Below are 56,451 nucleotides of genomic sequence, written 5' to 3'. Positions count from 1 at the left end.
AAAAAGCGCGCTGCTTACTTCTGCTGGCGGCAGAACGACGCAGGCTCGCTTTTTAAAGGATATTTTCGTTGTTATGGATGTTCTCGTTAGTCAAATGTGCTCTCGCACTCGCAAGATAGGTGCATCGGCTAAGAATGGTTTCTTCCTCTTTACGTGGGCGCGCATTGCTGAACTGTCAGGGTTACCAGAGTGGCGCGTTAAACAGTGCTACAAATATCTAAGTGAAAAAGGTTGGGTGACATCCAAACAGCCGTGGACACTTCGTGTAGGCAAAGACGGTAAAGCCAAAAAACACGCCCTAACCAGCATTAAGCGCGTCACTTTAAAATACTTCGAAGATATGGGCTTAACCCCTGCTTATGAAGCTGCTCGTATCGCAGGCGAAAAGACCATTAAAGCGCGCGCTAAAGCCTTTGGTAAGGCTGTTAAGTACATTCTTACCCCTATTACACTTCTCAACGAACGCCGCAAGGCCAAGGCTGACGCCTTGGCAACCTCTCCGCCTCCTATTTAACTCCCTCTCGTGTTTTTATCCGATTAGCTTCGGAGGTATTGCCGTGCCCGCTCGATTAATTGGCGGATTTACCACTGACACCCACCTTAAAATCAACCCGAGACACCTCCCAGCACCTTTATTTTCTCATGGATTGCTTGCCTGCATCTGTGAATAACTACCCTGAAATATAATAACTTGTGCATAAGTTGTTTGCAGTTTGCGTATAAGCCTGATTTAGTGAAATAAACTACTCCATGAATTTGCGCCTTGTTTCTGTTGTACATAGTTCTCAACTAGAGTCTCTACCTAAAGGTAGAAGAGTTAGTGATAGTTAATGGTTATTAAGAGATTGAATAAAATGAACAGACTCTCGAGCTCGCAAGCTCACTGAGTCTTGACTTGCCCTCGTATCGCTAGAGATTCAACACAAGAGTCGTGACAAAGCCACAGACGGCTCGTTTGACGTGATTCTTCCTAGGGCGCAAGTTGAGACACAAACGCCCACAGAGGCGATTACAGGCGCTTTAAGTTGGGTAATGTTGCTTCGCAACGGCTTTGCAGGGAATGGGGCTTAATTGAGGCGTGCGGCAAAGGAGGCAGCATCGATGTGGATAGTGAGGCGAATATAAATAAATTGAGTCTTTTTTAACCTCAAAATAGAACAGAAAACACGAGGTGTGATATAATTAAAGCGTTGATAAATAACGTTTAACTTGAGTTTTCCACGATGAATAATGCCAATTTAGTTAACCAATCTAGCGAAGAAGTTGAATACTACACTCAAGCCGAATGGATTGAGGCGGCGCGACTATGCATGGGCTCTATTGAGTTAGATCCAGCCAGTAGCTCCATCGCTAACGAAACCGTGAAAGCGAGTCGCTTCTTTACCATTGACGATAACGGCTTGGCTAAGGAATGGAAGGCGGACACGCTGTGGATGAATCATCCCTTTCATCGTGGTGAAAAGGCTTGCCCCAAAGACCGAGGTAAATGCAAGAAGTTAAAGTGCAAACACGGGAAGAATCGTCGTGGCCACCATATCGACCATGATATCCCAAGCAATATGGACTGGATTAAAAAGCTGATTTCAGAATATGAAGCAGGAAATGTGAAAGAAGCCATTTGTATTACCTTTGCCAGCACTTCAGAAGCGTGGTTTCGTGAGCTTCTAAAATACCCTCAATGCATGCCTAATCGTCGCGTTCAATATCGAAAGCCCAATGGTGAGTTAAATAACAACGTCACCAAAGGGAGTGCGATTACCTACCTTGGTTCTAACTTGGATGGATTTGTATCTGCATTTAAAGAGCTAGGAACTATTAAGGTCGCAGTGGGTTGAATGATGCGTGATGTATGCGTCAGTCCTGTCGATAGAGGAGAGTGTTGATGTTAATGCCTTGTCCATCCTGTGGGTGTAAGACTCGCATTGTGACTTCACAAGAAATGACCAATGAAACTCGCAAGGCTTATTGGCAATGTCTTAATTTTAACTGTGGGGTGCGTTTTAGTACGCTCACCTCGGTTGAAGTAATTATTGATACCGTTGGCCTGCCGCCAGATCCAAAGTTGCAACCTGAACTTTGCAAGGGGGATGCTAACCAGTTAGATATTTTCGGGCAAGCCATCGATTGATAGTGAAAGCACATTAAAATAACCAGTTTAGACTACGGGTAATTATGAATATTATTCCACAAAAGCGCCTCGATGCTTTGTTGAGTGTGATGTCAAAGCGAGAAATGCCAGAGCAAACGCGCAAAGCCGTGAGGCTCGTATTTGAGTCTGGTTATTCTTACGAATTAGCTTCGCTCAAAGCGGGCGTAACCAGTAAGCGCATATCATTGGCAGTCCGCAAGTTGAACTACATGGATGAAGTGCTACTGAATGTATATAGATTGTAATGAGGTCGTATAAATAATATTTCCGTTCGAAACAACAAATACCATTTAATTAGAACTGCAAACTGTATTGAGTGATTGGCCAACTATCTAATTTCTGCCCCGAAGCTTGTTATGCTTCTAAATACGTGACAGATAGTCAGTTGGTTTTTATAAACAAAAAGTCATGTGGGGCAAACGCGAGCCCCGCCCCTGTTAGTTTGGGATTTAACCTTAAAGTTGTACTTAAGTTTAAGTGTATAACGAACAGCAAGCATAAAATTCCTGTTGCTCCGAACCTAAAGTGGGCTGGTGATTACCTATATTGCTACTAGCGAAGGCTGGTTATATTTGGCGGTCATTATTGATCTTTACTCACGTCAGGTCTTTGGATACAAAAATGACGGTAACTCTGGTCTGCGATGCACTATCTACGGCCCTGTTCCGTCAAGGATTTTCTGAACAGATTATTGTTCATAGTGATCGAGGTAGCTAGTCCTGTTCGAAATACTATCAAGATCTCATAACTGATTATAATTTAAAACAAAGTATGAGTAGGAAAGGAAATTACTGGGATAATGATTGTGTCGAGAGCTTCTCTCATTCAATGGAAATTGAAGCGACCCAATATGAACCGATCATGGCGAGAGGTTAGATGCGTCAAACGATCTTTGAATATGTAGGGGGTTGATTATAGTTGGACAAGAAGGCACAGTTCTATTGGGTGCCTGATCCCAGTTAACTTTGAAAATCAAAATGTTGCTTAATATGGTGTCCAGTCTAACTGGAGTAGACTGCAACCAAATACCGCGCAAATGCACTCATTGTGGCAAGTAAACTTTCTTCACCATTCCATATCCAGTATTGTGCTACAAAAGGTAGGATGTTTGTTGGTTGGGATACGATAAGAGGCTTGCTGCCTGAGAAATAAAAAATGCTATCAGCTTTATGCTTAGACAAATATTAGTGTTGTTAAATGAGAAAAATTGAACAGATCCACTCCCGTGAGCAGAGCTTGCAGCTACAAAAAAAGAACAGAAAGGTTGGCTCTTCCAGAGGAGTTAAAGCTCGTATTGGAGAGTTTCTTTTTGGTAATCCTATTATTAGAGCTCCTCGAGAGATTGATCTCGTGGATGGAGATCGGAGCCAGATAGAACTGTTCTTTACTATGCTACGTGAAACGCTGGTTGATAACCCGAAGTGTATATACCTGTCGTTTGAGTACACTACAATTTTTAAAGCTATGCCGATGCTAGTTCTGTACTCCATCATTGATGATGCTAGAGAAGGGCTAGGAGTCACAACAAAAATTAACGTGATGTGGTCTAAACGTAGTGGTGATGTGAACGCAATTATCAGAATAAGTGGAAACTTTTTGCCAGCTTCTACTCGTGAGAAGTTAGTTGAAAGCTCTGATTACCTTCCTGTGATTATGGGAGACAATTCAAGAGCTATAGAGTTAAGTGGAAAGTTGGTCGACTACATTTTGGATAAGTATTTTCCTGAGGCTGATGCAGAAAAGGAACAACAAATATCATCTGCAATTCAAGAGACGATTGAGAACGTTGGGCGCCATGCATACCCCGATGTAGAAGATCACACTCAAAAATGTTGGTGGTTTGACTGTAACAGGATTCACGATAATCTTTATATCGTTATTTATGATAGAGGCATAGGCATACCTAGCTCACTGTCCAAAAATAATGCTGTATTCCTTGCTCGTATCAACGCTCTATATAACGAAAAGTATGTAGATGCTGTGGGGGAAGAGACCACCTTAGATGATTTAACAAAACTGGAACGCTTGAAGACTTGGTTTAGTAATAACTTGAACGACGGACAGTTAATTCGAGCTGCCATGCATATTGATGTGACGTCCACCGATTTGGCTAAACACGGTCAAGGCAGTAAAAGTATTAAAGGGCTCATCACTAATGATGAAAATAGTTATCTGCTAATGTTCAGTAATTTAGGTTTTTATTGTTATAGTAAAGACAGAGAAGATACAGATCGTAGTATAAGAAACTATGAGCACACCATTCCTGGTACATTAATTCAATGGAGTATTTGAGGTGAATAACAAGTCAATAAAAGTCATAGACGACTTTCACAGCAAGCCTTATGGACGTTTTAAAACAGATGCTCCGGGCTGTGAACTTACTGCTGGCGAGGTATTTCGAGACAAACACCTTAGCCCTGCATTAAAAGAATTCGACAATGTAACGGTTGATTTAACTGGGTATAATCGTTATGGGCGTTCATTCTTAGATGAGGCGTTTGGTGGCCTGATTCGAGAGTGTGGTTTCACCAAGGCGGAGCTGGATAAAAAGCTTGTCTATGTACATGATGACCTAGCTTCTGTTATAGCTATTATTGATGAGCGCATTGAGAAGGCAGAACAAGATCGCCTAACGAGATAGTATGAGCAATATGATTTATGTAGTCAGCTGGCTACTTGCTGTTTTTATACATTTAAACACGCTAAAACGAACTGCTCTTACAAATACCAAAGATGCCATCATTGAAGAGATATATTCGCTATTAGATATTAATAAGAGCGATGATGAAGCTCTTGTTAAAGAAACAACGTTCTCACATAAGTTTGCTCGAATTGAAAGCAAGGTTAAAGAGTTTAACGGCATCTGTAAGAAAAAGCTGATTAAAACTGATCACGATGATTTTACCGAATTATTTACTTTTGATATTGAGGATGGTAATCAACAGATTCTGACAACCAAATGCTACGATGCTGTTGACTATGTGGATAGAATTTTTCATCGCCAAACGCAAAACCGCTCCTCGTTCTTTCATATGATTAGATACGAGCTAGCTGGTACAGTATCTACTTTGGTGAGCCTGTATCTTATTGTGAAATTTGTGTACTGGCTGTTTGGCGGTAACATATAATCTAAGCCCTGCTAGTGCGGGGCTTTATTTTATTTGATATTCGTTTCAACGGGGCTTTGTTCCCCGTCGCATAAACCATACTTTTGACCCTGATTACACCAGCGATGCTGGACACTTGATTAAGCGACATACCTGTAGTTGTCCATGATTTACTAATTTAGCACCATCATTGACTAATTTATGTCCAAAAATCATTTAACTCCCCGCGACTTGTCTTTCGCTACACTACTGTCGCTATTAATGCCAGTAGATGCTAACAAGACAGCACTGCTGCTGGCTTGTCTTACGCACTATTTTCGTTAGTGTGAGGTTGTGAGTAAAAACGAACGATCGCGAATTTGCTTCCATTAAGATTTTTCACCAACTAACCCTCTAAACCCTTTACACAGCAAGACTTCACGCTAGATTGGCATAACTGGAAAATTCGCTTATCAGGATCGTTTTTTTACAGGGTGGAATTGTAGCGTGGAGGGAGGGGTGAGTCCGAACGAGGCCTGCGCGCGCACTTTTGAGTTGAAATTCTCCATTTGCGATCTCGATACTCTTTATAGAATCCGCCTTCGTTCTCAGCGTCCCTGTTCTGCGGTTAAATGTTGATATTAACGTTAACCTTGCGGGATGAATTATGTGGGAGCGACAGTACGAACGTGCTCAGTGGAATGGGCTAAAGCTCAACCTATTGTCTACCGCTTTTGATGGCGGTAAGCGACTGCAAGTGAGCGACCTTCCTCATGCTGACCTGCCGCACATCAAGGTGATGGGCTCTAAAGCGCGTAACTATACGATTGAGGCTGTGTTCGTCGGGGAGGGCTCGCTGACTGATGCGAATGCGCTCATCAAAAGCATGGAGTCGACGCCTCAAGGTCAGCTTGAGCATCCGTGGCTAGGTGAGCTTTCTTTGCTCTTTCAGGATTTCTCGCAGAGTATCAGCACCAAAAAGGGCGTCGTAACCTTAAGTCTTAAATTCGTCCGCGCTGGTACATCGCCCAGCATCACTGCGGCAACCTCTGTACGCGCGAAAGCGCAATCGGATGTCGTGGAAAGCTTATCTAAAGCGTCGTTTGCTGATGCAGTTAAGGGGTTGGATGTTTCCAGCATTAGCCAAGTGCAGGGTGACACTGCTCATCTGCTTGATGTTCTGGTGGATATTACCCACCGACTCAACTTGAGCAATGACTTACTTCAAGAGATTAGCTCTGTTATCAACGAGGCCTATTCAGCGGTGAGTAGTCTCAGCACTCACCCTAATGGGTTTGCTGATCATCTTTCGAGTGCCGTCGACGTTGTCGCTCGCGCCGTTCAATCAGAGCCAGATTCCAAAAATGAAGCGGTGGATAATGCTCGAAGCGCTCAGGCTCTTCTGCTTGGTGAAGTGAAGAGTAATAGCCCAGTGCAGCACCATAATGTGCAAGTCATCACTGGTGTAGTCAAAGCAAACAAAGACATTGTTGAGCTTGAGAAAAGTGAGACTTTTGATATCACCCAGTCCGCTAAGCAGCCTGCTCTAATTCATGGCGATTTGGAAAAGGTGGTCGATGCTATTGATGTTTGCATTAAAGAGGTGACGCAGACCTCAGCATTGGAGAGTGTTGCTCTATTTGATGAGCTGTTTGCTCTCAAGGGGGCGGTACAGCGTCAGAGTGATAAAGTGCTCGCAGGTACCACGGCGCACAAAGTGGTGTCTACCCCGCAATTCGCGCCTGCCTTGGTGATTGCTCATGAGCAGTACGCGCAAGAAGCGTCTGTCACGAAAATGAATGCGTTGCAGCACCCTTTGTTTCTTATTGGTGATATTGCCATTCGAGGTGACCTATGAGCGTGCTTACTATGCGAATCAATGGCAATTATCATGCGTTTTATAAGGCCGATCTCAGCTTTTCTGTTGAGCAGTTGGCGCACACTTTTCGTTGTGACATTCCCTTTATGAGCATCGATGAGCCATTGCCTGTTGAGTTCTTCTTAAATGATCGGCTCATCTTTGTTGGTCAAGTGGACAGTGTGGACTCAAAGACGAGCTCTGGCTCTCAAGTGTTGTCTGTCGGTGGTCGCTCTAAAAGTGCCAACATGGTTGACTCACGCATTACGATGGATGCGCTTTATGATCAGGATGTCGAAACGCTACTTCGCAAGCTCGCCAAACCGTTTGGCTTGGGGGTGAAGAGTCAAGTTAAAAACATGCCTTATATTGACGAGTTTCAGGTCAATGCTGAATCCCCCGTCGATAACGTAGCTCAATTAATACGAGAGCAAGGGTACATGCTCATTGAGCGCAATGGGGTTCTTACTATTGAAGAGCCCGCGCATGCGACCGTTGATGGCATTGGCTTGGAGGTGGGTGAAAATGTGGATAGCCTCGCCATCAAAAAGACATTTAATGGCCTGTTTCATACCACTGAGGTTCAAGGGCAATGGGATGACTCCAATGCGTTGGCTGTTATGCCAAGCATTCACCGCTCAAGAACGCGAGTGATTATCTGTGACCAATTGCAACATGCTGATGCCTGTTTTTCTCGAGCACAATATGAGAAAAACCTATCCATCGCACAAAGCTTGGTAGCATCAAGCTCTATTGCAGAGCTCTTTCCAGAGCTCGCGATTGATGGCTTAAATCGCGTTATTCAAGTGGCAGACCCTACGCAAGGTTTTAGTGAAATGCTCATGATTAAATCACTTGGCCTATCGGTGTCTGAAAGCTCGACATCGACTTCAATCGAGCTTAGCCGCCCATTTAAGGAGCAGTGCGATGTCTAGTTTCCTATCGTTATCGCAACGCCTTATGGCTCGAATCAAAAACCTTTTTGGTACGGGCGTGGTGACGGGCGCTGATACACATCATGTACAGATTAAAACCGCCACAGGCCGCACTAATGACAAGATAAAGCGGGTGCATAATTACGGTTTTATGAGTCGCCCACTGGTGGGTTCGAAATCTTACAGCCTCTTTATTGGTGGTACATCGGCAAGGGGGATCGCTGTGCTTGTCGAGGATGAGCGCCATCAGATTGAACTCAAGGAGGGAGAGGTAGCCATGCTGGATGATAAGGGTAATCTGGTTCACCTTGCCGAGCAAGGGGTCAAAGTCATTTCAAGCGCCAAGGTAGAAGTTATCGCCAAGCAAGATGTCACCGTAGAGACGGAGGCTAGCATTTTGCAAAATGGAAAAGCTATCTCGCTCAATGGTGGCAAAGGTGTCATCACTTGCGAAAGCATCTGCCCCTTTATGGGTAAGCCCCATGTTGATGGCTCAACAACCGTGACCGCAGGAAAGTAACCATGTCATTAAATTCACAATCATTAACCACTAAAATCGTAGCTGAATTAGAAAGCAAAGGATTTGTTACGCAAGGTGAGCATGCGCAAATTGCGAATCTTGCCGAGGCGATTGCGCTCGCTGTTGTTAGTGAAATCACTCAAAACGCTCAGGTCTCTGTGACTAAGGGTAGTAGTGCGGGGAGTTATCAGGTGTCATGAGTACGTTTAAGTTGTGCGCCATTACCGCCCCAGAGCAATCGGAGGTAGGCATTACGCATGCCGTCATGCAAAGCCTTTTGAATCACAGCGAATCGACTCAAAATGATCGCGTCAGAATGGGTGCTGATGAGCGAGGTGGGCATTGGAGTGATGCGCTTTCAGGTTCGGTAGGCTCTCGTGACTGGACGCTTGGGCGTGCCAAGTTAACAGATGAGACCTTAAAGCTCGCCAAGCGATTTTATGAGGAAGCATTGGCGTGGCTGTTAACCAAAGAATACATCAGTAGCATTGATGTTCATGTCTGGGAAGTGAAGGCCAATATTATGGGGCGCAAGGTAATGATTACCCTTGCTAATGGTCAGGTGTTGACCGTTCCTTTGTCTGAGGTTGAAAAATGAGTACGCCAGTCAGTTTAGAAAGTCTTATTTTGCGCGCGGAAGCGAACATGGTGGCGGCAACGGGGCAGAGTAATCCTGCCATCAAAGCGTTAGCGTCCGCCATTGCAGGGGTGAGTTACGGTCAGTATGGCTACCAAGATATGCTCTTTCGAGAAATGCACCCTGAAACCTGCTCTGAACCGTGGTTGTACCTGCATGCCAGTCGTCATGATACACCGCGCCTGTTACCCACCTTTGCAACTGGGGAGGTGATGTTTACCGAATTGGGAGAGGCTGTCGTCATTCCCAAAGGTCGGGTGTTGACGTATTTGGATCGAGAGTATGAAACCATTAAAGAGCAGTATAGCCACACCCCTGTTCAGGTGATTGCGCTGCAACCGGGAGTTGATAGCAATCTCCCTCAAGGCGCCATTCTTACCCTGAGCGAGGGGTTGAGTGGGGTTGACCCTACGCATGTAGAGAGTTTGGGGGTTGCGGGCGGCGCAGACCTTGAAACGGTTGAGCACTGGCGGCCTCGAGTGGTGAATGCTTTCAATAGTAATGAGCTTGTGGGTAAAGCGGAAGACTATGAGGCGTGGGCGGTATCAGCTCACTCTGATGTTGATTTTGCTTGGGCGCTCGATAACACCCCTAGCCGAGGTATGGTCGAGGTTTATATTGGCGCTCGAGATAACTCACCTGCCGTCAGCGATGAAGTGGTGCGCATTGTGCAATCGACTTTCGAAGAGAATCGCTTGGCAGGCTGTCATCCTGTTGCACTTCAGCCAGCCCATGCCCTGCTTGATGTTGAGGTTCAAGGTATCGAGGAGGCGGTTGTGCGCCGCGATGTAACGGTTGCGCTCGAAAATCTCGTTAAGAGCAAGATGGGTAAGATTGACCCTGCCACAAAAAAACCAGAGGCGATAACCAATACTGAGATCGTGCTTGCCATCTCAACGGTAACCAGCGGCTTTGTTGTGAAGGCGCCTGTAGGTGAAGTGGTCATAGAGAACGATCAGATACACGTACTAGGAGTAGTGACATGGACACCGCCGACTTAATCGTTGAATACAGCGAAGGTGACTTTGCCGATGCTTATCGACGATTGCTCCCCAAAGGACAATATTGGCAAGACACCGAAAACGTAGAGCTCACCAATACGATTAATGGTATAGCAAAAGACTTTAAGCAGACTCACGACGATATTGAGTTGTCACTATTGAGTAGCACTAAAGAGTCGTTGTTTGGTTGGAAACTCCGAGATTATCAAAGTTTATTGGATGAAGTGGGTGCTCATGGCTTGGTTTATGACGATGTGAGCAGTCCGAACCTCATCAAGATAGACCTTTTTAGTTATGAGAATGATGCAGCCTTTAAAGCACTAGAAGACAAGCGATTGCCTCACACTGAGTTTCATTGGATTTACCCTCTCAATGCTGAGTTTAAACTTGAGCCGGTAACGGCCTTAATAATGAGGCCAAAATTTAGCTCTCAGCTGGAGCTAGAAGTTGAGGCTCCAGCTCTGTGCTGCGTCGCCATGACATGGCAACTTGAAATAGGAGACACCGAATGAGTGCCTTACAGGCTATTCCAACCCAGCACGGGTTGGACATTTTAAACAGCGAGCTGAAAAGCACGGTAACCAAGTATCAGTGCATGGGTGCGTTAACTCACGATGCGCCGAGTGAATCACAGTATTCATTCTATGAAAACACCATTGAAACCAGTTATTACGATGACAATGGCGTATTAACCTTCATATTGAACTTGCCCATTGAAATGCACTTTAATGAGTACCTTTATCAAATTAAAGTGCTGGATGATAACGACCAAGCGGTTGTGATTTGTGACACCCCAAAGATAGGGCTAGCTCAAGGTATTGGCGGCATGGTAACGCTTAAGGTTGCCATTACAGGTAGCGCTGGTGAGGTCGTATTCAAAAGTAGTGATTATGTGACGGAAACTGAGTTGCGTGAGAACTGGCAAGCCTCCGAATCTGAAGCGGGACTGATGCGATTTGCCACGCAAGAAGAGGTAAGTTTTGGTGCGTCAAGCGAGGTTGCTGTTACCCCCGAGCAGTTACACGATGCGTTCAAAGCGGTGCGAGATATTAGTGTTATCGGGAGTGGGGCGGTTGAACCTGCCCAGCAACTAATTATACCTCTACCCACCGATACGTTTTCTTTGCGCGTTTTGACTGGTCAGTTGGAAGGTGGCTATATCAACACCGAGCTACTTAATGAGAATCAAAACAAGATCGCACAAAACGTAGGTGTTGTGGCTGAAGGTTCGCTCTTTTTGCTTTGCCCCTCAGATGCTCGCCTCATTCGATTGACCAACAACGATACCAAGCGCCATGTTTTAAATATTAACTGTGCCACGGTGGTGGACAATTATTGGAGCCGAAAATGATCCCATCAAATGCCGACATCAACGCGATTTACGTGATTGGTGATGTCGTGACGATTCATTACCAAACAGTGGAGGGTGTATTAACCCAATTAGCCATTACGGATAGTGAGCATTACCCATCACAGCTTCGCCAGTTCGCGAGTGACTTGGTAGAAGCTCATCCAGACAAAGTGCTTTACCAAGTAGATATCTTGTCTTTAAGGGCGCAATACAAAAATACATTACAGGGCTTTTTTCTCCAACAAAGAGCATTGGCTTCGCAATATGCTGATTCCTACAGGCTCTCAGCTTGGAGAGACAAGGCGCAGCGAGCGAGACGATTATTAAATAGCACGCACTCCCAAGATGACGAGGTGATTTTGCAAGCGGAATGTCGTGAGCGGGGTAATGGTGAGGCGCCAGAAGACCTTGCCTCGCTTCAGTTAGAAAAAAGCCAAACGCTGGCGCTGGCCATGTCAATGCTGGATGGTATTGAGTGGTCAGCTCTAGTGGATCTGGAGGCTCAAGATAGTGAGCCAGCACTAATAGAGCTATTGGATAGCACTGTCAAAAGGGCTGAGCGGTGCTTAAATACTTCAAACGACTGTGGGATATGAGGCGACTAGTGCCATTGTATTTTGTGCATGTGGCGAAAGCTACCTGCTTGATTTCATTGGTATCCAGCGAATATCGTTCCCCAGCCTAGTTGTTGGGTATTCTCTTTTCTGCTGCCTCTAGCTTCTATATAGCTTAACTAGAAAGTCAGAGGCTCGAAACCTTACTGCGCACTCTGTACGCTGGGTTGACTTAGTGTTAATTTGGAGATGTACCATGCCCTTTTTTGTTCTTTTTGTGGCGTTAATCCTTAATGGGTGCGCAGCTTCCTACGTTCGATATGACGTTCAAGGCAATGACCGATGTCCGCCCCATGTAAAAGCTGACACGGCAATGGGGGTAAGTGTGACGGTCAATGATGAATATACTTGTCGCCCTGATGTTGCCACTGAGTTGGTATTAACGGATGACTAGGTCGCTCAGCATTGCCTTTACTCTTACCTGTCTTTTTTTGGTGGGGTGTACGTCTATCATCACCTACATCAATAACGACAATCGACACCACAACACCAGTTGTGACAGCAATGATGCCTCGCAAGGGGTGTGGGATGTCAATGGTGAGTGTCGTATTTCTCCGCTTCGTGAGGGAGGGAAGAAATAGCCTTCTTAGTGCTGGCTGGCAACTTGGTATTCGCTCGTGGCAATAACCTCGCTCCCCACAAAGTCGTTCAGCTCTCTCATCATCTCAATGAGTGGGAGCAATTCATTCTTGTGGAATAGCCAGTCTACCTTGTTTAAATCCATTGAGGTGATGCTTTCGCGTCGCACGCTCATCAGCTCAATAGGCACTCGGTGCAGAGCAAGCACATCTGTAGTGGTTTGATTTTTCACATCTCTAAAGGCGTCTTTCGCCTCCACTTGACCAATGGCTTTCAATTCTGGCGCTTTGGTATCCTTACCTTTTGCATTCACAAAAAGATTTTTAAAGGCCATGCCCTCTTGGGCTTGTAGTCGTTTCTTTATTTCCTTCTCTTGAGCGTCAGTCATATTGGGATCGTTCATGTAAAGCAAATAGCCTGCATGATTACCATTACGAAAATATTGGCGACGGAACAGAGTTGCATCTTCATTCAGCCAGATGGAGGTCAGGCCGCTCACATGGGCTGGTAAGCCATACAATTCTTGAGCGACGTCGTAGTCGCCTAGATAGAACACCTGGTTGTGTTTGTAATCAATGCGCCCCTCATCATTGTAAGTGCTTGGCTTGTATGACCAGCCAAGATCTTCGCGCCTGCGCATGTAAAGAGTGGGTAGGTGTTTGAGCTTAACCACATCACCGAGGCCGCTATAATTACGAACCACTTGCAGGTGCGCGCCGCCAAAGGTGAGGTAATCTTGAATAAACCGCTTGGCATCTTGGCGAGAGAGCAGTTCGCTCAATTCAATGGCATGCAGTAATGTGTTGCGCTTAAACTCAATGGCACTGGCGTGCATAGGGTTTACCCTTAGTGCTTTGGCTAGCGTGTCGAGCGCGATAGGCGGCTCATACAGCCCATCCATTAAAGCAACTTCCAAGTAGCTCAAAATATCGCTATTCATCCCGCTTGTAGGGGTTCCAAATTCAATGTCTAACACTGGTTTAACTCCGATTTTTAGAAGAACGTGATACTGGTATCGTCATCTGCATGAATGTCAATGGGCTCCCACGCCAAAACGTGCATAGATGCCCATGCTAAATCAGCATGTGAGCCTGCTTTGTTGCGCTTGGAGATAAAGGTCACCTGCCCCGTCTTGTCGGTGGTTTGCTGGCGAATCATCAAGAAGGAGTGCACTAGGTCGTCCCAGTTACTATCGAATTGAAAGCGTCCATTGTTGATAATCTCTCGCGCTTTGTATGCCAGCATGCGCTTCATTTCTGGTGAGTAGTTAAGTTCAATCAGCGAAGGGTAAAATTTTCGTGTCAATTCAGCCACGGCTGTCCCTACGCCGCCCGTGTCCATTGCAAGATAAACCACGTTATATTTTTCGGTGATACCTCGAATGGTTTCTGCTTGCTGCTCGTAGCTAGAGCCCTTCAAGCGAAGTTTCTCGATGGCTCGAAATACACCGCCTTTGTTTTTAGGCTTCAGTGCAACCACTAAACCCGCATCATCTGACCCTTCGCCTGTGCCGCCACCTCTTGGATCATAGCCCACTAAAACTTCAGCATTGCCGACGGGCTTTGCCCTCTCATGGTCAACGTCTTGCCAGTTGTCTGTATCCGTTTTGCAGGCCAGTAGCGCTTTGAGTGTAAAAAAGGAGGCGCTGTCATCTAAAAACTTACAGCGCAGCAAGTTATCGAATATTTCCTTGGTCTCGTATTGGCGCTTGAGTTTTTCCATACTGAACATCCCATCAGCCCCTTTAGCGATAGCGTCGTCAACGGTGATCATTTGTCGAAACAAGTGGTCAGCGCCCAGTGCGCCACCTTTCAGCGCTTGATGGCTAATGTCAATATTGTGCTCTTTTTTACCTGACCACTTAGGGTAAGCTTCGTGCGCTACGGTTGAGGGGGTGGAAATGTAAGTGGTGCGAAACTTTGCCTGCATGGACATCCCCCCTGCGTAACTGTCCAACTCAGCAAAGCGAGGGATCCAAAATACTTCATCCCAATACATATGGCCGTTAAATCCTTGGGAGGTGGATACATTGGTGGAGGCAAAAATCAAGTTGGCGCCATTGCTCAGCTCAATATCATCCTTGCCCTTTAGGTCTACCTCAGCCAGCTCTAGCGCAAATCTTCGGATGTAGTTTTTAAAAATGTAAGCCTGTTTTTTTGAGGCTGATATGAATACTTGGTTATCACCGCTAAGTACAGCGTCTTCAAAGGCTTCCCATGCAAAGTAAAACGACAGTCCTATTTGGCGAGATTTTAAGTAGAAGCGCCTCTCGTTTATCTCATTGTCTTGTTTGTGAGCGTGGATCTCTTTTTGGTACTCGAAGAAGGTTTTTTCTCGATATTCGTCCAGCATCTCTTTCGTGATGTTGGAGATGTCATTCTTCACTTTGTTGGGTTTTCGCCCGCGCCTCTTGTCGCCATCGTTCTGATCAGCAGGTCGAGTGCGCTGCTCAGATTTCTGATTCTTATAGTGCTGATCGAGCAGCATCTTTAATTCGCGCTCTTGGCATTCGAGTTTGCGGTCAACCCACATCAAATAAGCAATGCGCTGACGAAGCATGAGCTCTACGGGTGCGTCATCTCGCAGAGCTTTCCAGTTAAATTGGGTTATCCACTTTTGAATCGTGCGCCCAGTGACCTCCAGCTGCTTGGCGATTTCATTGGGGGTTCTTTGGCGCAGAAATAACTCAAACGCTTTGGTTTGCTTTGGGGTGTAGAGCGGCGTGTCTGTCGTATCAATATTCATAGCCGCATAGTGCTACAGCGTCCGTGATTACTCAGCTTGAACGATTTCTATATCCAGCGTTTACAACTAAGGCTGATACAAAAAGGGGTGAGGATTGGGTAGATTGGAATTATCAAATTTTGGAGAGTATGACGATGTTTCAGTCCCAGCCGATTTGCATCTTACAAGCGGGCGCGACCATTGATGGTCGAGTTATTGAGCAAAAAACCATTGATGAGATCGCGGAGTCTTACGATCCTAGCGTTTACACTGCTCGCATCAATGCTGACCACTACCCGTGGAGTTATATGTATGGCTCTGTGCTGTCTGTGGAAAAAAGAGAGGACAAGCTGTTTGCTGTATTAAAGCCTAACTCGCTGCTGCTTGAAACCGCTGAGCGAGGGCAGCTCCTGCATACCTCTTGCGAGTTTTACGAAAAGTTTGCTGATACGGGCAAAGCCTACCTTACCGGCCTTGCCTTAACGGATGAGCCTGCTTCATTGGGTACGACACAGATCCAATTGTCTGCAGGTGGCGCTGAAAAGTCACACGCCCACTCTCACTTCCTTGTTAATCCAGAGCAATTGTCTCAAAAAGATGAAAATGAAGATGAGCGCTCGCTACTACAAAAACTTACTAGCCTGCTCAAAGGCGAAACGCAAGAGCAGCTTTCTAACCAAAAAGGGTCGCAAGACATGCCTAAGAAAACCGAAGAGCTGCTAGAGCAAAGTATCGAGCAGAATAAAGAGCTAAGCAACCAACTGGGCCAACTGGTGACCTGCCTCTCAGCTCAAAGCAAAGAAGACGATGGTGAAGAAGAAGCACCACCAAAGGGTGAAGAGAGCGCCGAAGTTACTGAGCTAAAAAGCCAAGTTGAAACCTTATCAACTCAAGTTGGTGAGCTAAGTAATCAGTTAGAGAAACTTAGCAAGCTGACAGACGAAGACGAGCGCAAACTCGCCGGCGAAGACGATGAAGAAGTGTACCTGTGAGCACTAATTCAGCCCTACCAAATAACGAACGTATTTAGGCAAGATAATGGAAAGAAGTACCGAATTAAAGCTGAATGCTTACACTAAAGCAGTCGCAAAACAAAACGATGTCGCTGATGCAACGCAAATGTTTAACGTGACGCCAAGTGGTGCACAAAAAATCATTGCTGCCATTCGTGAGAGTAACTGGTTCTTAGGCCGTATTAACATCGTGCCAGTCAAAAGCCAAAGCGGTGAGTCAATTGGTCTTGGCGTAACAGGTATGATCGCAAGCCGTACTGACACCTCTGGTGATGGCGAGCGTAAGCCAAAAGACCACTCTAGCTTAGGCGCAATGCCGTACAACTGTATTCAAACTAACTTTGATACAGCCGTTCGCTACGCCAAGCTTGATGCATGGGCACACCATAAAAACTTCAGCGCACTATTAAGCAAGTCAAACCGTGAGCAAATTGACGCCAACAAAGTAGCGATTGGGTGGTTTGGTGAATCAGCAGCAACGAACACCAACCCGCAAGCAAACCCGAATGGTGAAGATGTCAACAAAGGTTGGTACCAAGCCATGCGTGATCGGAATGCAGATCGTTTAATTACTGAAGTTGGCACCGCTGGTGAAGTTCGAATTGGCGAGGGTGGTGACTTCATCAACCTTGACCTAGCCGTTCTTAACACTAAGAACCTGCTACACCCAGCTGTAGAGAACGATTCAAACCTAATCGCAATTATCGGCTCCGATCTACTTGCTTACGACAAAGCCAAGTTCTACGAAGCGCACGGCAATACGCCAAGCGAGAAAGGCAAAGTTGAAGACATGCAAGTGATCGGCACTTACGGCGGCCTGCCTGCTGTGAAAGTGCCGGGTTTCCCATCAACGGGCATCATGGTGACAAGCTACGACAACCTATCCATCTACATTCAAGCAGATTCAATTCGCCGCTCTGTTGGTAAGAAGAACGATGCCAAAGACCAGATTGAAAACTTTGAATCCATGAACATGGCTTACGTTATTGAAGAGCTGGGTAAAGCAGCGGCTATCGAGTTCAAAAACGTCAAGCTCAAGATTGATGGCGTTTGGGTCTAGCGCTTAACAAACACCCAACCAATGCAGGCTCTATCGCGACATCATCTGCGCTGACGCGGAAGATGAAAGCAACGATGGCCGCCTGCATTCCCTCACTTTTAAGGTTTTGATTATGGCTGAATTTGTTGGCAATAAAGATGACGTCTATGAGTCGGAGCTTCCTGCGAAAGGTAAGTACCCTGCCCTGAGTATCTCAGAGTTTCAGTCTCTGTTTCATTTTCAAAGTAATGAGACAGAGGCAGGCATTTTGCACTGCGCCATTATTTCAAGAATCAAGGTGCATTCGGAGCTTAAATCTATCTTAGCGCCGTTCTCACACTTGGCTGAATTATCCCAAGCAACCTTTGGGGATGATGACTCGGCAGAGTCGCTTTATAAGCAAGCGGTATTTGCTCTGACGGCGTCTGAACTTATTGGCATTCAGTTAAGTGGGGATGCGACAAAAGACGCAGCCGATAGGCAGGAGGCGTTGAGTCAAAAAAAAGAAGTATGCGAAGTGCAATATCGACAAGCGATCGACTTGTTGCTGCATGGTTATGAAACCTACTGCTTTGAGCGCGTGTAATGAAAGCCCTGCAAGGTCTGACAGACCTGTTTAAAGCGAACATTGCCGACGCTAAACGCTTTGATGCGTGGGCAGAAAATGGCGCCATATTTTGCACGCAAGGTGAGCATGTTGACGGTTTTGAGGTGGAGTATACCGCCATTATTTTTGTTCAAGATGCCAAGCTTCGCCCTGAAACGCTATTTATGCATATCGTGTGCTGGCTTAACAAGCACGACCCACACCGGCCTGAAAAAGGGCTGCCGATGCCAACCTTTGCGGTTGAGCCTCTCGATGGTGGGCGATTTGATTTAAAGCTCAGTCTCGATATGCAGGAGACATTCAACCTTACCAGTGATGAGCGTGGTGAGTGGCAGCAGGCTGGAGAGCGCTATCGTTGTGATAATGAGTTTGAGGCTTTGGCAAAAGAGAGCGATCACGACGAGCTGGTTTATTTTGTGGGGCGTAGTCAAGGTGAGCATGAGTGATCGCACTTTAGCCACCCCAGAGCAGCTCACTCAAATGGTGGAGGGTCTGGTGATGACCGCTTCGCAAAAGTTTGAGTTAAACAAACGGATGGCCAATCGAGCGCGGCAGTTTTTCAGAGCGCAAATTCGCGCGCAGCGAGAGGTGGATGGAAAGCCCTACCAAGCTCGCAGCGCAAGGGCGATATCGCTCGTTCGTCAAGGTGCACAGGGAAAGCATGGCGCTAAGCATAAGCGCGTCAAGGTAGCGCGAAACACCACAAATGCAGGCAATATGCTGAGTGGTTTTTCATCAGGGCTACGCACTCAGGTCAGCGATGCGCATTTTGCTGTGGGGCTGACGGGGGTCGCAGGCGGCATTGGTCGCGAGCACAATGAAGGCTCAAAAATTTCATTTACGACTCGTGTTAACGGCTATTACAACAGCAAGGTAGGTCGATGGGAGGGAGGGGTAAAGGTAAAGAAAAACTACCAAATGCCCCAGCGAGCTTTCATTGAATGGACGCCATCACTGGAGCGGGAGCTTATTGCGATGGCGGCAACGTATTTCACTCAACAAGAGAGTCGAGAATGAAGACATTTAAAATTAAACCTAAAAAAGAACTGACCGTAAGAGATCCTGTGACGCGCGAGCCGCTCAAGGCCTCGGGTGAGGTGAAGCCGCGTAATTTGTACTGGCTTCGACGTCTAAAAGAAGGATCCGTTTCGGATGTAGCAGTTAAAGCGGGAGGTGAGTCGTGAGTGTGAGCTTTAATGAAGTGCCGAGCAACCTGCGCGTACCGGGTTGTTACATCGAAATTGACCACAGCCTTGCCAATAGTGCTACTACGCAGCAAATTCTTTTGGTCATAGGCAACGCCGTCACTGAAGCGAAAGCTGCCCCTAATACGGTGGTGCTATGTATGGATGAAACCATCGCTGCGGCTGAATTTAGTAAGGATGGTACTCGCTCTGAAATTGAGGATGCGATCACTTACTTTCGTAAGCAAGATGAGGTGATGCCCATCTATGCAATCAGTGTTGCAGCAGGCGATATTACCTCTGCCCTTGCTGCGTTAGGGGATGTTCAATACCACCACATTATCTGCACGTTAAATGATGAAGCGACGGTGCGTGAGTTAGGTGAATTGCTTGAAGAGCGCTATGACGCGATGAATCAAATCCCTGCTCTGGCTTACATTCCTCATAAAGGGACGCACGCAGAGCAAATTACCTTTGGCGAGAAAAGCAATTGCCACCTCATAAGCTTTTTGCCTGTCAATCAGCTATGCAATGCCGATAACGAAGACCTAAGCAATGCGGCGGCGATAGGTGCGTGGGTTGGACAGATTGCTCCTTCACTCGCAACTGACCCGTGTCGCCCACTTCAAACTTTGGTGATGAACGGCGTTTACTCAAATGCGGACAGTGAATGGACGCTGGCTGAGCGCAATATGTTGCTGCACGAAGGTATGAGCACTTATGTTGTCAATACTGCCAAGCAAGCAATTGTCGAGCGACCTATCACCGCTTACACCGAAAATTCTGCGGGTGTGGCTGACAATGGCTACTTGGATGTCATGACGCCCGCAACGGCGATGTACTTTCGTGAGCAGCAGCGCACTCGCATATTGAGTAAGTATGGTCGCCATAAGCTGGCTAAGGACGGCACTAAGTTTGCCGCGGGTCAAGCCATTGTCACGCCAAGCATGTTGGCTTCGGAGTTGCTTGTGCTCTATCGGGAGTTAGAGCTTCGTGGCATCGCCCAAGATTTTGCGGGCTACAAAAAATCGCTCATCGTTGAGCTTGACGAATCCAACAAGCAACGTGCGAACTACCAAGATTCTCCGCAGTTCGTGAATGGCCTTATTATCACTGCAGGCAAAATTCAATTTAGGAAGTAATCAATGGCAACGCAAATTACCAGTCGTGGTGTTTTAAATGCGGGCTCGCTAGGGCGCTTACCTATTAAAGAAGGCGCTGAGGTTGGATTTGGCAACTTAAAGAGAGAGCCCGTGATGGGCGATGATGGTGTGCTTGGGTATACCGAGGTGTATTCCGATGCACCATCGATTAAAGCCACTATTATCCATGCAAAGGATACGGACGAAGATGCACTCAAAGATTTCACAGGTGAAGATATCATCTTTGAAACTAATACGGGCAAAACGTACACCCTTCGAGATGCGTGGGTGGTCGAGCCTCTTTCTCTCAACGTTAAAGACGGCCAGTTAGAGATCTTATTCAACGGTCTAGAGCTTATTTCATAGCGGGGGTGACATGATATCGATATTAATGAAACGCCAAGCGCAAAAGCAACGCCAGCAAGACACCTTAAAAGAAAAGCGGCTGGATGCTGAAGTGGCAAATGACACCCCGCCGTCCACTCCATCAGGTGAGTTTCCAGCGCTTGATGGTCAAACGTGGGATAGCACTCAGCTGATACTCAAGCAAGATTTGAGTTACTTAAAGACTCTGGCAGGCTCAAAAGAAAAAGACCCGTTCAAAGAAGAGTTAATACAAAAGTATCGCCCTCTTATTGAGCGCTTGCGCTTGTCGCACAAAGGCAACTACGGCTCGCTCGATGTGATGTGGTGGTTCTACCTGTGGTATGTGGATTTGGGTCGACTGGATGAAGTCTATGCGGATTTTCGCGATGCTATCTATGACGGATTGGAAGCGCCATCCAACTGGAAGATGAACGGACAAACCGCCTTTTTAGGCTACGTGTTCAAATATTCACTCGATGCCACCGAAGGGGGTGTTTCTTTTCAGCGTTCGTACCTGCTAACCGGTGTAGACGATTTGCTCTCTGGGAGGCTTGCGACCAACGCACCACTCAAAGTGAAAATGTTCCGCCTAGTCGGAGATTGGCACTTGGAAGTAGGAGAAAAGGCGCGCGCTCATAATCTATTCGAGCTTGTTATGACGCTCGCCCCCAAGAAGGGGGGTCGAAAAGGCAAGCTAAAACAACTGAAAGAGGAGTTAGGGTATGACCAGCCCCATTGAAAATAAGAGCCACCAAAAAACAGTGAAACTGGCCGTGCCAATGGACATCAACGGTGAGCGCTGTGAGTCACTGGTATTGACCAAACCTAACGCTGGGCATTTGCGCGGCCTAACGTTGGTTGATGTGTGTCAGATGGATTTCGCTGCTGGTGAAAAACTGCTTCCTAAAATCTCAACTCTGAATGAGCGAGATGTGCTGAACATTGAGATTGAGAACTGGGCGCCTATTTTGGTCGCGATTGCGTCTTTTTTCGTCAATACGGAGCAGTAATAGACTGTGTTGAACCTTATTACGCCGACCTTGCGGTGGCCTTTCATTGGCCACCCAGTGAGATAGATGCGCTAAGTTACGACGATTTATTAATGTTTCGGGAATTGGCCAAGCAGCGAGTTCAATCAGAGAGCCAATAGGCTCTCTTTTTTGTAGGAGTAAATACTATGAAGATGAATCTGTCTGTGGTGATGGGGGTGAACGATAAGGCGACGGCGCCTCTTAAAAAGATCACCCAAGAAACCAACGTATACGCAAAATCCATCGCCAAGCTGGAAGATCAGCAGGGAGACCTCTCTCGCTCTATGGGGATGATTGATAGCTTCAAGCAAACCCGAGAGGCAATGAAAAAGAATACACTGGCGATAGCGACCGCCAAGGAAAAGCTGGAGGCATTAGAGGCTCAAAATGAAAAGACAGGGGGCTCTAGCGCGGCGTTAACAGAAAAAATCACCAAGCAACGCGCCAAGTTAAATCAGCTCAATGACACGCAAGAAGACAGTAAAGGGCATTTACTTTCTCTGGCAAAAAGCATGAAAAAGACGGGCATTAAGATGCACGATTTGGACGCGGCGTCCGCCAAGCTAAACAAGACGTACAAAAAGCAAGGTGAATCCATCACTGCGCTTTCCAAGAAGCATCAAAAACTCCAGAAGGCGATGGTTATTCCTAGGGGGATTAACAAGGCGCTCACCCTGCCCACTGTTGATGGAGCTAAAGGGGCGGCGATGGGGGCAACAGGCGCACTTGCCTCTATCGCGGGCTTTGGGGTTGTGATAGGCCAAACGGCGTCAGAGCTTACCGCCCTGCAGCGCGCGGCGGATGATGTCAATATGCCCGTTAATGAGCTTAAGGCCATGAGGCTTCAGGCGACGCAAGCGGGCGCAGAGGCGGAAGATATGGATGCCGCCATTAAGGAGATGTCACTTCGATGGGGTGAGATGAAAACGCTGCAAAGCGGTGCGATGAATGATTACTTCATCGATACGGGTAATCAACAAGCCTACGAAGATCTAATGAATGCCAAAGACGCGAGTGAGGCTTATCAAGTTTTGCTGCGTGAGATTGCCAATGAAACCGATGTGTCCAAGCAGAATTTTATGGCGGATGAGTTTTTTGGTGGAGACAGTGAAAAACTACTGGCGGTCTTGAAGAGCGGTGAAGAGGGTTTTGAGAAAGCCAAGGTCATGCTGGAGGAGTCGGGAGGAAACATTTCGCCCGCCTCAATTGATAATGCCGTCAGCTATACAGCAGCAATGAAAGACATGAGCGCTATCTTTGACGCCTTTAAGATTGACGCGCTGACACCCATCATGGGGGAGCTTTCAAGTGTCATCAAAGAAATTGGCAGTAACATGAAGAATGTGGAGTGGCGAGAGGGTGCGATGCAGCAAGTGCGAGAGTCGGTTCTTGGTGTCTTCAATGCTCTGAAGTTCTTAGGGGGCGCTTTGCTTTGGGCAATAAACAACTTCTCAACCGTTATTGGTATCGTGGTGGGCTTAAAGGTAGCCATGATTGGGCTTAACCTTGTTGTAGCTGCCAACCCTTTCGGTTTGTTGGTGTTGGGGATTGCGGCTGTGATTGCAGGCTTTGGGTGGTTAATTGATCAGATGGGCGGATTTACCGTCGTGATGGATACCATCTCTAATGCTGTGAGTTCTGTCTGGGAGGGGATAAAGCAGATGATTAACAAGCTGCCCGACTCTCTCGTTCCTGATGGGTGGAAAATCGACACCTCAGACTCCACTTCTGGGCTGGATGAGATGCAAGGAAAACTGAAGGATTTGAAGAGGGATAGTGAGGCGGTTGGCTTGCCCAGTCAGGGGGGATCGCTGAAAAAAATGAAGTTGCCAGAGTCCGCGGGGAAAATGGAAGGGGTGATGGATATGCAAAAGCAAGCAAAAGACATTCAGTCCTTCTCGCTCGACATGGGTGTGACACCTTACCAGTCTCGAGAGAGTCAAGTGCCTCGTTCGCAAGGTTCGCTATCTGCGCTGCCATCTCAAGAGCCCTATCAGGCACTTGCGCCAAGTGAAACGATGGGGCGTTCCGAGGTGAAGCTTACCATTGACTCCGTGGCACCCGTGTCGGTGGAGAGTATTGATACCAACTCAACAACGGAATTGGACGTTGAGGTGGGAAACATGATGCTGGCTTATTAGTCCGTTTTACTTATTCTCGCCCCAACATCAAGGGGCGAGTCACCATGCCTACGCCTGCAAAGCGAGAGGTTTCTGGATAAATCTCGCACTTTGCACGACACCTCTCTTCTTTAAAAAAGCCCGCTCGCTGCCTGCGCTACTCAGAGCTACGGTCTTGTTATCAAATAAAACCCGCGTAAAGAGTAAAGAAATGACCAGCAAAACCATAAAGAAAGATATCGCTCATGCCACTGAATTGGCCAAGCAGCTTCGACAGGCTATGTTTGATATTAATGCGCACCTTTGTGATGAGATGAAGGTAAAAAATCAGCGAGGCGAAAGTGCAACCGAAGAAACCCTAATGCATGAAATGGTGCTCCAGAAGTCAGGTCTCGCGACCGATTTATATGGGCACATGGTGATGTTGGACAATATTTATAATGAGGACGCGTAAATGCTAGTGAAAGATAAAGAGCAGGCAGAGCTGGTTGATCGCATTATACGCACAGCCTCTCGATTCCCTATGACGCCAGACTACATTATCCCTAATGGGCACAGCGCTTGCCATATTGCCTTTGTGTGTGAGCAGTTGGCCTTTTGGGGGTATCTTTGCAAGCTTGATACAGGGGAATACATTCGCGCATAAACTGTATGTATATACAGTCATAAATTTCATTGGTATGATGTTCTCTTGATTTATGCCTTGAGTACCTGAGACCCAAACGACGTTTGGAGAGGAAGCATAAACCTAACACCGCCACACTCTGTGGCGGTGTACCCCTTGCTCAAGGCTCTAACAGGAGTCGCTATGCGCACCGTTCAATTACACCAAAACCAACTTCAACTCATTCATTCAGACTGCCTCCCTTACCTTAAAAGCATGCCCGATGATTCGGTTGACTTAATTCTCACTGACCCGCCCTATTTTCAAGTGAAGAAAAACGCGTGGGATAATCAATGGCCAGATGTGGAGAGCTTTTTGGCGTGGCTCGATGAGGTCACTCTAGAGTTATATCGAGTTTTAAAACCCTCTGGCAGTCTGTATCTATTTTGCGGCTCAAAACTGGCCTCAGAAACCGAGCTGCTGATTAAGCAGCGATTTGATGTGCTAAACCATATCGTATGGGCAAAACCAAGTGGCGTGTGGAAGCGAGCGCATAAGCCGCACTTACGCGCGTTCTTTCCTGCGACCGAGCGTATTATCTTTGCTGGGCATTATGGCGCTGAGGGACTGGCAAAAGGCAGCAGCGGTTACACCACTCAGTGTCATGAGGCAAAGAAAGCTGTTTTCAAGCCCTTAATTGATTATTTTAAAAATGCCAAGCAAGCGCTGAATATCAGCGCGAAAGAAATCAATAGCGCGACAGGAACGCAGATGTGCTCCCATTGGTTCTCTGAAAGTCAGTGGAAATTACCCAACGAAAAGCAATACGCGCAGCTACAGATATTATTTCAGTCAAAAGCAAAGAGCCTTGAAAAGCCACACCAAGATCTGCAGGCGCAGTACCAGCAATTGAATCAAGAATACGGAAGCCTGATCAAGGAATACGACAGCCTTAAGAAAGAGTACCAAGCACTAAGGCGTCCCTTTTCTGTCACAGCGGAAGTGCCTTACACCGATGTGTGGACTTATGCGCCTGTACCGTACTACAAAGGCAAGCATCCTTGTGAGAAGCCTGCTGACATGCTGGAGCATATTATTGCAACCAGCAGCATGGAGGGGGCTGTGGTTCTGGATGCGTTTATGGGTTCGGGCTCAACGGGTCACGCTTGCTTAAAACTCAATCGGAAGTTCATTGGTATCGAGATGGAAGAGGAGCGGTTTGAGATGACGGTGGCGACTCTCGGATCAATAGATGTAATTTACAATTAGTGAAATCACCTCCGTTCAGGCTATGTGAAAGGATTTGTAAGCGCATAAAAGTCATGAAATAATATGCACTTAAATTAAATGGATGAGTAGGTAATAAATGTTTTGTAAAGGTTGTGGGAAAGAGATTCATGAGACGGCTAAATCATGCCCCGGTTGCGGAGCCCAGCAAGGCACACAAAATAGTGGAAAAAGTCGTGTTACGGCTGCGTTGTTTGCTTTTTTTCTCGGTGGTTTTGGTGCGCATAAATTTTATTTAGGTAAGATTGGGTTGGGGTTTCTCTATTTAATCTTTTGTTGGACCATGATCCCTGCGATCATTGCTTTTATTGAGTTCATTATTTACTTGTGCGAATCAGATGAAAAGTTCGAGTTAAGATTTAATAATTAAATAAAAAACCGCTCATTGAGCGGTTTTTTATTTCCAGCGCGTCTGCATTTCGAAGGGTGTTCGATATGTGAATTAACCCCCCTCTACGGTGAGTAGGTTCCCAATAGATCCCCCTGACGGGTGAAGTGGCACTATTTTATGAGTAATAAGTCCAATCGAGCATGGGAGCGACGGACAACCTACATGAATGTGTCATGGCAAAGTACCCTAGTAGCGAGTCAAAAAAATATGCTGGAATACCCAGCAAAAGCAAGGTCGGCTATTGTAAATGCTATGCCCTGTTTGTGCTATATGAACTTTGCCTCACACTTTTTTATAAACCTATTCACCAGATCTCTAATTCAACCTCATTAATCAGTTATGCCTTGAGTCACACTGTCATTTTGAGTTACCTTGTCTTATTCAAAGTCGTGGGTCACAATACGCTCTGTACCTGACTTTAATAGAAATCATTGGCTCCCAAAACGTAGTAACCTAGAAATAAGGTTTGATTAGGGATGTCCGATTGAATGGTGAAAAATTTGGACCACACATTAATAGAGCAAGTTGAAGGGATATGCGCATCGCGAGGCGTTAGATTAACACCTCAAAGAAAGCGAGTGTTTGAGCTCATCCTCTCTAATAAAAAAGCCTCCAGTGCTTATGAATTATTAGAGCAGTTGAAAGTCAGTGAACCACAGGCCAAGCCTCCTACAGTTTATCGCGCTTTGGATTTCTTGTTGGAACAAGGTTTCATTCACCGAGTTGAGTCAACCAATAGCTTCATATGCTGCTGTTCTTGCAATGCCAACAAACATTTCTCCCAACTACTGATCTGCGATAAATGTGGCACTGTGATAGAACTGCAAGACGATGCGCTTGTCACCCTACTCGCCAGTAACGCTGAGAAGCATGGCTTTCAATTGACGAATCATGTCATTGAATCGCATGGCATTTGCCAATCTTGCTCCTCCGAGATGAAAGAATAAGATTATAGAAGAACATTATGCGCGCTGAATTTGTAAACCCGTTTTTAGCTTCTTTGATGAACGTATTAAAAACGATGGCTTCTCTAGAATTGAAGCCACAAAAACCGAGAGTTAAGAAAGATGAAATCGCTCGTGGTGATGTATCCGGCCTAATTGGTATGGTGGGTACACAATCTCGTGGCTCTATGTCGATCACCTTTGATTAAGGTCTCGCTCTCGAAATCATGGAAAACATGCTCGGTGAACGACCAAACGGCCTCAACGAAGAAGTGACCGATATGGTGGGTGAAATCACTAACATGGTGACTGGCGGTGCAAAACGTATTCTTGCGGAAAGCGGTTTTGATTTCGATATGGCAACGCCAATCGTGGTTTCCGGTAAAGGTCATACGATTCGTCACAAATGTGACGGAGCAATCATCATCATGCCTTTCTCATCTCAATGGGGTAATGCTTTCATCGAGATCTGTTTCGAATAACAACTGTTTATTTCTAGCGGTACTGAGTATCAAATCAAAGAAGGTTGGCATAATGCCAGCCTTTTTTATTACCTGCGATTTAACCATTGCTTGCTCTACAGATACAAAAACGCCAACCCGAAGGTTGGCGTTTTTTTGGTGCTATCAACTCAATTAAGCTTTAAGCGCTTTAAATGCGTTGATTAGACCGTTCGTTGAGCTGTCGTGAGACGTTACTTGAGCATCGTCAGCAAGCTCAGGAAGAATTTGGTTTGCTAGTTGCTTACCAAGTTCTACACCCCATTGGTCGAAGCTGAAGATGTTCCAGATAACGCCTTGAACAAAGATCTTGTGCTCGTACATCGCGATTAGGTTACCTAAAGAGCGAGGGTTGATTTGCTTAACAAGAATTGAGTTCGTTGGACGGTTACCTTCAAATACTTTGAAAGGTACTAGCTCAGCCACTTCTTCAGCTGTTTTGCCCGCAGCTAGGAATTCAGCTTCTACTGTCTCTTTTGTCTTACCGAAAGCTAGCGCTTCAGTTTGAGCAAAGAAGTTAGACATTAGCTTCTGGTGGTGATCAGATGCTGGGTTGTGGCTGATAGCAGGTGCGATGAAGTCTGATGGGATCAGCTTAGTGCCTTGGTGAATCAGTTGGTAGAACGCGTGCTGGCCGTTTGTACCAGGTTCACCCCAGATGATAGGACCTGTTTGGTACTCTACTGGGTTGCCTTCACGGTCAACAAACTTACCGTTCGACTCCATGTTGCCTTGCTGGAAGTAAGCAGCAAAACGGTGCATGTATTGATCGTAAGGTAGAATTGCTTCTGACTCAGCGCCGTGGAAGTTGTTGTACCAAATACCGATAAGCGCAAGGATGACTGGAATGTTGCTTTCAAACTCAGTTGAAGCAAAGTGGTTATCCATCTCGTGAGCACCTTCTAGTAGCTCAACGAAGTTATCGAAGCCAACAGATAGTGAGATAGAAAGACCGATTGCAGACCATAGTGAGTAACGACCACCAACCCAGTCCCAGAATTCGAACATGTTGTCAGTATCGATACCAAACTCAGCGACCGCGGTTGCATTCGTTGATAGTGCTGCGAAATGTTTAGCAACGTGTGCGTTGTCACCCGCTTCAGCCAAGAACCAATCACGTGCAGAGTGCGCGTTCGTCATTGTTTCTTGAGTCGTGAATGTTTTAGATGCCACTAAGAATAGCGTTGTTTCTGGGTTCAGAGGCTTAAGTGTCTCAACGATGTGAGTGCCATCTACGTTAGAAACGAAGTGCATGTTTAGACGAGTTTTGTATGGCGTTAGAGCTTCAGTCACCATGTATGGACCAAGGTCCGAACCGCCGATACCGATGTTAACTACATCAGTGATCTCTTTACCTGTGTAACCTTTCCACTCACCAGAAACGATGCGGTGTGTGAACAGTTCCATTTTTGCTAGTACTGCATTCACTGCTGGCATTACGTCTTTGCCGTCAACCATTACTGGGTTGTCGCTACGGTTACGTAGAGCAGTGTGAAGTACTGAACGACCTTCAGTCTTGTTGATTGCATCACCACCGAACATTGCTTCGATTGCAGACTTAACTTCAGTCTCGTTCGCAAGAGCAAATAGGTGCTGCATAGTTTCAGCATCGATAAGGTTCTTAGAGTAATCCACTAAGATGTCAGAACCGAAACGAGTAGAAAAGCTCTCGAAACGCTTTGCATCTTGAGCAAACAGTTCTTTCATATCCATATCTTGAGCAGACTCAAAATGTGCAGTTAGAGCTTTCCACGCTTGTGTATGCGTTGGGTTGATATTTTTCAACATGGTATCTATCCCGATGTTACTGTAGGTTTTATTCTAAACATCACCTGGGTGATGAATAGAACCCCCGATTAGGCGAAAGTTTATATTTTTCTGTGATGACCAAACCGCGTCACCACTGAAAGATTCTTTGTAATTTTTTTTCACGACGTATTATGCCGCATATGAAGAGCTGTACCTTGAGATAAATCAGGATTAGATTTCCTGATACAAGAATCGGTACTGACTCTAGCTCTAACATAATTAAATGTGAGCGATACCTGATAAATTCAAGTTCAAAAGATAGCGTTAAACCACTTTTTTTCCAAATACATTATAAAGGATGGCGTATGTGGATTCAGAAGACTATACACCTAAATGCACGAAAGCGTGGATTTCATCTCATTACTGATGAAATTGAACAACAGATACACGATATCAATTCTTTATCTGTTGGTTTATTACATCTTTTTATCCAACATACCTCAGCCAGCCTCACATTAAACGAAAACGCAGATCCTACCGTCCGTACTGATATGGAGTCGCACTTCAATAAGTTTGTTCCCGAGCGAGCGCCCTACTACAGACACACCTACGAAGGCGATGATGATATGCCTGCCCACATTAAAGCATCGACACTTGGCACCAGTGTGACAATACCGATTAGCAACGGACGTTTAGCTTTAGGAACATGGCAGGGTATTTACTTAGGTGAGCATCGAGATTGTGGTGGCAGCCGCACTGTGATTGCGACTATTCAAGGTGAGTGATCATAATTACCCAAGAGTAATAAGCTATTAATAAACATAATGATAGATAATAAAAAAGGGTGGCACAGTGATGTGTCACCCTCTAATTATAAATGGATATGCTGCAGATAAAACCGAACTTAGAAAGGCTGGTTTATCATGACCCTAAAGGTCCCTTCATCACCACCTCGCGCCAACTCAGCACGTACAACAATGCCTTCCACTTGGAAACGCACCGCGCCACCTAAGCTCCATTTCATGTCCGAGTGCAGTGTTTTAATATCGTACTCATCAGCAACGCGCCCGACTTCGGCAAACGCCACCCATTGCCACCAAGGCAAATCGTAGTAGTTAATCAGTGGGATATCACCCAAAGGTTGCCAGTCAGGAATCACTCGGTACTCAGCAGAGTAATGAACCGCAGAACGTCCGTGGTAGCGACCTCCGGTATAGCCTCGTAATCGATACAAGCCACCCAATCGAGCTTGTTCCGTTTCCGGTGGACGAGCACAATCTTGCCCAGAGCAGTTATCCCAAGTTGGTGTATCAGCAGTATAGAAATCGAGTGCCACGACTTGTTGGTCGAACAGGTCACCTAAAGGGCCTAATGCGAAGTACTGACTGTTTTGGAAGGTCCACTTGAGCCACAAATCATCGTTAGACCAGCTTTCTGCGCCAGTCGTGAATTCAAGGTTAGTATGAGAGCCCGTGGTTGGGTTACGTGTGCTATCACGGTTATCCCAATCCAACGCCAGACTAAAGCCTGTCGCCTCTTCCGTGTTGTTTAAACCTTCTAGCTCACGTGCCGTATAAAAAGGCGTGAAGATAATCGAACTGACACCCGACTCGACTGGCGAAGCAAAACTCACATCTTTGATTGGCTGAAAAGCCCCTAACAAGCCATGTTCTGCAACATTGCCCCAAGGTAGCAAATACTTGAATTCAAACTGATAGTTCTGTTCTAAGCCATCGGCAATGGTTTTATCATCAATAGATGAATCGTTATCGCCTTGAGAGCCTATGTAATAAGGATTGTCGTTGAAGCGCGCTTGGTACACCTGAGTACTGAATAAAACATTCTCAGACAAAGCGTAGTTAAAGGCAGATAAGAAACCGACATAACTGTCTTTGTCTGAATAGAGTGCCATACCAAACAGAGCGGCTTGAGGTTGCCAAACGCCCTTTGCGACACCCGCAACCCCAAAGGTATTGCCCAAAGTTTCAGTACTAAAATAGAAAGGGACAAAGGCTGAATCTTTTTCTTCGCTCAAGACAGAAGAAGAAAAGCTGACACTGGCTAACGCCAAGACTGACGTTAGCCAGTGTCGAGTAGTTCGCTTGAACATCATTTAGTTTACAAGATCCATAGCTACTTCACATACTCCATCGCAACACGCGAAGTCAGCTTAGTGACTAGCTCGTACGCGATAGTGCCGATATGTTCTGCCACTTCTTCTGAAGGTAAATCTTTACCCCATAATGTCGCTTCATCACCGACTTTATCTGCAGCATCAGGGCCAAGGTCGACCGTTAGCATGTCCATTGATACACGTCCTGCGATCGGTACTTTTCGACCGTTAACGAACACTGGAGTGCCGTTAGGTGCAGTGCGAGGATAGCCATCACCATAACCAATCGCGATAACACCAACCTTAGTATCACGCTCACTGGTCCAGTTTCCGCCATAACCCACACTTTCACCGGCTTTCACATCGCGAACGGCAATTAGGTGTGAGGTCAGGGTCATCACAGGCAAAAATCCAAGCTCTTGCGCTGATTTATCCACAAACGGAGAAACACCGTAAGAGATGATTCCCGGACGAACCCAATCAAGGTGGCTGTCTGGCCAAGCAAGCAAACCCGCAGAGGCAGCAAGTGAACGCTCACCTTCACAACCTTCGGTAAGAGATAAGAAAAGCTCTGTCTGTTCAACAGTGGTTGCTCTATCCAGTTCATCAGCACAACCGAAGTGGCTCATGTAACGTAGAGGTTTGGCAACATTCGCACATTGATGCAAACGCTCAACAAAGTTTTGGTATTGCTCAGGGCGAACACCTAATCGGTGCATGCCGCTGTCGACTTTGAGCCATACCACAACGGGTGTTTCCAAATCTGCATTCTCTAGCGCGCTTAATTGCTCTTCACAATGCACCACGGTTTGAATGTTGTTGGTCACCAGGATGGGTAAATCGCCCGAAGAGTAAAATCCTTCCAGCAACAAAATAGGTTTAACAATGCCACCAGCACGAAGTTGTAACGCTTCTTCAATACGCGCTACACCAAAAGCATCAGAGCTTTTTGAATGCTTGGCTATATGCAGTAAGCCGTGTCCGTAGCCATTGGCTTTCACAACAGACATGACCTTGCACTGAGGAGCCTTCGACTTTATCTGGTTCAGGTTATGTTCGAGCGCGTTTAAGTCAATGCTCGCCGTCGCCGCTTTCATGTAAGTCATTAGCGATTACTCATCATCAAATGCAGGGCCTGCATAGTTATCAAATCGGGAGTGTTGGCCTTGGAACGTAAGACGAACCGAACCGATCGGACCGTTACGTTGCTTACCAAGGATGATCTCAGCAATGCCTTTCAAAGAACTATCTGGGTTATAAACTTCATCACGATAGATGAACATGATCAAATCGGCATCTTGCTCAATCGAACCTGATTCACGCAAATCCGAGTTTACTGGGCGCTTATCAGCACGTTGCTCTAGGGAACGGTTAAGCTGAGAAAGTGCCACAACCGGAACGTTCAGCTCTTTTGCTAACGCTTTCAATGAGCGAGAAATCTCGGCGATTTCAAGAGTACGGTTATCAGATAACGAAGGTACACGCATTAATTGCAGGTAATCTATCATGATCATAGAGATACCATCGTGTTCACGAGCGATACGTCGAGCACGAGAACGCACTTCTGTTGGCGTTAGACCCGAGCTGTCATCGATATACATATTCTTCTTATCCATCAGAATACCCATACTCGACGAGATACGAGCCCAATCTTCATCATCTAGCTGACCAGTACGAATCTTGGTTTGGTCTACGCGAGAAAGTGACGCAAGCATACGCATCATCAGCTGTTCGGCTGGCATCTCTAGCGAGAAGATTAAAACCGGTTTGTCTTGCTTCATCGCTGCGTTTTCACACAAGTTCATCGCAAAGGTGGTTTTACCCATCGATGGACGAGCAGCAACAATAATTAAGTCAGAGCCTTGTAGACCTGCAGTTTTCTTGTTGAGGTCGTTGAAGCCAGTATCGACACCTGTCACACCATCTTGCGGCGTTTTGTATAGAATCTCGATACGCTCTAGTGTCTTCTCTAGAATGCTATCAACGTTTTGTGGACCTTCGTTTTCACTTGCACGGCCTTCGGCAATCGCGAAGACTTTACTTTCAGCCAGATCAACAAGTTCTTCCGATGTACGACCTTGAGGGTCATAACCAGAATCCGCAATCTCATTCGCGACACCAATCAGGCTACGAACAAGTGCACGTTGCGCCACGATATCTGCATACGCATTGATGTTTGCGGCACTTGGTGTGTTTTTCGCTAAGTCAGCAAGGTAAGCAAAGCCACCCACTTCTTCAAGTTGCTCACGCAGCTCTAAATGTTCAGAGAGTGTAATAAGATCCAGAGGAGAACTTTCTTCAAGGATATCCTTTACCGCTTCAAAGATCAGACGGTGAGGACGGCTATAAAAGTCTTTGGCCACAACCTTTTCGGCAACCGTATCCCAGCGTTCGTTATCTAATAACAAACCGCCAATAACAGATTGCTCAGCTTCTAATGAATGTGGCGGGACCTTGATGGCGTCCACCTGATCGTTGGCTGATTTCTGACTTTTGGTATCCACTATGACTACACTCAATAACTAATAATGATCGTTCATTATACCCAAGAACATCCGTTTGTAATCCGATCCTATGAGTTTGTTTTATTCTTCAGGAAGAATTTACCTATTGCTGACGGAATTAACCAAGGGTAGCATTACGATCCTGCCATTCACTCACTGTATAACTAGAGGTATGCGTGTCCAAATTATTGGCTCTGAGCACTGGTCTTCTAAGTACTGGTCTCCTGAGCGCTCCGATGGCCTTAGCTGATGATGCTAAAGCCTCTGTTGATGCAATCCTCGACTCTATAGTAGTTCCAGAACCTACTGCTGAGCCGATCGTCGTTGCACCGACACCTGAAGAAAAAGATATGGATATCGCACCGAGTGATGCTAGTGATACAGAACTGCCGAGCCCACTAAAAACGGAAGTCGAATTTGGATATCAGTCGCATACTGGTAATTCTGACTCACGATCACTTAACGCACGCCTTAACGGTGAGTACACGGCTGGCCGCCATAGAACCAGTGGTGAATGGAAATACTACAACCTCTACAAAGATGGCGAAGAAGATAAAAGACAATCCACTTACTCAGCTCAGAGTGACTACAAGTTAAGCCCTAAAACCTACCTTTACGGCAGTTTTAAAGGAGTCGACTCACGATACAGTGCTTACTTTAAGGACTACACTATTTCGAGTGGTCTGGGTTACCAGTTTTCGAATACCGAAGAGTTTGTGTTGGAAGTCGAAGTTGGCCCAGGTTTTCGTTACCAAGAACCTAACCTTGATGAATTAGACGACGATGACATCATCTTCCCTGAGATTGTTGAAGAGGCAATTTTCCGTGGCAACGTGAACACGTCATGGCAGGTGTTGAAGAATTTGCAGCTCAAGGCCGACGTGACGCTTGTCTCTGGTCACAGTAACCTAAAGTTTGATACTGAACTCGAAGCCATCAACGATATTACTGACAATATAGCACTTAAGATTGCTCACTCTCGCCAGTACCACGATAAAGTGCCTGAAGGGTTAAGCAAAGAAGACTCTGTTCTATCGATCAACTTGCTCTTCCAATTCTAATCTTAGGCCACCTCTAACCTTGAGAACGGCTTGTTCAGCAATAACAGCTTATGGATCACCGTAAGCTTTTTACCTACTGTAGCCCTCCCTTGTACTTTCCTATATTTCAGACATAAAAAAACACCAGCCGAAGCTGGTGTTTAAAACTTTCAAAAGAAAGAATTCGTCTTGGTACTGAAATTACTCAGCTGCAACGATAGCGATTTTCGCAGTAGCAAAAACTTCAGAGTGAAGTTGGATGCTTACTTCGAATTCGCCGATGTTACGTAGAGCGCCTTCAGGTAGGCGTACTTCGCTCTTAGCTACTGCAACACCTGCCGCTGTAATAGCGTCAGCGATGTCACGAGTACCGATAGAACCGAATAGTTTACCTTCGTCACCAGCTTTAGAAGCGATTGAAACGCCTTCTAGAGTGTTAACGTTCTCTGCACGAGCTTCAGCAGCAGCTAGTTGCTCAGCAACTTTAGCTTCTAGTTCAGCACGACGAGTTTCGAACATAGCAACGTTGTCTTTAGTTGCCATAACTGCTTTACCCTGTGGGATAAGGAAGTTACGAGCGTAACCAGATTTAACGTTTACTTGGTCGCCAAGGCCACCTAGGTTACCGATCTTATCAAGTAGAATAACTTGCATTATCTTAGTCCTCTTAAACTATTATTAACTATTACCGATTACTGATGCTTGTCAGTGTACGGTAGTAGAGCTAGGTAACGAGAACGCTTGATAGCGCGAGCTAGTTGACGCTGGTACTTAGCGCTTGTACCAGTGATACGGCTAGGTACGATTTTACCAGCTTCAGTGATGTAGTTTTTAAGAGTTGCTACGTCTTTGTAGTCAATCTCTTGTACGCCTTCTGCAGTGAAACGGCAGAATTTACGACGACGGAAGAAACGAGCCATGGGCTATCTCCTGATCTTAAATTTAGTAAAGCGGTCTTTCACAATTATCGAAATAACTATCAATGACCTAAAACAAGTTGAGAATTTTTTAAGGCGTTAAGCCAAAAAAGAATTACTCAGCAGCTGCTTCTGGTTTAGCTTCTGTACGCTCTTCGCGACGAGGAGCACGCTCTGCACGCTCTTCTTTTTGCTTAAGCATAATAGATTGCTCAGTCACAGCGCCTTTAGTGCGCATGATCATGTTACGTAGAACTGCATCGTTGAAACGGAAAGCAGTTTCTAGCTCGTCAATCACTTCTTGACCAGCTTCAACGTTCATAAGAACGTAGTGAGCTTTGTGAAGCTTGTTGATTGGGTAAGCCATTTGACGACGACCCCAGTCTTCTAGACGGTGGATAGTACCGCCAGCTTCAGTGATAGAACCAGTGTAACGCTCGATCATGCCAGCAACTTGCTCGCTTTGATCAGGGTGAACCATGAATACGATTTCGTAATGACGCATTTGGTTGCTCCTTACGGATTATTAGCTTCCACGAGTGGCCCGGTCGTCCAGAGGAAGCAAGGAACTAAAGATAAATGACCGAGTTTTAAGGACGGCAAATATTATAGAAAGAACCCTGTATTGGCAAGTGGTATTTGGCGAATAATGAAACAGTTTTTCTTTCGCCATCTAGCCATCTGTGATTCTGTCAATTTGTCACTCTATGCCCTAAAAACAAACGCCCACCAACAAGTGGTGAGCGTTAATAAATTCATAGACTTAAAGTCGTTTTGTCTTTTAACTCAGCTTTACACTATTGAGCTAGGCGCTGACGTACCGCTTCGAACAGACAGATGCCTGATGCTACCGAAACGTTTAGGCTCGACACGCTGCCTGCCATTGGGATCTTAATTAGGTCATCACAGGTTTCACGCGTTAGACGACGCATACCATCACCTTCTGCACCCATAACTACCGCAAGAGGACCCGTTAGCTTCGCTTGGTAGATATCATGCGTAGCTTCACCTGCCGTACCCACAAACCATACGCCCTGCTCTTGCAGTGCACGCATTGTGCGAGCTAGGTTGGTTACGCGAACGAGAGGAACCGTTTCAGCTGCGCCACACGCAACCTTGCTTACCGTTGCTGTTAACGGCGAAGAGCGATCTTTCGGTACGATAACAGCAGCAACACCTGCGGCATCCGCGTTACGCAGACAAGCGCCTAGGTTATGAGGGTCTGTTACGCCGTCTAGAACCAACAGCAAAGGCTGTTCGTGCTGCGCTAGGATATCGTCTAGGTGAGTTTCATTAAGCTGCTTAGCAGGCTTCACCTTAGCAATAAGACCTTGGTGATTCGCACCTTGTGCTTTTTCATCCAACGGCTTACGACCCATCTGCTGAATCGACACACCAAACTGTTGCAGTTGGTTCAGTAATGGAAGAAGACGCTCGTCTTGGCGACCTTTCAATACATACGCTTCGATAAAACGTGCAGGATCTTTTTCTAGTACGGCTTTCACCGCGTGAATACCGTAAATAAATTCGTTACTCATTGTCTCAAGTTACTCTTATTGCTCAGAGAAGAATGACATCAATGCCGATGCATCCCTCTCTGTGTTGTTCATTTCGAGAGTATGTGTCTTGCGCCTGATACTCTCGCATTAAATTAAATCAGTTAGGCGCTAAACCTGATTAGCAGAGCGCCTTATTAACCTTAAGATTTATCAGTCTTAAGACTTATCAGCCTTTGGCTTACGGCTAGCTACACGCTTTTTCTTGGCGCGAGCTTTAGCAGCACCGGTTTTGTTCGATGATTTTTTCTTCTTAGCAGAGCTTTCACTGCTTCCATCAGGTCGCTTAGTTGGCTCAACCATAGGCTTCGCTGATACGCCCGGCTTATTACTCTTCACTGCTGAGCGCTTCTTGCTTTTCGCCTTTTTCATCGCTTCGGCTGCACGCTTCTTGGCTGTTTTGCCTTTACCACGCGGCTGACGATCAGTGTCTTCTAAGTCAAAGTCGATTTGGCGAGTTTCTAAGTTAACCGCAGAAACCTTCACTTTAACCGAATCACCCAAGCGATAGATATTACCAGAGCTTTCACCCACTAGACGCTGACCAACAGCATCAAATTGGTAGTAATCATTCGCTAGCGCTGAGATATGTACCAAGCCATCGATGTGCAGTTCAGTTAGACGAACAAAGAAGCCAAAACCAGTCACGTTAGCAATTACGCCATCCATCACTTCGCCAACATGGTCTTGCATGTATTCACACTTCAACCAGTCGTTTACTTCACGTGTTGCGTCATCAGCACGACGCTCAGTCATTGAACACTGCTCGCCGTAGAAGTCCATATCATCGAAAGTGTAGTGGTAACCACCGGTTGGCGTCCAACGTTCGCTGTTACGACCACCTTCTTTCGCAATAAGGTACTTAATCGCACGGTGCAATAGCAAGTCAGGGTAACGACGAATCGGCGAGGTAAAGTGAGCGTAGCGTTTAAGTGCTAAGCCAAAGTGACCCGCGTTATCCGCGTTGTAGACTGCTTGCTTCATTGAACGAAGTAGCATGGTTTGGATTAATTCACGGTCTTCACGTTCGTTAATCTGTTGCATCAGTTGTGCATAGTCTACTGGTGATGGCGACAGACCACCTTCCAGCGTTAAACCTAATTCACTTAAGAAGCTCTTGAAACCCATTAAGCGCTCTTCGCCCGGAGTTTCGTGAACACGGTACAGAGCAGGCTCTTTCGCTTTTTCTACGTAAGATGCCGATGCGATGTTCGCCAGAATCATACACTCTTCGATGATCTTGTGTGCATCGTTACGAATTACCGGTTCAATACGGTCGATCTTACGATCCGCATTGAAGATAAATTTGGTTTCTACCGTTTCAAACTCAATCGCGCCACGCTCATCACGCGTTTTCTTAAGAACTTTGTACATCTTGTGCAGTTCTTCAAGATGCGGTACTTCTGGCCCGTAACGCTCACGAAGCTCTTCATTGCCATCTAAGATCGCGCCTACTTTATTGTAAGTAAGACGAGCATGAGAGTTCATTACCGCTTCGTAGTGCTTGTACCCCGACAGCTTGCCTTTGTCTGAGATAGTCATCTCACACACCATACATAAACGGTCTACTTGAGGGTTCAATGAACACAAACCATTTGAAAGCACTTCTGGTAGCATTGGGACGACTTGTGACGGGAAGTATACCGAGTTACCACGGTTAATCGCTTCTTTGTCTAGCGCTGTATCTGGGCGAACGTAGTAACTTACGTCAGCAATCGCTACCCATAGACGCCAGCCGCCGCCTTTCTTCGCTTCACAGTAAACCGCATCATCGAAGTCACGCGCATCTTCACCATCAATGGTAACCAATGGCAGTTTACGCAGGTCTACACGTCCTTCTTTTGCTTCTTCAGGAACATGCTCACCTAGGTTTTCGATTTGCTTATCTACCGCTTCAGGCCACTCTTGTGGGATCTGGTGAGTACGGATCGCAATCTGCGTTTCCATACCCGGCGCCATGTTTTCACCAAGAACTTCGGTTACTTTACCCATCATGTTACGCGAACGACCACCGCGATCCGTAATCTCAATCACAACCACATTACCCATTCGAGCACCACCTTTATGCTCAGTAGGGATCTGGATGTCGTGACTAATACGCGAATCATCAGCAACAACGTAAGAATGGCCGTACTCTAGGAAGAAGCGACCAACAAGTGGCGTTTTACGCTCTTCAAGCACACGAACCAAGCGACCTTCACGACGGCCACGCTTACTGTTGTCAGTAGGCTGAACCAATACGTAATCACCGTGCATGATGGTTTTCATCTGATGATGCGGCAGCACGATATCATTGTCTTTACCCACACTACCGTCTGGGCGAACCCAACCATGACCGTCTTTATGACCAATCACATAGCCTTTGATCAGCTCCATCTTTTCAGGCAATGCGTAGCACTGACGACGAGTAAAGATAAGCTGTCCATCACGCTCCATTGCACGTAAACGACGACGCAGCCCTTCATATTGTTCCTCTCCAGCAAGACCCAAAGCTTCGAATAGATCGTTGCGGTTCATCGGAATATTCGCGTCTGTTAGAAACGAAATAATGAACTCTCGGCTTGGTACTGGGTTATCGTAATTTTTCGACTCTCGGTCGGCAAAAGGATCAACAGTGGTTGTCGCTGTCGTGTTTTCTGACGTTGGTGTGTTTTTTGACATAGGCGGGCCTGCTTAAGCAAGGAAGGTATATACCCCTAGTATATCTGATGCTAGGGGTAAGCTACAGATATGCTTTAGAAAACACTCAAATAACCTCAGATTGATACATATCTTCACTTTGTGAAACATCGCTTCATAGACGTGGACTATCATCAAAATTTCAAGAAAACGATAAAACAAACGTTTGCGCCATGAATGAAATACACTATTATCCACGCACTTTACCAACTCCTGTTCTGAGTATGATATGAAACTAAAACGCACTTTATTGGCTTCAGCTATGGCGAGCCTAGCGCTGTTCCCATTTGCAAGTTCGGCGATGGAAAAAGCTGACCTGATGATTACCGATGCGATGGTTCTGACCATGAACCAAGACAAAACGGTTTATGAAAGCGGTACTGTTGTGGTCAAAGACAACAAAATCATTGCGGTTGGGGATGCTTCACTAGAGAAGCAGTACCAAGCTAAGCGAGTGTTAGACGTGGATGGCGATATCGTTATGCCAGGTCTCATCAATACCCATACTCATGTATCAATGACAGTTTTCCGTTCGTTGGCCGATGATGTGCCAGATCGCCTGCACCGTTACATCTTCCCGCTAGAGAAGAAGCTAGTATCGCGAGACATGGTACGCATTGGTGCCAACCTAGGTAACGTTGAAATGGTGAAAGGCGGTGTCACGACTTACGCCGACATGTACTACTTCGAAGATGAAGTCGCAAAAACCGTCGATAAAATCGGTATGCGTGCCATCCTTGGTGAAACGGTGATTAAGTTCCCTGTAGCCGATGCGGCTAACGCCGAAGAAGGCATTAAGTACGCGTTGAATTTTATTGAAGAATACAAAGATCACCCGCGAATCACACCAGCGTTTGCACCGCATGCGCCTTACACCAACACCACAGAGATCCTTCAAAAAATATCTAAGCTATCCCTCGAGTTAGATGTGCCAGTAATGATTCACCTTGCAGAATCACACCGTGAAGAAGAGAAAATCGCAGAGCGTTCTGATGGGTTATCCCCGGTTCAATACATGGACAGCATTGGCGCACTCAACAAGAACTTGGTGGGTGCACACATGATCCTCGTTGACGATCATGATATCGAACTGGTGAAGAAATCGGATATGGGTGTGGCTCATAACATGAGTGCTAACATCAAGTCAGCAAAAGGTGTATCACCTGCCCTTAAGATGTATGACGAGAACGTGCGTATCGGTTTAGGTACTGATGGCCCAATGTCTGGTAACACACTGATGAGTTCAACCAAGTCGCTAAGGTTCACAAGCTAGTTAACAAAGATCGTGCTGCGATGCCGCCGATCAAAGTGATCGACATGGCGACAATGGGCGCAGCAAAAGCGCTGCACATGGAAGATAAGATCGGTTCTCTTGAAGCTGGCAAACTCGCCGACATAATAGTGATCGATACTAAAGCGCCAAATATGGTTCCGGTATACAACCCATACTCAGCACTGGTGTACTCAGCTAACTCAGGCAATGTTCGTCATTCCATCGTTGATGGCAAGATCATCATGCAAGATCGCGACATGCTAACGGTAGACGAAGATAAGATCCGCCAAGAAGCACTCGATTTCACTAAGGTTGTTCGTGAAACGGTAATTGAGTCTGGTGAGGTTGTTCAATAAACTCGCTAACGAATAGCATAACCATCTAAACGTAAAAAGCCCCGCACTAACTAAATTAGGCGGGGCTTTTTAAGTCTTGTTTCCTGTAACAATGAGTGCAGGGATCATTACAGGTTTTTTGCTCGGTATTACCAGAACACGTCTCGACGTTTTGCTCGAGCAATAATATTGTCTGGCATTCTCTGTTCCAGACCGCTACGAAGCACAGTGATACGTCTGTGTTGTCTTTGGTCTGCGGTTACCGAGTTATACAACCAACGGTAAGCATCTTCATAATCCAATGGGCTACCGTAGTCACGTAACAAGAGTTCCGCTAAGTGAATGCTCGCACTTAAGTTACCCATAGAGGCCGCTTCACGTAGATACGGAATCGCACGCTCTTGATCTTGTTGTACCAAAGTACCACGAGAGTAATAACGACCTAACTGCTCTAATGCAGCGGGTAAACCTTGATGTGCCGCGTTTTCCATATAGTAAAGGCCAAGCTCTACATCTTGTGGAACACACACACCCCAAGCCAACATATCACCGTATAAAAACTCATAAGAAGGCAAGCTAATACGCGTCGCACGAGCAACGATATCTTCAACTAACTGGCACTTATCAGCTTTCACTCGCTCTAGATGTTGATTATTTTCGATTAAATTAATCAGTTCAGCTTCTGTATATATTGGAACGGGCTCTCCCACATCAGCCAAATTTGCATGACTCAAGGGTGAGCTCAGTGCCATTATCAATGAAGCTGCCACAATTCGTAGCTTCATACCTGCACTCTATTATCTGTCGCTAAAGTTATCTATTGAGGGGTGCAGAGGATTTCTACACGCACAAAACAGTGTGAACTTCACTTTCCATGATATCTGTATCGGCAATAACCCCGACGGCTTTAGACAAAACTTGCCGCTAATGGGCAATATTTTGCCTGATGACGCTTAAAAGATCACCATCAAAGAGTGAACGGCTAAATTGCAGGTATTAAAAAGCCGACTTAATAAAGTCGGCTTTTAGAAAACTATTTTATTATCAAAGCACTGTTCGTGCCTAGTAATCACTCAGCGGGCATTATGCGCCGTATGGGTGAACCTTGATGATAGTTTCGTTACGATCTGGGCCAGTTGATACGATATCAATTGGAACGCCAGTTAGGTCTTCGATACGCTTGATGTAATCTAGAGCTGCTTGCGGAAGCGCGTCGATAGATTTAGCACCAAATGTGTTTTCAGACCAACCAGGCATTGTTTCGTAGATTGGCGTAGCTTCTTCGAATGACTCTGCAGCCATTGGAGAAACTTCTAGGATAGAACCATCTTTCATCTTGTAACCAGTACAGATTTTTAGTTCTTCTAGGCCATCTAGAACGTCTAGTTTAGTTAGACACATACCAGATAGAGAGTTGATTTGGATTGCACGACGCATAGCAACAGCGTCGAACCAACCAGTACGACGTAGACGACCAGTTGTTGCGCCAAACTCGTGACCAACATCGCCTAGGTGTTTACCAACTGGGTCTTGCTTCTCAAGGCCATCGTATAGCTCAGTTGGGAATGGACCTGAACCAACACGAGTACAGTAAGCCTTAGTAATACCAAGGATGTAACCGATGTGACGAGGACCGAAACCTGAACCTGCAGCAACACCACCAGCAGTAGTGTTAGAAGACGTTACGTATGGGTAAGTACCGTGGTCGATATCTAGTAGCGTACCTTGAGCACCTTCGAACATGATCTTGTCGCCGCGCTTACGTGCTGCGTCTAGTTCGTCAGTTACGTCGATAACCATCGCAGTTAACATGTCTGCGTAGCTCATCGCTTGCTCAAGAACTTCTTCGTAGCTTACTGTTTCAGCTTTGTAGAAGTGCTCTAGTTGGAAGTTGTGGAATTCCATCACTTCTTTTAGCTTCTCAGCAAATGCTTCTTTATCGAAAAGGTCGCCAACGCGTAGACCGCGACGAGCAACTTTATCTTCGTAAGCAGGACCGATACCACGACCCGTTGTACCGATAGCTTTAGCGCCACGAGCGATTTCACGCGCGTTGTCGATTGCAATGTGGTACGGAAGAATTAGAGGACAAGCTTCAGAGATGAAAAGACGTTCACGTACTGGAATACCGCGATCTTCAAGAGGCTTCATTTCTTTAAGAAGTGCGTCAGGCGATAATACTACACCGTTACCAATAACACATTTAACGTTATTACGTAGGATGCCTGATGGAATTAAGTGAAGAACGGTTTTTTCACCGTCAATTACAAGTGTGTGACCTGCATTGTGACCGCCTTGGTAGCGAACCACGTATTTTGCATCTTCAGTTAAAAGGTCAACGATTTTACCTTTACCTTCATCACCCCATTGGGTGCCTAGAACGACTACGTTATTTCCCATCTTTCCAATTTCTGTTGCTAATTAAAAATGGATTCTAGCACTGAATCACACTTCTTGCAGTCACTTTTTGTTCATAAACGTTAACGCTGTACAAAAATAAACCAGCCATAACTGGGGGCAGATGTGTAAAGATACTGATATCATTGCTTTTTTACAGACAAAAGGCAGAACCATGTCTCAATCAATTTGGCTCGCTATTGGGCTCGTACTTATTGTGGAAGGGCTCGGCCCCTTGATTGCACCCAATGGCTGGAGAAACATGGTCGCACAACTGAGCGAGCAACCAGACACGCAACTGCGCCGCATTGGAGGCTGTCTTGTGGTGGCTGGAGCGGTTATCGCTTTCATGACCTACCGCTAGTTTCTATAAGTAGAACGCTGTTGAGCGCCTTCACTCGTGCCTCAATAGTGAATCCGCAAACATGTCTCCTCCTGAAATAAGTCATAGAAAACAAAAAGGCTCCCACAATGGGAGCCTTTTAAGTTTTAACGTATTTTGCTTATTGAGCTAAGCATTCGCTAACGCATCAGCTTATTTTGCTGGAGCGCCGCTTGCTTGATTCATGTATTGGAAGAAGTCAGTCTTCGGATCCAGTACTAGAATGTCGCTCTTATCGCTAAATGATGTCTCATAAGCTTGCAGTGAACGCATGAAGCCGTAGAACTCAGGATCTTTGCTGAACGCATCAGAGTAGATCTTCGCTGCTTCTGCATCCGCATCACCACGAGTGATTCGAGCTGTACGGTCAGCTTCAGCAAGAACTGTTGCCACTTCTAGCTCAGCTTGAGCACGGATAACTTCCGCTTTCTCACGACCTTGAGAACGGTGTCTACGAGCAACCGACTCACGTTCTGCACGCATACGACGGTAGATAGATTCACTGATTTCGTCAGGAAGGTTAATCTTCTTCATACGGAAATCAACAACTTCAACACCTAAATCAGCCATCGCACTTTCTGCCGTTCCAGACAAAACGTTTTCCATGATCTTATCGCGTTCGCCATCAACTTCTAGTGCTTCTGCAGCCGCTACCGTTGTGACGACTTCGCTATCAGCAGAGTCTGGCAGGATGTCCTTATTACGAGGACCTGACACGATCTGCTTAATTTCACGAGAACCAATTTCAGAACGAAGAACATCTGTCACTTTACGCTCAAGAAGTGCTTCTGCCGTCATGATATTACCGCCGCCAGTACTCAGATAGAAACGTCCAAAATCAGCAATACGCCATTTTGCGTAAGTATCAATTAGAACGTCTTTTTTCTCTGATGTTACGAAACGGTCAGAACGACCATCCATCGTTTGAATACGAGCATCAAGTACTTTTACGCGATCAAACATAGGCAGTTTAAAGTGCAGGCCTGGTTCATAGATTCGTGATACGCCGTTGTCATCGAGAACTCGACCAAAACGAATTACCATGCCACGCTCGCCTTCTTGAATCACAAATAGTGACATCAATAGAAGGGCAATCGTCACAACTAAAACAGGGATCATTAATTTACGCATTATTAGTATCTCCCTTGGCGTGAACTGTCTGAACGAGTTTGAGTGCTAGGCTTAGGATCCGCTTGAGTTTCTAACTCAATTTGATCGTAAGTTGATGATGCTTTTGCAGGGCGAGAGCCCGACTGAGAACCACCTTGTGCGCCTAGCTTATCAATTGGTAGGTATAGCAAGTTACCGCTTGATTCAGAATCAATCAGGACTTTCGATGTGCTTGAGTACACTTTTTCCATTGTATCTAGATACATACGGTTACGTGTTACTTCAGGAGCAGCTTGGTATTCAGGTAGCAGTTTCTCGAACTGAGCTACTTGACCTAGAGCACCATTAACTGTGCGCTCTGAGTAACCCACCGCTTCTTTCTTCAAACGCTCAGCTCGACCTGTTGCTTTTGGAAGAATGTCATTTCGGTAAGCTTCAGCTTCACGCTCGAAACGCTCTTCATCCTCACGAGCCGCGATAGCATCATCAAATGCATCTTTCACTTGCTCAGGTGGACGTGCTGACTGGAAGTTCACGTCAACAATCAGAATACCCATGTCGTAGCTATCAATAATACGGTTCAACGTTTCTTGAGTGCTTTGACGAATCTGTTGACGACCACTTGTCAGGATACTATCCATTAGTGAGTCACCAATTACCGCACGAAGCGCAGAATCGGTTGCTTGGCGTAAACTGTCGTCAGCATTCGTTACACGATACAAGTACTTGTATGGGTCAGAAACACGGTATTGAACACCCATTTCAACGGTCACAACGTTTTCATCTTTCGTTAGCATCGTGCCAGCAGCACGTAGAGAACGAATCGCTTGAACGTTTACTAGTTGCTCATCTTTGATTTCATCGATGAAGCGTGGGTGCCAGTTAAGACCAGGTTCTTCGATACGGTCGAACTGACCCAGTCGAAGTACTACTGCTCTTTCTGCTTCGCCAACGGTGTAGAAACCAGCGAAGAACCAGATAGCAATAGCAATAACGGCAATGACACCAAAGCCAATTGCACCGCCACCACCAATAGATGGCCCGTTACCGTTGCCACCCTTTTTACCAAACTTGCCACCTAACTTTTGACTTAGTTTACTAAACACCTCGTCTAGATCTGGCGGTCCTTGATCTCGGCCGCCGCGATTATTTTTATTACCCCAAGGGTCATTATCGCGGCCGTTATTATCGCCGTTGTTGTTATTTCCAGGCTCATTCCACGCCATTAGAAAGCTCCATCATTTGATATGACGTTATACTGTAGCAGTCTCTTTGGTAACGATAAAGTCACCTAAGAGCGCCCCTTCTCTTTTTTCAAGTTTAGACCAATCTATTTGTTGCATTCGGATATCTATCAACAAGTTACCATTTTCATCATACTCTTCCTGTTGAATACATTTCATCTCGAAGAATAAGCTGCGAATACGGCCCTGATGTTGATGTGGAATACACAACCGGAATTGAACCATCTGGCTAGCTAAACGCTCAGTTAAAGCTTCAAACAGCAGTTCAATACCTTCTCCTTCCATTGCAGAAACCCAAACAGCGCGAGGTGCGCCCTCTTCGTCTCTTTCAATTCGAGGTTTTTGGTCTTCCATGCAGTCAATTTTGTTCATGACTACAAGGGTTGGCACTTCATGAGCATCGATTTCTTCTAATACTTCATGAACAGCCTGAATGTTCTCACGAAAACGGTCATCACTGGCATCGACAACATGTAACAAAATGTCAGCTTCCTGCGTCTCTTGTAATGTTGCCTTGAACGCAGCGACCAAGTCGTGTGGTAGATGACGGATAAAACCTACGGTGTCTGCGAGAATTGCAGGCCCGACATCTGCCAAATCAATCTTACGTAGTGTTGGGTCTAGGGTTGCAAACAGTTGATCTGCCGCATAAACACCAGCACTTGTGATGCGATTGAAAAGTGTTGATTTCCCTGCGTTGGTATAACCAACCAAAGAAATTGTTGGGATTTCAGCTCGATTACGAGCACGTCGTCCTTGTTCACGCTGTTTAGCAACTTTCGCTAAACGACGTAGTATTGCCTTTATACGGTCACGCAACAAACGTCGATCGGTTTCCAGTTGAGTTTCACCTGGACCACGAAGACCAATACCACCTTTCTGCCTTTCAAGGTGAGTCCAACCACGAATCAATCGAGTAGAGATATGACGAAGCTGAGCGAGCTCAACTTGTAGCTTACCTTCATGAGTTCGCGCACGTTGTGCAAAGATATCTAAGATCAAACCCGTGCGATCAATCACACGACATTTACACAATTGCTCGAGATTTCGCTCTTGGGCAGGAGAGAGGGAGTGGTTAAAAATCACAATTTCAGCACCGGTTAGCTGAACAGCTTGTGCGATTTCTAGGGCTTTACCTTCTCCAACGTAGTATTTAGGGAGTGGGGATTGTCGGCTACCAGTAACCACTTGTAGCGTTTCTACCCCCGCTGAGGAGACCAGCATTTCACATTCGCTTAGGTCTTCCCATTCTCCCTCTTGCGTGAAGTTGATATGAACAAGTACGGCTCGCTCGCCGGATTCATAACGGTCAAACAAGCAACCAACTCCTTATTACAGCGCAAGCTGTATCAATTGAACGATTAATCTTCAGTCTTCTCTGGACGATCAGATGGCGTGCGTTGCTCGCCGCTGTGGTGACTAACTGCGCGAGCAGGTACCACAGTAGAAATCGCATGCTTGTAAACCATTTGGTTTACTGTGTTCTTCAATAAGATCACGAATTGATCGAAAGACTCGATCTGACCTTGCAGCTTAATGCCGTTAACAAGATAGATAGAGACTGGAATGCGCTCACGACGGAGTGCATTTAGGAATGGGTCTTGTAGCGATTGCCCCTTAGCCATTTTATTTTCCTTATTTGTATTTTGTTGTAATTATTTAGCTAGTGGTGCACAAAAAGGTGCGGCCTTTGCATCTGAGCTAAATGAATAAAAAAACTCCGTTGTTATTGAAAGGCTGTGATTTTTTAAAAGCCTCAATAACGGATCCTTTCCAGAGTATATTCACGCAAAAGCGATCACATTATACACAGCAATACTAATCAGATGCTATTGCATCTGAAAGAGTTTCTAACGCTTGATCAATGTTTTCGCTATCTAACCAAGTTAAATCATCCCAACTGCGCAACCAGGTGATTTGTCGCTTGGCCAACTGACGGGTTGCACAGACACCACGGAAAACCGCTTCGTCTAAATTACAATTACCGTCTAAATAATCCCACATCTGCCTATAACCAACGCATCGGATCGATGGCAGCTCAGGGTGAAGATCTTCTCTGGCGTGCAACGCCTTCATTTCATCTTCAAACCCGGCTTCTATCATCTTCTCGAAACGCAGCTCAATGCGGCGATGGAGTTCAGTCCTTTCCTTGGGAGCTATTGCAAATTGTTTTACACGAAATGGCAGGCTATCGCCTTTCGTTTGAGTTAGCTCTGTTAATGTTTTACCCGAAATTCGGTAAACTTCCAATGCCCTTGAAAGCCTTTGTGGATCATTTGGGTGTATTCTTTCAGCGGATACGGGATCTATCTCTCTTAATTGATCGTGCAATGCCTGCCAACCTTGTTCGATAGATTCCGCTTCAATCTGCTTACGAATCTCTTGATCCGCTGCTGGTAATGGCGATAAACCTTCCAACAATGCTTTGTAGTACAGCATTGTGCCACCAACAAGTAGCGGGATTTTGCCTTCCGCTACAATTTTATTCATTTCATTGATCGCATCACGACGAAAATCTGCCGCAGAATACGCTTCGCTTGGATCCAAAATATCAATCAAGCGATGAGGCGCGAGCGCAAGCTCTTCCGCATCCGGTTTAGCGGTACCAATATCCATGTCTTTGTAGATCAATGCCGAATCGACACTGATGATCTCTACAGGGTATTTCTGACGTAAGCGGATAGCTAAATCTGTTTTTCCTGACGCTGTTGGGCCCATTAAAAACAACGCTAAAGGTAATTTTTCAGTCATGATATTTTGTATTTGCTTCTCTGTTTTAGCGCTTTTTAGCAAAGGGCTTTGTGTCGCGACGTATTCAGCTAAAAAGACAAATGTCGTCGCGAAAAAATTAAACCGTAAACGCGGCTATAGTCGCTGAAAAGTCGATAGGATTAACAAACTCTGGATCATCTAATGGAAGTAGACCATGCCAAAGTTGTTCAAGCTCCCCAACTAGTTGAACCGCTTCAGATAAAGTGTAGTCGCTTTTTACTTGTGCCGTTTGAATCCCGATCCAGTTGACCAATGATGGCAATAGGTCGTCAAAAACATTAGCCGTGTGATTATCAGCAATCTGAGCGTTTAATGAAGCCGCGTAAGATAACAGATCTGGGATCAAAATTTGTAAGTTTTGCTGCCTTAAAGGAGAAGGCACGCCCATCACCATTACCGCCTCGCTGTTTCGCGCCTTAAGCTCAATCCCCAGTAATGCCAGAGTTTGGCTCAGCGCCTTAGCAACTTCGACAAGTTCACTACCCAGCTTAATCGATAAGGGCACCAATAGTGGCTGGCTTTTTAACGCACCACCTCGAGTATCAAGCTGACCAACAACACGCAATAACTCAGCCTTAGCCAAAGAAACCAACACACTGCCGTTCTTATTGCCCATCACCAGATATTGATGTTCCACAATCGAGACCGCTTTACCCAAGTCCGTTACAGGTGCTCTTGGCTTCAAGTTAACGGGATTCTGTTGAGCAGGCTTAGCTTCTATATTTTCTATGTTATCTCTGGTTTCTACTGGTGCCACATGCGCTTGAGAAGATGAAGGCTGTACAACTTGATCGTCAAAATCAGGCGTTTTCAGAAGCTCTTTATAGGCTTTCACTTCTCGCTTAGATGGCGCGGGTTCACCATGATGCTGGTGTTGCTCTTTCTCTTTTTTAGGTTCAGGTCGAGACTCTATCCACTCTTGGCGAGGAGAACCGGTAAGACTGCTTTCACTAGCAGATGAACTTGAGCTGATTGATGGAGCATAGTGTCGCCCACCATCATTAACACTGTGTTGAGGGTTATCATAAACTTGTTCAGATTCAGCTTTTCTTGGGTAAGCTGGCGTTTGCTCAATAGCGTGTCGCACCCTTTCCGAAACCTGACTTTGATCCGCGCTACTAGGTAGCGTATTTTCAGGCTCAGCGAAACTTGCAACACCATCAACCTCAGAACTCGTACTATCTTGTTGATGATGTGTCACTTCTGATTGATGAAAAGCCGACTGATTGATTGGCGCAGCATCGATCTGCTTGCTCTGTGCTAAACCATCGCTCAATGCTTGGTAAATAAAATCATGCACAAGACGTGCTTGATGAAAACGCACTTCATGCTTTGCAGGGTGAACATTCACATCGACTTGATGTGGGTCTAACTCAATGAACAACACATATGTTGCGAATTGGTCTGGACGCAGGCTGGTTTCGTAGCTTTGACGAATAGCATGATTGATCAGCTTGTCACGCATCATACGACCATTCACATAACAGTATTGCAGGTCGCTTTGTTGTCTTGCCCCTTCTGGCGTGGTGATCCAGCCATGAAGTTTTAGGCCTTGATGCTCAAGCTCGATCTTAAGCATATGGCGAACAAAAGGATTGCCACATACCGCAGCGATGCGCTTTTCTGCTTGAACTTGTGTTTTTGCAGCACGGTACTGACGAATCATTTTACCGTTATGGCGAAGGTTGATCGTCACATCAAAGCGACTTAATGCAATACGCTTGAGCAACTCATCAATATGGGTGAATTCAGTTTTCTCGGTGCGTAAGAATTTGCGGCGTGCTGGTGTATTGAAGAACAGATCCAACACCTCAACCGAAGTACCAATTGGGTGTGCTGCTGGCTGCAGTTTTACCTGCATATCACGACCTTCACTGTGTGCTGCCCAAGCTTGATCTTGAGTGGCAGGTCGTGAAGTCATGGTTAAGCGAGCAACAGAGCTAATACTCGCCAGCGCTTCACCACGGAAACCGAGGCTGACGATCGCCTCTAGGTCATCAAGAGTGTGGATTTTGGAGGTAGCATGACGACTCAGCGCCAAGGCAAGCTCATCTTTAACGATGCCCTTACCATTGTCACGAACGCGGATCATCTTAGCGCCACCTTTCTCGATATCAATATCGATACGTGTCGCACCTGAATCCAAACTGTTCTCAACCAACTCTTTTACAACGGAAGCGGGTCTTTCTACCACCTCACCCGCTGCGATTTGGTTAGCTAACCGAGCTGGCAGTATTTTAATCGTCATATTTATAGCTACCTTACTGCCATTGATGGAAACGCTGCTACGTTTGCGCTAGTTCTTCTTTTATCATTGATATACCTGAAGCCGTCTAGTATTCCACAGACTACTTGTGAGGAATAATCAACACTTGGCCGATAGCCAGGCTGTCAGATCTTAGCTTGTTCGCTTGGCGAATACTGTTGACGCTCACGCCGTATTTCGACGCAATCTTGCCAAGGTAATCACCTCTTGCAACTTTGTGTTTGCGCAGAGGTACATCTTTCACTTCAACCGTAATACGTAACTTTTGGCCTACTCTCAATGTTTCAGATTTCAAGCGGTTCTCTCGTTTGATATCTGCAACCAATACTTTGTAACGGCTGGCTATCTTACCTAGGTACTCTCCAGACTTAACCGTATGAGTGATGGTCTTCGTTTTAACCGCATTGCTTGATGATGAACTTGAAGCGCTGCCTGGAATCTTAAGTACTTGGCCAATTGCTAGGCTGCTCGATTTCAGATTGTTGAATTTCATCAACGTCTGTGTCGACGTACCATATTTGCTCGCAATAACAGACAAGGACTCACCACGAGAGACTTTATGTTGGCTCACGCTACCCGTTGATGACGTTGCGTTAGACAGGATAATCCCTTCTGGCGGGTTAGCCTTCAAATACTTAACGACCGCTTTAGTCACTGCTCGTGCCAATTTATCTTGGTGCGAACGTTGGAAAAGCAGCTTCTCTTCGGTTGGGTTTGAAATAAAGCCAGTCTCTACCAATACAGATGGGATCTGTGGTGAACGTAATACCGCTAAACTGGTGTTAATCGGCTTGCTGTTGTGCAGTTTCGCAACCTTACCCATTTCAGACAGAATCGCCGTTGCCAGTTTGTAGCCTTCTTTTTGAGAATGACTAAACTGCAAATCAAGCAAGGTTTGGTTTACGTTCTTATCATCAATATTGCCGGTGAAAGCTGCACCACTGCCACCCAGCAATTCTGACTGTTTCTCTTTGTTCTCAATCCAGCGTGAGATCTCGGTATTCGCACGTCGAGTATTCAACACAAATACCGAACCACCTCTTGGTTGAGGCGTCGTAAAGGCGTCGGCGTGAATAGAGATCAACAGGTGAGCTTCATTCTCTCGAGCAATCGCAACACGTCGATTCAGGTTCACAAAGTAGTCAGCATTACGAGTCATACGAGTTTTGATCCCCGGGACCGCATTCAGTTGAGCTGCTAACTTCTTAGAAATACTCAGAGTCGCGTCTTTTTCATACTTACGAGATGGACCGATTGAGCCAGGATCTTCACCTCCATGGCCAGGATCAATCACGATCAAAATGTCTTTCTGACGTTTAACCTGATTAATATTCTTACTTACCGTTGGCTTACTCGGCGTCGATGTCGCTTTACTTGCCGCACCATGAGGTAAGTCGATCACCAAACGGTGTCCATACTGACCACCCGGAGTCGGGCTCAGTTTGAACAAATCAGCTTTAGACGACTTCTTTAACTCAAAAACCAAGCGATAAGTGTTTTTGTCTGGCGGTGAGCTCTTACGAATCTTAGATAGAACAGGGCTATCTTTCACCACGACCGGTAGCTTAGTCGCAAGACTGGTATTTTTTAAATCAACCACTAAACGACTCGGGCTACTCAGGGTGAAATAGCTAAAGTCCGCTTCTGATTTTAAGTCGATAACCACACGAGTTTCTTCTGGAGAAGGCCAAACCCTTAAACTTTTCAGTGAGTTTGCAGAAACAAGTGAAGAAAACAGTATAGAAAAAACAGCAGCCATCATGGCAACTGTTGAAATAAGGCGTCTAGAAATCAACATAACTCCAACTGACTAAGTAAGCGCTGTCCGTATTCACTATTAGCGGTTAAAGAAACAATACGGTGATCGTCTTGGTAACGAATATCAATATCCAAATCAGCTTCTGGTAGCATCCCATAACCTTTCTCAGGCCATTCAACCAAACAGATAGCATCCGGAGTAAAGTAGTCACGAATTCCCATGAACTCTAACTCTTCAGGATCGGCTAGGCGATAAAGGTCAAAGTGGTACACCTGCCAATCGGCAAGTTGATAAGGTTCAACTAGAGTATACGTTGGGCTCTTTACATTCCCTTGATGGCCAAGTGCTTTTACAAAGCCACGACTGAAGGTCGTTTTACCTGCGCCAAGATCACCATGCAGATAAATAGTCGTCTGCTGTGAGCAAAGATTAGAAAGCTCCGTTCCTAATTGAATCGTTGCTTGTTCATCTTTCAAAGTAAATTGTTTCGTGCTCATGAATACGTTCTCTAAAAATCGATCGTTGACTATATAAAAATCAAAAGAACAAGAATAGTAAACCGTGATGCTTTTGGGAGACAAGCACTCAAGTGTAAGTTCTATGAAAAATACTGCTCAAAACGCGTCTGTTCTGGTCAACACCACTAAGATCCGTTAAGATCCGCCCCCATTTTTGCCGAACCTAATTTTAATTAGCCTTATCTCTAATTGTAAAACAGAGAAAATAAGAATTAAGCCATGAATCTAGACCATCTTGCTGAAAAAATTAAAATCTGGGGAAAAGAGCTAGGCTTTCAAAAAGTTGGCATCTGCGATGTTGATTTAAGTGAACACGAAGCCCCTCTTCAAGCATGGCTAGATGCAGGCAACCACGGCGAAATGGATTGGATGGCTCGACATGGGATGATGCGTGCACGTCCTGATGAACTTCACCCAGGCACAATTCGAGTGATCAGCGCTCGAATGAATTACCTACCACCAGAAGCTCAGTTTGCCTCTAACCTAAGCGATACCACTCAAGGCTACATCAGCCGTTATTCTTTAGGCCGCGACTATCACAAATTGTTCCGTAACCAGTTGAAAAAGCTGGGACAAAGAATTGAAAAAGAGGTCGAGGGTTTAGACTCACGCCCTTTCGTCGATTCAGCGCCTATTTTGGAAAGACCGCTCGCTCAGAAAGCAGGGTTGGGTTGGACAGGTAAACACTCATTAATTCTTGATAAAGACGCTGGCTCTTGGTTCTTTCTAGGGGAGCTGTTGGTTAACATCCCTCTTCCAACGGATGAACCCAGTGTCGATGAGTGCGGCAAATGCACCGCATGTATCACTTCTTGCCCAACGGGTGCCATTATTGCTGATGGCGTGGTTGATGCGCGCAAATGTATTTCGTACTTAACCATTGAATATGATGGTGTGATCCCTGAAGAATATAGAGATGCCATTGGTAACCGTATCTACGGTTGCGATGATTGTCAGTTAGTTTGCCCGTGGAATCGTCATGCCGAACTCACAGAGCAAACAGACTTTCACCGCAGAGAAGATTTCCAAGAAGCCGATCTGGTTTCACTTTCAAGTTGGGACGAAGCAACCTTCCTAAAGAAAATGGAAGGCTCAGCAATCAGACGTATCGGCCACACCCAGTGGTTACGCAATATCTTTGTTGCGATGGGCAATGCACCATTCCAACAACGCATTGTTGAAACGCTGGAATCTCATCAAGGAAAAAACGAAATGTTGGATGTGCATATTGCGTGGGCTTTGAATAAACAACTACAGCAGTTACCCAACGCTAGCAGTGTGCAAGAAGATAGCTCTACGCAGAAAAATAGCGGTGTACAAAAAAGTAACAGCAAAATCCTCACCAAAAAGCACAGACTAATACGCATTGTTGAGAAAGGGCTACCAAGAGACGCCTAGCCCTTTTGGCATCAAGGATTGGCAACGACACCCACATCGATAGTCCAATATTTAAGACAACTCGTTGCACATAATTTTAGAACAATGTTTGACCTTGTTCTCAATTCTAACAATGTGGAAAAAATTCAGAACTCTCGTAAACTTCCGACACCCGCACAAAGTTAAACACAGTACCGATAAATGATTAAGATCAAAAAACAACAAGTTAACGATCTTTTATCAAATTGAAGATAAGCATTCATCTTGATAAAAAACAACAAGTTACGATCGCCGCAATTCAGCTAATATATTGAAAACAAGAAAGATCTTTTAGGGATATGTAAAGAATTAAGACTGAAATAACTTTATCAACCAAGTTATCCACACCTAACATTTTGTGGATAAGTCTGTTTATAGATGTGAAAAACCTCAAGTATCTGCTTCAGAGACCTGATGTTTACTAGCATTCCAGTTGCTAAGAAAAATTTAAGACAAAAAAATATCCACCATGATGGAGGATTATTTGCTTTTTGGGGGGATTATGCTTCGCAGCATTAAAGAAAGAGCGTGACCCTTAAGGTCGCCTTTAAACTCTGTGATCTAAAGAAAAACACGGTGGTTTAAAGAGTCTTAATAGCTTTTTAGAAGAAAGCTGGAGCGATACATCGGGTTCGAACCGATGACCTCAACCTTGGCAAGGTTGCGCTCTACCAACTGAGCTAGTATCGCATTAGTTAATCGCTGCTCTTACTGCCTTGGGCAATAAATGGCGCCTAAC

Annotated in this window: 60 protein-coding genes, 1 tRNA gene and 3 pseudogenes (1 of these 64 only partly in view); 42 read left to right on the top strand and 22 right to left on the bottom strand. The window is 45.7% G+C overall.

From position 1 onward, the window contains the following. From AB4484_RS04845 to AB4484_RS04755, 19 genes and pseudogenes are all read left to right on the top strand, one after another. A protein-coding gene (locus AB4484_RS04845) for a hypothetical protein (protein WP_372076711.1) crosses the window boundary here: on the top strand, window positions 1-514 show its 3' portion. It extends 113 nt beyond the left edge of the window; the window shows 514 of its 627 coding nt (coding positions 114-627); its start codon lies off the left edge, out of view; its stop codon occupies window positions 512-514. Between the two features lie 709 nt (window positions 515-1,223). Next, window positions 1,224-1,835 (top strand): hypothetical protein, encoded by a 612-nt coding sequence (locus AB4484_RS04840; RefSeq protein WP_372076709.1) that lies wholly within the window; start codon window positions 1,224-1,226, stop codon window positions 1,833-1,835. A gap of 47 nt (window positions 1,836-1,882) precedes the next feature. Further along, window positions 1,883-2,128, top strand: coding sequence for an ogr/Delta-like zinc finger family protein (locus AB4484_RS04835; RefSeq protein ID WP_372076707.1), 246 nt, complete (start codon window positions 1,883-1,885; stop codon window positions 2,126-2,128). Window positions 2,129-2,172: 44 nt separating this feature from the next. After that, window positions 2,173-2,394, top strand: a complete 222-nt coding sequence (locus AB4484_RS04830) for a hypothetical protein (RefSeq protein WP_372076705.1) — start codon at window positions 2,173-2,175, stop codon at window positions 2,392-2,394. Between the two features lie 212 nt (window positions 2,395-2,606). Next, window positions 2,607-3,137 (top strand): annotated as a pseudogene (locus tag AB4484_RS04825) (DDE-type integrase/transposase/recombinase); the annotation flags it as partial. 209 nt (window positions 3,138-3,346) lie between these two features. Beyond that, window positions 3,347-4,441, top strand: coding sequence for a hypothetical protein (locus tag AB4484_RS04820; RefSeq protein ID WP_372076704.1), 1,095 nt, complete (start codon window positions 3,347-3,349; stop codon window positions 4,439-4,441). Window position 4,442: 1 nt separating this feature from the next. Beyond that, window positions 4,443-4,790 (top strand): STAS-like domain-containing protein, encoded by a 348-nt coding sequence (locus tag AB4484_RS04815; protein ID WP_372076702.1) that lies wholly within the window; start codon window positions 4,443-4,445, stop codon window positions 4,788-4,790. A gap of 1 nt (window position 4,791) precedes the next feature. After that, complete coding sequence (locus tag AB4484_RS04810) at window positions 4,792-5,277, top strand: hypothetical protein (protein ID WP_372076701.1); 486 nt, start codon at window positions 4,792-4,794, stop codon at window positions 5,275-5,277. Between the two features lie 625 nt (window positions 5,278-5,902). Further along, a complete protein-coding gene (locus AB4484_RS04805; protein WP_372076699.1) occupies window positions 5,903-7,093 on the top strand; it encodes a DNA circularization N-terminal domain-containing protein in 1,191 nt (396 codons plus the stop codon). Beyond that, a complete protein-coding gene (locus tag AB4484_RS04800) occupies window positions 7,090-8,028 on the top strand; it encodes a phage tail protein (protein WP_372076697.1) in 939 nt (312 codons plus the stop codon). The genes AB4484_RS04805 and AB4484_RS04800 overlap by 4 nt, the downstream gene beginning before the upstream one ends. Further along, entirely contained in the window at window positions 8,021-8,548 is a 528-nt protein-coding gene (locus AB4484_RS04795) for a phage baseplate assembly protein (protein WP_372076695.1), read from the top strand. Before AB4484_RS04800 ends, AB4484_RS04795 begins: the two co-directional genes overlap by 8 nt. A gap of 2 nt (window positions 8,549-8,550) precedes the next feature. Continuing rightward, window positions 8,551-8,748 (top strand): hypothetical protein, encoded by a 198-nt coding sequence (locus AB4484_RS04790; protein ID WP_372076694.1) that lies wholly within the window; start codon window positions 8,551-8,553, stop codon window positions 8,746-8,748. Further along, window positions 8,745-9,146, top strand: a complete 402-nt coding sequence (locus tag AB4484_RS04785; RefSeq protein ID WP_372076693.1) for a phage GP46 family protein — start codon at window positions 8,745-8,747, stop codon at window positions 9,144-9,146. Before AB4484_RS04790 ends, AB4484_RS04785 begins: the two co-directional genes overlap by 4 nt. Then, on the top strand, window positions 9,143-10,186 hold the full coding sequence (locus tag AB4484_RS04780) for a baseplate J/gp47 family protein (protein WP_372076691.1): 1,044 nt from the start codon (window positions 9,143-9,145) through the stop codon (window positions 10,184-10,186). Before AB4484_RS04785 ends, AB4484_RS04780 begins: the two co-directional genes overlap by 4 nt. Then, window positions 10,168-10,698 (top strand): hypothetical protein, encoded by a 531-nt coding sequence (locus AB4484_RS04775; RefSeq protein WP_372076690.1) that lies wholly within the window; start codon window positions 10,168-10,170, stop codon window positions 10,696-10,698. Before AB4484_RS04780 ends, AB4484_RS04775 begins: the two co-directional genes overlap by 19 nt. Continuing rightward, window positions 10,695-11,537, top strand: coding sequence for a hypothetical protein (locus AB4484_RS04770; RefSeq protein WP_372076688.1), 843 nt, complete (start codon window positions 10,695-10,697; stop codon window positions 11,535-11,537). Before AB4484_RS04775 ends, AB4484_RS04770 begins: the two co-directional genes overlap by 4 nt. Then, window positions 11,534-12,133, top strand: a complete 600-nt coding sequence (locus tag AB4484_RS04765) for a hypothetical protein (protein ID WP_372076686.1) — start codon at window positions 11,534-11,536, stop codon at window positions 12,131-12,133. Before AB4484_RS04770 ends, AB4484_RS04765 begins: the two co-directional genes overlap by 4 nt. A 214-nt stretch (window positions 12,134-12,347) precedes the next feature. Beyond that, window positions 12,348-12,545, top strand: coding sequence for a hypothetical protein (locus tag AB4484_RS04760; protein WP_372076684.1), 198 nt, complete (start codon window positions 12,348-12,350; stop codon window positions 12,543-12,545). Beyond that, entirely contained in the window at window positions 12,538-12,732 is a 195-nt protein-coding gene (locus AB4484_RS04755) for a hypothetical protein (protein WP_372076682.1), read from the top strand. The genes AB4484_RS04760 and AB4484_RS04755 overlap by 8 nt, the downstream gene beginning before the upstream one ends. 5 nt (window positions 12,733-12,737) lie before the next feature. Here the strand turns inward: AB4484_RS04755 and AB4484_RS04750 are convergent, their stop codons facing one another. Further along, a complete protein-coding gene (locus AB4484_RS04750) occupies window positions 12,738-13,706 on the bottom strand; it encodes a phage portal protein (RefSeq protein WP_372076680.1) in 969 nt (322 codons plus the stop codon). Between the two features lie 17 nt (window positions 13,707-13,723). Next, a complete protein-coding gene (locus AB4484_RS04745; protein ID WP_372076678.1) occupies window positions 13,724-15,475 on the bottom strand; it encodes a terminase large subunit domain-containing protein in 1,752 nt (583 codons plus the stop codon). Window positions 15,476-15,609: 134 nt separating this feature from the next. Between AB4484_RS04745 and AB4484_RS04740 the strand changes: the two genes are divergently transcribed. The 18 genes and pseudogenes from AB4484_RS04740 (at window position 15,610) to AB4484_RS04655 (ending at window position 27,664) form a co-directional block, all read left to right on the top strand. Further along, the gene (locus tag AB4484_RS04740; protein ID WP_372076731.1) at window positions 15,610-16,446 is read left to right on the top strand and encodes a GPO family capsid scaffolding protein; all 837 of its coding nucleotides are present in this window, start codon (window positions 15,610-15,612) and stop codon (window positions 16,444-16,446) included. A gap of 46 nt (window positions 16,447-16,492) precedes the next feature. Further along, window positions 16,493-17,527, top strand: a complete 1,035-nt coding sequence (locus AB4484_RS04735) for a phage major capsid protein, P2 family (protein WP_372076676.1) — start codon at window positions 16,493-16,495, stop codon at window positions 17,525-17,527. Between the two features lie 112 nt (window positions 17,528-17,639). After that, window positions 17,640-18,092 (top strand): head completion/stabilization protein, encoded by a 453-nt coding sequence (locus AB4484_RS04730; protein WP_372076674.1) that lies wholly within the window; start codon window positions 17,640-17,642, stop codon window positions 18,090-18,092. Further along, a complete protein-coding gene (locus AB4484_RS04725; RefSeq protein ID WP_372076672.1) occupies window positions 18,092-18,559 on the top strand; it encodes a phage tail protein in 468 nt (155 codons plus the stop codon). Before AB4484_RS04730 ends, AB4484_RS04725 begins: the two co-directional genes overlap by 1 nt. Next, the gene (locus AB4484_RS04720; protein WP_372076670.1) at window positions 18,552-19,130 is read left to right on the top strand and encodes a virion morphogenesis protein; all 579 of its coding nucleotides are present in this window, start codon (window positions 18,552-18,554) and stop codon (window positions 19,128-19,130) included. The genes AB4484_RS04725 and AB4484_RS04720 overlap by 8 nt, the downstream gene beginning before the upstream one ends. Further along, window positions 19,127-19,297 carry a DUF2635 domain-containing protein gene (locus AB4484_RS04715; RefSeq protein ID WP_372076668.1) on the top strand — a complete coding sequence of 57 codons (171 nt, stop codon included), beginning with the start codon at window positions 19,127-19,129 and terminating at the stop codon, window positions 19,295-19,297. The genes AB4484_RS04720 and AB4484_RS04715 overlap by 4 nt, the downstream gene beginning before the upstream one ends. Continuing rightward, window positions 19,294-20,439: a phage tail sheath subtilisin-like domain-containing protein gene (locus AB4484_RS04710; protein WP_372076666.1), complete on the top strand. Its 1,146-nt coding sequence runs from the start codon at window positions 19,294-19,296 to the stop codon at window positions 20,437-20,439. Before AB4484_RS04715 ends, AB4484_RS04710 begins: the two co-directional genes overlap by 4 nt. Before the next feature lie 3 nt (window positions 20,440-20,442). After that, the gene (locus AB4484_RS04705; protein WP_372076664.1) at window positions 20,443-20,805 is read left to right on the top strand and encodes a phage tail tube protein; all 363 of its coding nucleotides are present in this window, start codon (window positions 20,443-20,445) and stop codon (window positions 20,803-20,805) included. Between the two features lie 10 nt (window positions 20,806-20,815). Then, a complete protein-coding gene (gpM, locus tag AB4484_RS04700; RefSeq protein WP_372076662.1) occupies window positions 20,816-21,544 on the top strand; it encodes a phage terminase small subunit in 729 nt (242 codons plus the stop codon). Continuing rightward, a complete protein-coding gene (locus tag AB4484_RS04695) occupies window positions 21,528-21,815 on the top strand; it encodes a phage tail assembly protein (RefSeq protein WP_372076660.1) in 288 nt (95 codons plus the stop codon). The genes gpM and AB4484_RS04695 overlap by 17 nt, the downstream gene beginning before the upstream one ends. Before the next feature lie 35 nt (window positions 21,816-21,850). Next, entirely contained in the window at window positions 21,851-21,955 is a 105-nt protein-coding gene (locus tag AB4484_RS04690; RefSeq protein ID WP_372076658.1) for a GpE family phage tail protein, read from the top strand. Between the two features lie 27 nt (window positions 21,956-21,982). Next, window positions 21,983-23,977: a hypothetical protein gene (locus AB4484_RS04685; RefSeq protein WP_372076656.1), complete on the top strand. Its 1,995-nt coding sequence runs from the start codon at window positions 21,983-21,985 to the stop codon at window positions 23,975-23,977. Between the two features lie 190 nt (window positions 23,978-24,167). Further along, the gene (locus tag AB4484_RS04680; RefSeq protein WP_372076654.1) at window positions 24,168-24,410 is read left to right on the top strand and encodes a hypothetical protein; all 243 of its coding nucleotides are present in this window, start codon (window positions 24,168-24,170) and stop codon (window positions 24,408-24,410) included. Further along, on the top strand, window positions 24,411-24,602 hold the full coding sequence (locus AB4484_RS04675) for a hypothetical protein (RefSeq protein ID WP_372076652.1): 192 nt from the start codon (window positions 24,411-24,413) through the stop codon (window positions 24,600-24,602). Window positions 24,603-24,764: 162 nt separating this feature from the next. After that, window positions 24,765-25,829 (top strand): DNA methyltransferase, encoded by a 1,065-nt coding sequence (locus AB4484_RS04670; RefSeq protein ID WP_372076650.1) that lies wholly within the window; start codon window positions 24,765-24,767, stop codon window positions 25,827-25,829. Between the two features lie 97 nt (window positions 25,830-25,926). Next, a complete protein-coding gene (locus AB4484_RS04665) occupies window positions 25,927-26,217 on the top strand; it encodes an NINE protein (RefSeq protein ID WP_372076648.1) in 291 nt (96 codons plus the stop codon). Window positions 26,218-26,726: 509 nt separating this feature from the next. Beyond that, window positions 26,727-27,185: a zinc uptake transcriptional repressor Zur gene (gene zur / locus AB4484_RS04660; RefSeq protein ID WP_017059941.1), complete on the top strand. Its 459-nt coding sequence runs from the start codon at window positions 26,727-26,729 to the stop codon at window positions 27,183-27,185. Window positions 27,186-27,202: 17 nt separating this feature from the next. Beyond that, window positions 27,203-27,664 (top strand): annotated as a pseudogene (locus AB4484_RS04655) (chemotaxis protein CheX). A 153-nt stretch (window positions 27,665-27,817) separates the two neighbouring features. On the opposite strand, the gene pgi reads toward AB4484_RS04655, so the two are convergent. Further along, window positions 27,818-29,470 (bottom strand): glucose-6-phosphate isomerase, encoded by a 1,653-nt coding sequence (gene pgi, locus AB4484_RS04650; protein ID WP_048610687.1) that lies wholly within the window; start codon window positions 29,468-29,470, stop codon window positions 27,818-27,820. Between the two features lie 326 nt (window positions 29,471-29,796). Between pgi and AB4484_RS04645 the strand changes: the two genes are divergently transcribed. Continuing rightward, window positions 29,797-30,216, top strand: coding sequence for a secondary thiamine-phosphate synthase enzyme YjbQ (locus AB4484_RS04645; RefSeq protein WP_004735849.1), 420 nt, complete (start codon window positions 29,797-29,799; stop codon window positions 30,214-30,216). A gap of 119 nt (window positions 30,217-30,335) precedes the next feature. Here AB4484_RS04645 and AB4484_RS04640 read toward each other — a convergent pair whose 3' ends face one another. The 3 genes from AB4484_RS04640 to AB4484_RS04630 are packed head-to-tail and all read right to left on the bottom strand — an operon-like array spanning window position 30,336 to window position 34,048. Beyond that, window positions 30,336-31,541: a BamA/TamA family outer membrane protein gene (locus tag AB4484_RS04640; RefSeq protein WP_372076729.1), complete on the bottom strand. Its 1,206-nt coding sequence runs from the start codon at window positions 31,539-31,541 to the stop codon at window positions 30,336-30,338. Between the two features lie 23 nt (window positions 31,542-31,564). After that, a complete protein-coding gene (gene alr, locus AB4484_RS04635; protein ID WP_017065624.1) occupies window positions 31,565-32,650 on the bottom strand; it encodes an alanine racemase in 1,086 nt (361 codons plus the stop codon). A 6-nt stretch (window positions 32,651-32,656) separates the two neighbouring features. Beyond that, the gene (locus AB4484_RS04630) at window positions 32,657-34,048 is read right to left on the bottom strand and encodes a replicative DNA helicase (protein ID WP_016767560.1); all 1,392 of its coding nucleotides are present in this window, start codon (window positions 34,046-34,048) and stop codon (window positions 32,657-32,659) included. Between the two features lie 176 nt (window positions 34,049-34,224). On the opposite strand from AB4484_RS04630, the gene AB4484_RS04625 reads away from it, so the two are divergent. Further along, window positions 34,225-35,109 carry a DUF481 domain-containing protein gene (locus tag AB4484_RS04625; RefSeq protein WP_050647228.1) on the top strand — a complete coding sequence of 295 codons (885 nt, stop codon included), beginning with the start codon at window positions 34,225-34,227 and terminating at the stop codon, window positions 35,107-35,109. Between the two features lie 180 nt (window positions 35,110-35,289). On the opposite strand, the gene rplI is transcribed toward AB4484_RS04625, so the two are convergent. The 5 genes from rplI to rnr all read right to left on the bottom strand — a co-directional run bounded on the left by rplI (window position 35,290) and on the right by rnr (window position 40,222). Further along, window positions 35,290-35,742, bottom strand: coding sequence for a 50S ribosomal protein L9 (gene rplI / locus AB4484_RS04620; protein WP_048610692.1), 453 nt, complete (start codon window positions 35,740-35,742; stop codon window positions 35,290-35,292). 38 nt (window positions 35,743-35,780) lie between these two features. Beyond that, window positions 35,781-36,008, bottom strand: a complete 228-nt coding sequence (rpsR, locus tag AB4484_RS04615; protein ID WP_000090472.1) for a 30S ribosomal protein S18 — start codon at window positions 36,006-36,008, stop codon at window positions 35,781-35,783. A 112-nt stretch (window positions 36,009-36,120) separates the two neighbouring features. Further along, window positions 36,121-36,510, bottom strand: a complete 390-nt coding sequence (rpsF, locus tag AB4484_RS04610; RefSeq protein WP_004741278.1) for a 30S ribosomal protein S6 — start codon at window positions 36,508-36,510, stop codon at window positions 36,121-36,123. Between the two features lie 292 nt (window positions 36,511-36,802). Continuing rightward, complete coding sequence (gene rlmB / locus AB4484_RS04605; protein ID WP_017063180.1) at window positions 36,803-37,543, bottom strand: 23S rRNA (guanosine(2251)-2'-O)-methyltransferase RlmB; 741 nt, start codon at window positions 37,541-37,543, stop codon at window positions 36,803-36,805. Between the two features lie 177 nt (window positions 37,544-37,720). After that, on the bottom strand, window positions 37,721-40,222 hold the full coding sequence (gene rnr, locus AB4484_RS04600; RefSeq protein ID WP_372076645.1) for a ribonuclease R: 2,502 nt from the start codon (window positions 40,220-40,222) through the stop codon (window positions 37,721-37,723). Between the two features lie 247 nt (window positions 40,223-40,469). Here rnr and AB4484_RS04595 point away from each other — a divergent pair. Then, window positions 40,470-41,869 (top strand): annotated as a pseudogene (locus tag AB4484_RS04595) (amidohydrolase). Between the two features lie 128 nt (window positions 41,870-41,997). Here AB4484_RS04595 and motX read toward each other — a convergent pair. Beyond that, window positions 41,998-42,633: a flagellar protein MotX gene (motX, locus tag AB4484_RS04590; RefSeq protein WP_017063177.1), complete on the bottom strand. Its 636-nt coding sequence runs from the start codon at window positions 42,631-42,633 to the stop codon at window positions 41,998-42,000. Between the two features lie 298 nt (window positions 42,634-42,931). Next, window positions 42,932-44,248, bottom strand: a complete 1,317-nt coding sequence (locus tag AB4484_RS04585; RefSeq protein ID WP_010434108.1) for an adenylosuccinate synthase — start codon at window positions 44,246-44,248, stop codon at window positions 42,932-42,934. A gap of 172 nt (window positions 44,249-44,420) precedes the next feature. Between AB4484_RS04585 and AB4484_RS04580 the strand changes: the two genes are divergently transcribed. Further along, entirely contained in the window at window positions 44,421-44,609 is a 189-nt protein-coding gene (locus AB4484_RS04580; protein WP_010434105.1) for a DUF2065 domain-containing protein, read from the top strand. A 171-nt stretch (window positions 44,610-44,780) separates the two neighbouring features. On the opposite strand, the gene hflC is transcribed toward AB4484_RS04580, so the two are convergent. The 8 genes from hflC to tsaE form a co-directional block, all read right to left on the bottom strand. Beyond that, window positions 44,781-45,758: a protease modulator HflC gene (gene hflC, locus AB4484_RS04575; RefSeq protein WP_010434102.1), complete on the bottom strand. Its 978-nt coding sequence runs from the start codon at window positions 45,756-45,758 to the stop codon at window positions 44,781-44,783. Window positions 45,759-45,760: 2 nt separating this feature from the next. After that, window positions 45,761-46,963, bottom strand: a complete 1,203-nt coding sequence (hflK, locus tag AB4484_RS04570) for an FtsH protease activity modulator HflK (RefSeq protein WP_048610697.1) — start codon at window positions 46,961-46,963, stop codon at window positions 45,761-45,763. Between the two features lie 27 nt (window positions 46,964-46,990). Next, on the bottom strand, window positions 46,991-48,298 hold the full coding sequence (gene hflX / locus AB4484_RS04565) for a ribosome rescue GTPase HflX (protein ID WP_372076643.1): 1,308 nt from the start codon (window positions 48,296-48,298) through the stop codon (window positions 46,991-46,993). A 44-nt stretch (window positions 48,299-48,342) separates the two neighbouring features. Then, window positions 48,343-48,606 carry an RNA chaperone Hfq gene (gene hfq / locus AB4484_RS04560; RefSeq protein ID WP_017059927.1) on the bottom strand — a complete coding sequence of 88 codons (264 nt, stop codon included), beginning with the start codon at window positions 48,604-48,606 and terminating at the stop codon, window positions 48,343-48,345. 193 nt (window positions 48,607-48,799) lie between these two features. After that, window positions 48,800-49,732 carry a tRNA (adenosine(37)-N6)-dimethylallyltransferase MiaA gene (gene miaA, locus AB4484_RS04555; RefSeq protein WP_372076641.1) on the bottom strand — a complete coding sequence of 311 codons (933 nt, stop codon included), beginning with the start codon at window positions 49,730-49,732 and terminating at the stop codon, window positions 48,800-48,802. Between the two features lie 97 nt (window positions 49,733-49,829). After that, entirely contained in the window at window positions 49,830-52,001 is a 2,172-nt protein-coding gene (gene mutL, locus AB4484_RS04550; protein WP_372076639.1) for a DNA mismatch repair endonuclease MutL, read from the bottom strand. A gap of 100 nt (window positions 52,002-52,101) precedes the next feature. Next, the gene (locus AB4484_RS04545; protein ID WP_372076637.1) at window positions 52,102-53,817 is read right to left on the bottom strand and encodes an N-acetylmuramoyl-L-alanine amidase; all 1,716 of its coding nucleotides are present in this window, start codon (window positions 53,815-53,817) and stop codon (window positions 52,102-52,104) included. After that, window positions 53,811-54,275 carry a tRNA (adenosine(37)-N6)-threonylcarbamoyltransferase complex ATPase subunit type 1 TsaE gene (gene tsaE, locus AB4484_RS04540; RefSeq protein WP_004735870.1) on the bottom strand — a complete coding sequence of 155 codons (465 nt, stop codon included), beginning with the start codon at window positions 54,273-54,275 and terminating at the stop codon, window positions 53,811-53,813. Before tsaE ends, AB4484_RS04545 begins: the two co-directional genes overlap by 7 nt. 240 nt (window positions 54,276-54,515) lie before the next feature. On the opposite strand from tsaE, the gene queG reads away from it, so the two are divergent. Further along, a complete protein-coding gene (gene queG, locus AB4484_RS04535) occupies window positions 54,516-55,694 on the top strand; it encodes a tRNA epoxyqueuosine(34) reductase QueG (RefSeq protein ID WP_372076635.1) in 1,179 nt (392 codons plus the stop codon). A 632-nt stretch (window positions 55,695-56,326) separates the two neighbouring features. Here queG and AB4484_RS04530 read toward each other — a convergent pair. Continuing rightward, window positions 56,327-56,402, bottom strand: a tRNA-Gly gene (locus tag AB4484_RS04530). Window positions 56,403-56,451 lie beyond the last annotated feature (49 nt).

This window comes from Vibrio sp. 10N.261.46.A3, assembly GCF_041472995.1.
In the GTDB taxonomy this organism is placed as follows: Bacteria; Pseudomonadota; Gammaproteobacteria; order Enterobacterales; family Vibrionaceae; genus Vibrio; species Vibrio coralliirubri.
This window is presented reverse-complemented; position numbering and strand designations above follow the sequence as displayed.

What these genes read in the sequence shown, in the direction of transcription:
- AB4484_RS04585 (WP_010434108.1), bottom strand. Translation starts at nt 44,248, where the DNA reads ATGGGAAATAACGTAGTCGTTCTAGGCACCCAATGGGGTGATGAAGGT.
- AB4484_RS04725 (WP_372076672.1), top strand. Translation starts at nt 18,092, where the DNA reads ATGAAAGCCCTGCAAGGTCTGACAGACCTGTTTAAAGCGAACATTGCC.
- tsaE (WP_004735870.1), bottom strand. Translation starts at nt 54,275, where the DNA reads ATGAGCACGAAACAATTTACTTTGAAAGATGAACAAGCAACGATTCAA.
- AB4484_RS04795 (WP_372076695.1), top strand. Translation starts at nt 8,021, where the DNA reads ATGTCTAGTTTCCTATCGTTATCGCAACGCCTTATGGCTCGAATCAAA.
- pgi (WP_048610687.1), bottom strand. Translation starts at nt 29,470, where the DNA reads ATGTTGAAAAATATCAACCCAACGCATACACAAGCGTGGAAAGCTCTA.
- AB4484_RS04735 (WP_372076676.1), top strand. Translation starts at nt 16,493, where the DNA reads ATGGAAAGAAGTACCGAATTAAAGCTGAATGCTTACACTAAAGCAGTC.
- miaA (WP_372076641.1), bottom strand. Translation starts at nt 49,732, where the DNA reads ATGACTGAAAAATTACCTTTAGCGTTGTTTTTAATGGGCCCAACAGCG.
- AB4484_RS04680 (WP_372076654.1), top strand. Translation starts at nt 24,168, where the DNA reads ATGACCAGCAAAACCATAAAGAAAGATATCGCTCATGCCACTGAATTG.
- AB4484_RS04770 (WP_372076688.1), top strand. Translation starts at nt 10,695, where the DNA reads ATGAGTGCCTTACAGGCTATTCCAACCCAGCACGGGTTGGACATTTTA.
- AB4484_RS04580 (WP_010434105.1), top strand. Translation starts at nt 44,421, where the DNA reads ATGTCTCAATCAATTTGGCTCGCTATTGGGCTCGTACTTATTGTGGAA.
- rlmB (WP_017063180.1), bottom strand. Translation starts at nt 37,543, where the DNA reads ATGAGTAACGAATTTATTTACGGTATTCACGCGGTGAAAGCCGTACTA.
- rpsR (WP_000090472.1), bottom strand. Translation starts at nt 36,008, where the DNA reads ATGGCTCGTTTCTTCCGTCGTCGTAAATTCTGCCGTTTCACTGCAGAA.
- rnr (WP_372076645.1), bottom strand. Translation starts at nt 40,222, where the DNA reads ATGTCAAAAAACACACCAACGTCAGAAAACACGACAGCGACAACCACT.
- AB4484_RS04780 (WP_372076691.1), top strand. Translation starts at nt 9,143, where the DNA reads ATGAGTACGCCAGTCAGTTTAGAAAGTCTTATTTTGCGCGCGGAAGCG.
- AB4484_RS04665 (WP_372076648.1), top strand. Translation starts at nt 25,927, where the DNA reads ATGTTTTGTAAAGGTTGTGGGAAAGAGATTCATGAGACGGCTAAATCA.
- AB4484_RS04775 (WP_372076690.1), top strand. Translation starts at nt 10,168, where the DNA reads ATGGACACCGCCGACTTAATCGTTGAATACAGCGAAGGTGACTTTGCC.
- mutL (WP_372076639.1), bottom strand. Translation starts at nt 52,001, where the DNA reads ATGACGATTAAAATACTGCCAGCTCGGTTAGCTAACCAAATCGCAGCG.
- AB4484_RS04645 (WP_004735849.1), top strand. Translation starts at nt 29,797, where the DNA reads ATGTGGATTCAGAAGACTATACACCTAAATGCACGAAAGCGTGGATTT.
- motX (WP_017063177.1), bottom strand. Translation starts at nt 42,633, where the DNA reads ATGAAGCTACGAATTGTGGCAGCTTCATTGATAATGGCACTGAGCTCA.
- AB4484_RS04835 (WP_372076707.1), top strand. Translation starts at nt 1,883, where the DNA reads ATGTTAATGCCTTGTCCATCCTGTGGGTGTAAGACTCGCATTGTGACT.
- AB4484_RS04685 (WP_372076656.1), top strand. Translation starts at nt 21,983, where the DNA reads ATGAAGATGAATCTGTCTGTGGTGATGGGGGTGAACGATAAGGCGACG.
- hfq (WP_017059927.1), bottom strand. Translation starts at nt 48,606, where the DNA reads ATGGCTAAGGGGCAATCGCTACAAGACCCATTCCTAAATGCACTCCGT.
- AB4484_RS04675 (WP_372076652.1), top strand. Translation starts at nt 24,411, where the DNA reads ATGCTAGTGAAAGATAAAGAGCAGGCAGAGCTGGTTGATCGCATTATA.
- AB4484_RS04720 (WP_372076670.1), top strand. Translation starts at nt 18,552, where the DNA reads ATGAGTGATCGCACTTTAGCCACCCCAGAGCAGCTCACTCAAATGGTG.
- AB4484_RS04755 (WP_372076682.1), top strand. Translation starts at nt 12,538, where the DNA reads ATGACTAGGTCGCTCAGCATTGCCTTTACTCTTACCTGTCTTTTTTTG.
- AB4484_RS04765 (WP_372076686.1), top strand. Translation starts at nt 11,534, where the DNA reads ATGATCCCATCAAATGCCGACATCAACGCGATTTACGTGATTGGTGAT.
- AB4484_RS04730 (WP_372076674.1), top strand. Translation starts at nt 17,640, where the DNA reads ATGGCTGAATTTGTTGGCAATAAAGATGACGTCTATGAGTCGGAGCTT.
- queG (WP_372076635.1), top strand. Translation starts at nt 54,516, where the DNA reads ATGAATCTAGACCATCTTGCTGAAAAAATTAAAATCTGGGGAAAAGAG.
- AB4484_RS04760 (WP_372076684.1), top strand. Translation starts at nt 12,348, where the DNA reads ATGCCCTTTTTTGTTCTTTTTGTGGCGTTAATCCTTAATGGGTGCGCA.
- AB4484_RS04545 (WP_372076637.1), bottom strand. Translation starts at nt 53,817, where the DNA reads ATGTTGATTTCTAGACGCCTTATTTCAACAGTTGCCATGATGGCTGCT.
- AB4484_RS04745 (WP_372076678.1), bottom strand. Translation starts at nt 15,475, where the DNA reads ATGAATATTGATACGACAGACACGCCGCTCTACACCCCAAAGCAAACC.
- AB4484_RS04785 (WP_372076693.1), top strand. Translation starts at nt 8,745, where the DNA reads ATGAGTACGTTTAAGTTGTGCGCCATTACCGCCCCAGAGCAATCGGAG.
- AB4484_RS04820 (WP_372076704.1), top strand. Translation starts at nt 3,347, where the DNA reads ATGAGAAAAATTGAACAGATCCACTCCCGTGAGCAGAGCTTGCAGCTA.
- AB4484_RS04790 (WP_372076694.1), top strand. Translation starts at nt 8,551, where the DNA reads ATGTCATTAAATTCACAATCATTAACCACTAAAATCGTAGCTGAATTA.
- AB4484_RS04840 (WP_372076709.1), top strand. Translation starts at nt 1,224, where the DNA reads ATGAATAATGCCAATTTAGTTAACCAATCTAGCGAAGAAGTTGAATAC.
- AB4484_RS04705 (WP_372076664.1), top strand. Translation starts at nt 20,443, where the DNA reads ATGGCAACGCAAATTACCAGTCGTGGTGTTTTAAATGCGGGCTCGCTA.
- AB4484_RS04640 (WP_372076729.1), bottom strand. Translation starts at nt 31,541, where the DNA reads ATGTTCAAGCGAACTACTCGACACTGGCTAACGTCAGTCTTGGCGTTA.
- AB4484_RS04695 (WP_372076660.1), top strand. Translation starts at nt 21,528, where the DNA reads ATGACCAGCCCCATTGAAAATAAGAGCCACCAAAAAACAGTGAAACTG.
- AB4484_RS04830 (WP_372076705.1), top strand. Translation starts at nt 2,173, where the DNA reads ATGAATATTATTCCACAAAAGCGCCTCGATGCTTTGTTGAGTGTGATG.
- rpsF (WP_004741278.1), bottom strand. Translation starts at nt 36,510, where the DNA reads ATGCGTCATTACGAAATCGTATTCATGGTTCACCCTGATCAAAGCGAG.
- alr (WP_017065624.1), bottom strand. Translation starts at nt 32,650, where the DNA reads ATGACTTACATGAAAGCGGCGACGGCGAGCATTGACTTAAACGCGCTC.
- hflK (WP_048610697.1), bottom strand. Translation starts at nt 46,963, where the DNA reads ATGGCGTGGAATGAGCCTGGAAATAACAACAACGGCGATAATAACGGC.
- AB4484_RS04740 (WP_372076731.1), top strand. Translation starts at nt 15,610, where the DNA reads ATGTTTCAGTCCCAGCCGATTTGCATCTTACAAGCGGGCGCGACCATT.
- rplI (WP_048610692.1), bottom strand. Translation starts at nt 35,742, where the DNA reads ATGCAAGTTATTCTACTTGATAAGATCGGTAACCTAGGTGGCCTTGGC.
- AB4484_RS04800 (WP_372076697.1), top strand. Translation starts at nt 7,090, where the DNA reads ATGAGCGTGCTTACTATGCGAATCAATGGCAATTATCATGCGTTTTAT.
- AB4484_RS04805 (WP_372076699.1), top strand. Translation starts at nt 5,903, where the DNA reads ATGTGGGAGCGACAGTACGAACGTGCTCAGTGGAATGGGCTAAAGCTC.
- hflC (WP_010434102.1), bottom strand. Translation starts at nt 45,758, where the DNA reads ATGCGTAAATTAATGATCCCTGTTTTAGTTGTGACGATTGCCCTTCTA.
- gpM (WP_372076662.1), top strand. Translation starts at nt 20,816, where the DNA reads ATGATATCGATATTAATGAAACGCCAAGCGCAAAAGCAACGCCAGCAA.
- AB4484_RS04810 (WP_372076701.1), top strand. Translation starts at nt 4,792, where the DNA reads ATGAGCAATATGATTTATGTAGTCAGCTGGCTACTTGCTGTTTTTATA.
- AB4484_RS04670 (WP_372076650.1), top strand. Translation starts at nt 24,765, where the DNA reads ATGCGCACCGTTCAATTACACCAAAACCAACTTCAACTCATTCATTCA.
- zur (WP_017059941.1), top strand. Translation starts at nt 26,727, where the DNA reads ATGGTGAAAAATTTGGACCACACATTAATAGAGCAAGTTGAAGGGATA.
- AB4484_RS04715 (WP_372076668.1), top strand. Translation starts at nt 19,127, where the DNA reads ATGAAGACATTTAAAATTAAACCTAAAAAAGAACTGACCGTAAGAGAT.